A 57,671-nucleotide genomic window follows, 5' to 3' on the forward strand; every position below is an offset into this window, starting at 1 on the left:
CGCCGCCTTGAGGTCGGGGCGCGCGGCGTCGACGGCGAGGCGCCTCCCCGACCGCCGAGCGCGACGACGCAGCCCTGCCGCGCCCACGGCCCCCGCGGCGCCTGCCGCCGCAGCGGTCGGTGCGAGCCACCACCATTCGGCGACGATCAGCAGGGGGTCCATGTCTCGATGCTATCCAGTCGAGGCCGAGCGCGCCGAGACGAGCGGCGGCCGAGCTCCGGAGGGAGCGCCGGTCGCCGCTCGCGGCGTGCACGACGGATCAGACGAGCGTCTCCTGCCACGCGGCGTGCAGTTGGGCGAACTTGCCGCTGCCGCCGATCAGCGCGTCGGGCGAGTCGTCCTCGATGATGCGTCCGTGCTCCATCACCAGCACGCGGTCGGCGATTGCGACCGTCGACAGCCGGTGCGCGATGATGATCGCGGTGCGGTCCTTCAGCAGCGTCTGCAGGGCGTCCTGGATCAACCGCTCGGACGGGATGTCGAGCGACGCCGTCGCCTCATCCAGGATCAGAACCGCCGGGTCGGCGAGGAACGCCCGGGCGAACGAGATCAGCTGTCGCTGCCCCGCCGACACTCGGCCGCCGCGCTTGTTCACATCGGTGCCGTAGCCGTCGGGCAGCGACTCGATGAACCCGTCGGCTCCCACCGCACGTGCGGCGGCCCTGATCTCGTCGAGCGTCGCGTCGGGCTTGCCGAGCGCGATGTTGTCCGCGACGGTGCCGCTGAACAGGTACGCCTCCTGCGTGACCATCACGATCGCGCGGCGCAGATCCTTCGGGTGCAGTCTGCGCAGGTCGACGCCATCCAGCGTGACGCGGCCCTTCGAGGGATCGTAGAAGCGTGAGATGAGCTTCGCGAGAGTGGACTTGCCCGCGCCGGTGGTGCCGACCAGGGCGATCGTCTGACCGGCAGAGATGTCGAGCGAGAAGTTCGGCAGGATCGTCTTCTCGCCGTTGTACCCGAAGGTGACCTCGTCGAATTCGATGTGGCCGCGCGACTCCCAGAGGTCGACGGGCTTCTCGGGGTCGGGAACCGTCGGCACCTCCTCGAGCACGCCGGACACCTTCTCCAGAGCCGCAGTGGCGGACTGGTAGGAGTTCAGGAACATCGCGATCTCCTGCATCGGCGCGAAGAAGTTGCGCACGTACAGCACGGCCGACAGCAGCACGCCGACGCTGAGCACCTCCGTCGAGACGCGGATCCCGCCCCACAGCACGACGAGCCCCAAGGTGAGCGCGGCCACCCCCATGAGTCCGGGCTCGAACGTGCCGAACAGCAGCATGGAACGGCGGTTGACGTCGCGGTAGTCGCCTGCCACCTTCTGGAAGGCCTCGTCGTTGCGCGGCTCCTTGCGGAAGGCCTTGACCGCACGGATGCCCGTCATCGTCTCGACGAACTGCACGATCACCTTCGCGCTGATCACACGGGACTCGCGGTAGACCAGCTGCGACCGCGTGTAGAACCACCGCATCAGGAAGAACAGCGGCACGCCGGCGAGCGCGAGGATCACACCGGACTGCCAGTCCCACACGCACAGCGCGATGAAGGTGAACAGGCCGAACAGCACACCGGAGACGAGCTCGTTGAGCCCGCCGTCGAGCAGCTCCTTGATGGAGTCCAGGTCGCTGGTCTGACGCGAGATGATCCGGCCGGACGTGTACGACTCGTGGAACTCGAGGCTCAGCTTCTGGGTGTGCAGGAAGATGCGCTTGCGCAGGTCGAGCAGCACCGCCTGGGTGATTCGTGCGGCGATCATCACGTACCACGCGATGAGTGCGGCCGCCGCCGCGCCTGCGAACAGGTACACGAAGCCGACCACGAGCGTCGGCATCCAGTTCGCGTGCTCGATCACCTCCGGCAGGGCCCTGTCCAGACCGATGCTGATGAGGATCGGGCCTGCCACCTGCAGCGCCGTGGACACCACGAGCACCACGGCCGCAAGGATGACCTGCGCCTTCAGCGGGCGCACCAGCGATCCCAGCAGACGCAGCGAGCGCTGCCTGATCTCGCGGCTCTCCTCACGGGTGTAGTTCGAGCGGTCCTCGTTCTGTGTTCCGGTGATCGCGGAGCTCATGCCTGCACCTCCTTCATGTCTTCGCGCATATCGTCTCGGTCGTCGTCGTCAGGATCCTCTCGGATCACCGGGATCGCGCCGGTGCGAGCAGCCTCCTCCGCCTCGAGGCTCGAGATGACGTGCCGGTAGTGCCGGCTGGACTTCAGCAGTTCGCTGTGCGTGCCGACCGCGGTGATCCGCCCTGCTTCGAGCAGGGCGACGCTGTCTGCCAGTGCGACGGTCGACGGACGGTGGGCGACGATCATCGCTGTCGTGTCGGCGAGCACGTGGCGCAGCGCCTCCTCGACGAGCGCCTCGGTGTCGACGTCGAGGGCCGACAGCGGGTCGTCGAGCACGAGCACCCTCGGATTCGCCGCCACGGCTCGGGCGAGAGCGAGTCGCTGACGCTGGCCGCCGGAGAGGCTCAGGCCTTCCTCGCCGATGATCGTCTCCACGCCGTCGGGCAGCGAGTCGACGAACGCCGCCTGCGCGACGTCGAGTGCCTCGCGCAGCACGCGCTCGGCCTCCTCGCTGTGCACATCGAGATCGGCACGACCCAGCAGGACGTTCTCCCGGACGGATGCTGAGAACAGCGTCGCATCCTCGAACGCCATGGCGATGTGCTGCCGCAGCTCGGAGAGCGTGAGGTCGCGCACGTCGACGCCGTCGAGCGTGACTCGCCCGCCGGTGACGTCGTACAACCGCGCCGGCAGCGTGGTCAGGGTGGTCTTGCCCGAACCGGTGAGTCCGACGAGCGCCATGGTCTCACCCGGACGCAGCACGAGATCGATGCCGTCGAGCAGGTCGCGCTCGGAAGCACCGGCGTCCTGATAGCGGAAGTGTGCATTCTCGAAGACGAGCTCGCCTCGGGGCTCGGCGATGCGCACCGGGTTCTCGGGGTCCGTGATCGTGTTCGTCTCGGAGAAGATGTCGAACACGCGGTCTGTGGCCGTGCGCGCGTCGAGCATGAACGAGAACAGGAACCCGATCGACTCGATCGGCCACCGCAGCACCACAGCCATCGCGAAGAAGGCGAAGAGCTCCGGTACCTCGATCGCGCCCTGGGAGATCAGCCAGATACCCGACATCAGGCTCAGCCCGAAGGCGATCTGCGGCATCAGGTCGAGCCAGAACCAGATCGACGCGATCGCGCCGGCCTTGCTCATCTCGGTCTCGCGCAGAGTCTCGGCCTGACGGCTGAAGCGGCTGAGCGCGTGCTTGCCGCGGCCGAACGCCTTGAGCACGCGGATGCCGTGCACGCTCTCCTCGACGCTGGTGGCGAGGTCGCCGGCCTGATCCTGGCTGCGCCGGGTGAGCGCGCCATAGCGCTTCTCGAACAGGTAGCCGCGGATCCAGAGGGGAATCGCGGTGACGAGGAAGATCGCACCCAGCAGCCAGTGCCAGCGGAACAGCAGAACCGATCCGATGATGATCGTGAGGATGTTCACGACGAGCAGCACGAGGCCGAACGCGAGCCAGCGGCGGATCAGGCCGATGTCCTGCATCATGCGGCTGAGCAGCTGGCCGGATTGCCAGCGATCGTGGAAGGCGACCGGAAGGGTCTGCAGTCGCGCATAGAGCTGCGTGCGCATCTGGTACTCGACCTCGGTCGCGGGGTTGAGCACGAACTGACGCCGCAGCCACACCATCACCGCCTCGCCGACCGCGAGTCCGAAGACGGCCAGAGCGCCCCAGGCGATGGCGCCGAACTCACCGGACTTCACCGGACCGCGGATGATCTGCTCGAGCACGAGCGGGATCATCAGCGCGATGATCGCCGCGACGAGCGCGCTCGCAGCGCCTCCGGCGAGACGCCAGATGACCGGTTTCACGAAGGGCTTGAGCCGCCACAGAGCGGCGGGGGTGGAGAGCGAGGAGGAGGAATCGGAGTTCTGCGATGAGGGCGAGGAAGACATGTCTCTCAGACGAGTTTCGTATGGAAAGCGGTTGCTGAACGAGGCGGATGCGAGAGCGGGCTCTGAGAGCCCGGCATCCGATGCGGATGAGGCGGGTGGCTCTAGAAGAAGAGCGGGAGCGCCGGGGTCGAGCCGAGAGCTGCGATCCGCGCGGTGGCGATCGTGGTCATGGTGTCCTCCTCAGGGGCTCGGTGGTGTCGACCGGTTGGCGCGACAGCCCTCCAGCCTATTCCTGTGAACCAGCTGAAGGCAAGAGGAATTCCCGAACGAGAAGAAGCGGATGCCACGGGCATCCGCTTCTTGTCTCGTCGAGAGACCGGCTCACACCGGCGCGGCCTCCCGTGCCAACAGGCTCCCCTTGACGCCGAGCCCCCAGGCGAAGCCGCCGAGGGTGCCGTCGGTGCGGAGCACGCGGTGGCACGGCACGAACAGGGCCGGTGCGTTGCGAGCGCAGATCGAGGCGGCCGCCCGCACCGCCCTCGGGTTGTCGAGCCGCGCCGCGAACGACGTGTAGGTGAGCGGCTCCCCCGGTTCGATGCGGCGCAGCGCCGCCCAGCCCGAGAGCTGCAGCGCCGTGCCGGTCTGCGCCACGGCGACGTCGTCGATGGCCGAGAGCTCTCCGGCGTAGTACGCCAGGGCGGATGCCGCGGCATCCGTCTGCCCCTCGACGACCGACTCGGGCCGTCGCCCGACAGCGAGGCGGTTCAGGATCGCCTCGTGGTCGTCGGTCCATCCGGAGGCCAGCACCCGCTGACGGTCGTCGGCGAGGATCGTGAAGACCCCGTCTGCGGTGTCGATGGTCTGGATGATCGCGGTCATGATTTCTCCTTCGTGGTTCGTGCGGGCCGGAGGGGCGCGGCGCGCCACAGATGGGCGCTGAGATAGCTGCGCCAGGGCGCCGTGCGTGCGGCCCATTCGGTGAGAGGCCGTGCGTCGCCTGGTAGACCGGATGCCGCCGCTCCCGCACGCAGCGCCACGTCGCCCGGGAGCAGGATGTCGGGGTCTCCGAGCACGCGCATGCGCACGTAGTCGGCCGTCCACGGACCGATGCCGGGCATGGCGAGCAGAGCTTCGCGCTGCGCCATGCCGTCATCGCCGACCGTGAGCGTCAGCGACCCGTCGGCGAGCGCCGCGGCGGCGCCGGTGATGGCCCGGATGCGCGCCGCCGGCCCCCGGAGCACCTCGGCCCCGCGCTCGGCGATAGCTGACATCGTCGGGAACAGCAGGCCGCCGTCGGAGAGGCCCTCTCCGAGGTGCGGGGGCACGGCGAGGCGCTCCCCCAGCGCCTCGGTGAGCGAGGTCAACGCCGTGCGCGCGGCCACCACGGTGATCTGCTGTCCGACCATCGCGCGGATGAGCATCTCGTGCGGGTCGGCGGAGCCGGGTACGCGGATGCCGGGAGTCTTGGCCACGAGAGGGACGAGTTCCGGGTGCGTGCTCAGCGCGGCGTCGATCGCGAGCGGATCGGCGTCGAGATCGAAGATGCGCCGAACGATCGCCACGAGCGGGGCGAGGTCGCCGAGGGCGGTGACGGTGGCGCGCAGATGCAGGCGCGACGCGGCGTCCTGGCTCACCTCGAACCAGACAGGGCCTCCGGGCATCCGCAGATGACGCGAGAAAGACGTCGTCGTGGCATGCTCCACCCCGGGCACGGCGCGCGCCGCCATCCACGCGAAGATCCCGTCGGCGTCGAGCGGGCCCCGGTACGGCAGCACCAGATCGATCGTCCCCGGGACGGTCGGCGCGGGGCCTCGGGCCCCTGCACCTATCGAGGAACGACGCAGCCTCAGCTCGCCGGGGGCCATGCCGAAGACCTCTCGGACCGTGTCGTTGCACTGGCGGATGCTGGAGAATCCTGCCGAGAACGCGACATCGGAGACGGCCAGGTCGGTGCCGACCAGGAGCATCCGGGCCGTGTGCGCGCGATGCGCTCTGGCGAGGGCGAGCGGACCCGCGCCCAGCTCAGCGGTGAGAAGCCGGGTCAGGTGCCTGCTGGAGTAACCGAGCCGCGCGGCCAGACCCGGTACGCCTTCGCGCTCGACGACGCCGTTCGCGATCAATCGCATCGCTCGCGCCGCGGTGTCGCTGCGCAGATCCCACGCAGGCGAGCCGGGCGCCGCTTCCGGAAGACACCGCTTGCACGCGCGGTACCCGGCCTCGTGCGCGGCCGCGCTGGTCGGGAAGAACGTGACGTTCTCTGGCTTGGGCGTGCGAGCGGGGCAGCTCGGCCGGCAATAGATCCTGGTCGAGCGGACGGCGGTGACGAACTGCCCGTCGAAGCGGGTGTCGCGCGCGCTGATCGCGCGATAGCGCTCGTCGAAGTCGATCACGGGGAAGCTCATGACTCCACTCTGCCACCCGGCGCCGACACCGGCTGGCGGAAATCGGACACGGCTGTGACCGCGAATCCATTCGCTGTCGCCGGACTCAGCGGCGGCGCCGGAGCAGGCGGCCCATGGCGCGCAGCGGGGCCGTGAGCGTCCAGCTCGAGCTGTTGCGCACGGACTCGACGAGCGCGTCGCGGGCGACGATCTCTTGCGTCAAACGAGCCCTCTCCGTCTGCAGCATGTCCACGACCTCGTGCAGCGAACGGACCTCGGCTTCGAAATGCGGAATACGCGCCAGATCGGCGATGACCCCGCCCAACCGCTCGAAATCCGCACGGATACGGCTCGCGACCACCTCATCCGCCTCGAACAGCACGCGAAGCGGCTCTCGCGCGACGTCGCCGACCGCGAGCACCCCCAGCCCATGGCCGTGCTCGAAGGCGAAGGAGCGCCCCGGTTCAGCGACTTCGTTCCAGAGGCGCCAGACGCCGAAGCCCTCGCGTCGCTCCGCGATGTCGTGAAAGAGGATCACTCCCCCGTCGCGCACCGTGTCACGCCACTGCTCGTAGTCCTCGCGAGCATCGTCGTAGCCATGACGTCCGTCGATGTGAAGGAGATCGACGGATGCCGGTGTGAAATCAGCACGCGTGTTCGTGAAGTATCCACGATGCAGGACGACCGAGGAGCTGTAGTCTCGAGCCGCGATGTCGCGGACGGACTCGTACACGGCATCCCCGTAGAACCCCGCCTGATCGTCGCCCTCCCAGCTGTCGAGGGCGTTGATCGTGAGAGAGTGCCCGAGGCGCTGGGCCGCCTCGGCGAAGGCGAAGCACGAGAATCCGTTGTGCGTGCCGAGCTCCACGACATCACGCGGACGAAGCACGTCGATGATCCACGCTGCGAATGATCCGTGGGTCAGCCAGGCCGAGTCAACGAGATGCGTCGGCAGCCAGTACGCCGTAGGGCTCAACCACGAGGCCACAGGCGTGTCATCGCCCGGCCCCACACTCGTCCGCGTCATGCCTTCGCTCCATCGCCCCAGATTCCGTCAAGTATAGGTATCCGTGGCGAGGCATGATGCGAAGGGCCGAGGCGCGGCGAACTCAGTGGAAGAAGTGGCGCTCTCCGGTGAAGAACATGGTGACGCCCGCCTTACGCGCAGCATCCACCACTTCCTCGTCCCGCACCGACCCGCCGGGCTGCACGATCGCCTTGACGCCGGCGTCGATGAGAACCTGGGCGCCGTCCGCGAACGGGAAGAAGGCGTCGGATGCCGCGACCGACCCGGCCGCCCGCTCTCCGGCGCGCTCCACGGCGAGGCGGCACGAGTCGACACGATTGACCTGGCCCATGCCGACGCCGACCGTCGCGTTGTCCTTCGCGAGCACGATGGCGTTCGACTTCACGGCGCGGCAGGCCTTCCAGGCGAAGATGAGGTTCGTCATCTCCTCCTCGCTGGGGCGGTCGCCCGAGACGAGCTCCCAGTTCTTCGCGACGGATTCGATGTCGTCGGGGAAGCGGTCGGCATCCTGCAGCAGCAGTCCGCCCGAGACCAGGCGCACGTCCATCCGCTCCTGCTGCCAGTCCTCGGGCAACTGCAGCAGACGCAGGTTCTTCTTGGCTTTGAAGACCTCGAGCGCCGCCGGCTCGAAGGCGGGGGCGACGATGACCTCGGTGAAGATGTCCTTGAGGTTCTCGGCCATCTTGAGCGTGACGGTGCCGTTCGCGGCGATCACGCCGCCGTACGCCGACACCGGGTCGCACTCGTGCGCGCGCAGGTGAGCGCTGGCGATCGGGTCGAGTGCGTTCGGCGCCGTCGTCGCGATGCCGCACGGGTTCGCGTGCTTGATGATCGCGACGGCCGGCAGCACCATGTCGTAGGCGGCACGCAGGGCGGCGTCGGCGTCGACGTAGTTGTTGTACGACATCTCCTTGCCCTGCAGCTGCGTGGCCTGAGCGATGCCGTGCCCGCCGGCGCGCGTGTAGATCGCGCCGCGCTGGTGGGAGTTCTCGCCGTAGCGCAGCGTGGCAAGACGCTCGGCCTGGATGGTGAGATGCGCGGGCAGATCGCCCTCGTCGATCAGGGTGCCCTCGGCGAACCACGACGCGACGGCCGCGTCGTAGGCTGCGGTGTGCGCGAATGCGCGGGCTGCCAGTTCACGGCGCTGCGACAGCGTGGTCCCGCCCTCGCGCACGGCGCTGATGATCGACGGGTAGGACTCGGGAGAGACGACGATCGCCACGTTCGCGTGGTTCTTCGCGGCGGCGCGCACCATGGCGGGGCCACCGATGTCGATCTGCTCGACGACGTCGTCGCCGAGGGCGCCCGAGGCGACGGTCTCGACGAAGGGGTACAGGTTCACGACGACGAGCTCGAACGGCTCGATGCCGAGGTGCTCGAGCTGGCCCTCGTGGTCCTCGAGCCGCAGGTCGGCCAGCAGACCGCCGTGGATCTTCGGGTGCAGGGTCTTCACACGACCGTCGAGCATCTCGGCGACGCCCGTCACGGTCGCGACGTCGGTCACGGCGAAGCCCGCGTCGCGGATGGTGGCCGCCGTCGACCCCGTCGAGACGATCTCCGCCCCGGCGTCGGCGAGGGCTGCTGCGAGTTCGAGCAGGCCGGTCTTGTCGCTCACCGAGACGAGCGCGCGACGGACGGGGACCGAGTCGCGATCGCGGTACAGGGAGGGGTCGTGGCGGGGGCCGGCCATGGTGGGCTCCTTCGTGGCGGGGTCTGGTTCAGGATGCGGCGGACAGCTCGAGCTCGCCGGTCGCGATGCGGCGCACCACGTCGATGAGCAGACGGCGTTCGACGGGCTTGATGCGGTCGTGCAGGCTGTGCTCGGTGTCGCCCTCGACGATCGGCACCCGCTCCTGCGCGAGAACCGGCCCGGTGTCGACGCCGTCGTCGACCACGATCACGCTGGCGCCGGTCTGCGACGCGCCCGCGGCGAGCGCGTCGCGAACGCCGTGTGCTCCGGGGAACTCGGGAAGGTACGCGGGGTGGGTGTTGATGAGCCGCGGCGAGTACTCCGCGACGAGCGCCGGCGGCAGCAGCCGCATGAGACCGCTGAGCACGACGAGGTCGGGCTTCCAGACGGCGAGCTGCGCGCTCACCTCTTCGCCCCACGTCTCGCGGCTCTCGTGCAGATGCCACGGCACTGTGAAGCTCGGGATTCCGAACTCCTCGGCATGCGCGAGGCCGTCCGCGTCGCGGTCGGCGCCGACCACGACGACCCGCGCGGGGAAATCGGGATGGCGAGCTGCCTCGAGGAGGGCACGAAGATTCGAGCCGGTGCCCGAGATGAGAACGGCGACCGTGAGCACGCGCCCAGTCTACCGGGGAGGAACGGCCGACCTGAGCCGCATGTCAGGCGCCACGGCCCCGCGGCGGAAGGTCTTCGAGCGGTGCCGTGTCATTCGTGTCCCCACCTGTGGGGAAGGCCGCAGGTGCATCGATCAGCGGGAGATCGGATGCCGCCATCTCGGCGATCCAGCGGTCGGTGCGCTCCTCCGCCAGTTCGTCGCGATGCCGAGGAGACAGCAGCAGGATCGCGGCCCCGAGCAGGACCTCGCCGCCGAGAGCGAGAGCGAACGGCAGGACGGAGGGTCCGGCATCCGCCAACCGGCCCGGGCCGATCGATCCGCTAACGAGGACGGCGGCGATCGCGGCCACCGCCGCTGTGAGCACGCCGATGCCGAGTGCGATCACGGCACGGGCGGTGACGCCGAGCGGTGTGCCTTCCCAGACCAGCCGCGAACGGACGGTCCAGCCGGCGAACGCTCCGGCTGCGATGGGCAGGAGCACGACGATCAGCATCCAGATCGAGGCGTGTTCCGGCAGAAGTCCGAACACGGGAAGCCCAGGCACGACGCCCAATTGAGTTCCCGCCGGTGAGACGGCGGTGCCGGCGCCTACCGCGAAGCCGGGACCGGCGATCCAGGACGCCGCCCACACGATGAGCGTGGGAAGGTACGCGAGATGTCCCAGGGTGATCATGGCGCCGCCCAGCACGTCCACGCGCGCCGCCTCGAAGAGGGCGACTGCTTCACCCGCGCGCAGCGCCACCATCACGGCGACGGCGACCGCGGAGACCGCGATCACTCCGACGAGGGCGACGGCCGCACCACGCACAGCGGACGCCGGCACAGGGCCCCAGTCGCCCCAGCCGTCGACCACGTCGTGCAGGCGGTCGAGGAGCCCGCCGTCGCCGTCCTCCCAGGCCACGCGCACCGCTCCGCAGAGGGATCCGACGAGGTAGACCGCCGCGGGAAGCGCGATGGAGAGCGGCAGGGAGGTCTGTGCCGCCTCGATGCGGGACGTGAGCGCGATTCCGACCGCGATCAGCGCGAAGGACCCGGCTCCCACGAGCGGTCCGAGCAGCCAGGCCCCGGCGCGCGCAGCGCGGGCACCCGAACGCGCCGCGAACAGCAGCGTGAACACGAGGAAGGCGAGCGGGGTCACCGAGAGTGTGAAGACGGCGGCTTCCGGCGCCAGGCCGACCGTCGAGAGCGTCTCGGTGGGCAGCGAGATGTCGATCGGGACGCCGTGGCCGAACTGCCAGAGCGTGCCGGTGAGCGGCCAGAGCGCACCCCAGTCCGCCGTGACGCCGAAGGCGAGCATCCACAGCAGGGTGAGGGGCGCGAGCAGCACGGCGAGTCCGACCGCAGCCGCGATGGCGGCGTCGAAGGCCGCGAGGAGCGCGACGAGGAGGCGTTGCATATCGAATCGAGACTACGACCTGGGGCGGCGGCTTTCCTGGGGACGCGCGCGGCACGCGCGACACGATATCGTCTCCTGCGGAGGTTCCCCCGATGACAACTGCCCCGTCCCCCGCTCCCGCACCGACTGCCGAGCCCGTGAACGCCCTGGATCGCTTCTTCGAGATCAGCCGCCGCGGGTCCACGATCGGCACCGAGATCCGCGGTGGCGTGGTGACCTTCGTCACCATGGCCTACATCGTGATCCTGAACCCGATCATCCTCTCCACCCCCGACGTCGCAGGCGACGTGCTGCCGGGCGGGGCCGTCGCCGCGGCGACAGCCCTCACCGCCGGCGTCATGACGATCCTGTTCGGCCTCACGACGCGCCTGCCGTTCGCGTTCGCAGCGGGTCTCGGCATCAACGCGTTCCTCGCGTTCACCGTGGTCGGCTCCGTCACCTGGCCCGAGGCCATGGCGCTCGTCATGATCAACGGCGTCATCATCGTGCTGCTCGCCGCGACCGGTCTGCGCAAGCTCATCTTCGACGCGGTCCCCGTGCAGCTGAAGCTCGCGATCACCGTGGGAATCGGCCTGTTCATCGCGTTCATCGGCTTCGTGAACGCGGGATTCGTCACCTCGACGAAGAACGCCTCTCCCCCGGTCGACCTCGGCATCGGCGGATCCGTCGCATCCCTCACGACCCTGATGTTCGTCGTCACGCTGATGATCGGAGGCGTGCTCATCGCCCTGCGGGTGAAGGGCGCGATCCTCATCGCGCTCGTCGGAGGGACCTTCCTGGCCGCGATCGCGAATCTGATCTGGCCGTCCGAGGGCCTGGGCTTCGCCTTCTCGGGCAGCATCGTGAGCGTGCCCGACCTCAGCCTGATCGGCCAGGTCGACTTCGGCTTCGACTTCGCGAAGGTCGGCGGAGTGACGCTCGTGATGTTCGTCTTCACCCTGCTGTTCTCGAACTTCTTCGACGCCATGGGCACGATGACCGGTCTCGCCAAAGAGGCGGACCTCGCCGACGAGAAGGGGGACTTCCCCCGCATCAAGTCGGCGCTGGTCGTCGAGGGCGTCGGAGCGATCGTCGGAGGAGGCACCTCGTCATCCTCCGCGACCGTGTTCGTCGAATCGGGCTCGGGCATCGGCGAGGGCGCGCGCACCGGGTTCGCGACCACGATCACCGGCGTGCTGTTCCTGCTCGCGATGTTCTTCACCCCGCTCACCTCGCTCGTGCCGAGCGCCGTCGCCGCCGCGGCGCTCGTGCTCGTCGGCGCCATGATGCTGTCGCAGATCAAGAACATCGATCTCAGCGACTTCCGGGTGCTGCTGCCCGTGTTCCTCACGGTCACCGTGATGCCGATGACGTACTCGATCGCGAACGGCATCGGTGCGGGCTTCGTCAGCTGGATCGTCGTGAACGCGCTGTCCGGCAGGGCCAAGACGATCCACCCGCTGCTGTGGGTCGTCGGCGCAGGGTTCGTGCTGTTCTTCGCCCGGGGACCGATCGAGGCGCTGCTCGGCGCCTGATCCTCGCACGCCGGTCGACCCATGACACGGATGTCGGCCGGAAACACGAATGTCGGCTCGGAACGAGGTTCCGGGCCGACATCCGTATTCTGAGCCGACGAACGCAGGGAGATGCCGCGCTGACGTGAAGGTCCTGTCCTCCCGGGCATGAAAGAAGGCCCCGGGGTGGAGCCCAGGGCCTTCCGTTCAAGCGTAGCTCAGATCAGAGCGCTTCCACGATCGCGCGCATCAGGTCTGCCGTCTCGGACGGCGTCTTGCCGACCTTGACGCCGGCGGCCTCGAGGGCCTCCTTCTTCGCCTGCGCGGTGCCCGCAGAGCCGGAGACGATGGCGCCGGCGTGGCCCATGGTCTTGCCCTCGGGGGCGGTGAATCCCGCGACGTAGCCGACGACCGGCTTGGTGACGTGCGCCTTGATGTAGTCGGCCGCGCGCTCTTCGGCGTCGCCGCCGATCTCGCCGATCATCACGATCGCCTTGGTCTCGGGATCTGCCTCGAACGCAGCCAGCGCGTCGATGTGCGTCGTGCCGATGACCGGGTCGCCGCCGATGCCGATGGCGGTCGAGAAGCCCAGGTCGCGCAGCTCGAACATCATCTGGTAGGTCAGGGTGCCCGACTTCGACACGAGACCGATCGGGCCCTTGCCGGTGATGTTCGCCGGGGTGATGCCGACGAGCGCCTCACCGGGGGTGATGATGCCGGGGCAGTTCGGTCCGATGATGCGCGTCTTGTTGCCCTTGCTCTGGGCGTAGGCCCATGCCTCGGCCGAGTCGCCGACGGGGACGCCCTCGGTGATGACCACGAGCAGCGGGATCTCGGCGTCGATGGCCTCGATCATCGCGTCCTTCGTGAAGGCGCCGGGGACGAAGGCGATCGACACGTCAGCGCCGGTCTCCTTCATGGCCTCGGCGACCGAGGCGAAGACGGGGAGCTCGACGGCGTTGCCGTCCTTGTCGGTGTGCGACACCGTGGTGCCGGCCTTGCGGGCGTTCACGCCGCCGACGACCTGGGTGCCGGCCTTCAGCATGAGAGCGGTGTGCTTCGTGCCCTCGCCGCCGGTGATGCCCTGGACGATGACCTTGGAGTCCTTGTTGAGGTAGATCGACATTTTCTTCTCTAGTCCTTGTGTCGAAGCGGGCGTCAGGCGTTGGCGAGTGCGGCGGCCTTGTCGGCGCCCTCGTCCATGGTGGCGGCGAGCGTGACGAGCGGGTGCGCGTACTCGGCGAGGATCGCACGACCCTCGTCGACGCGGTTGCCGTCGAGGCGGACGACGAGCGGCTTGGATGCCGTCGCGCCGAGCGTCTCGAGGGCGCCCTTGATGCCGTTCGCGACGGCGTCGCACGCGGTGATGCCGCCGAAGACGTTGACGAAGACGCTCTTGACCTGCGGGTCGCCGAGGATGACGTCGAGCCCTGCGGCCATGACCTCAGCCGAGGCGCCGCCGCCGATGTCGAGGAAGTTCGCGGGCTTCACGCCGTTGTGGTTCTCACCGGCGTATGCCACCACGTCGAGAGTCGACATGACGAGGCCCGCGCCGTTGCCGATGATGCCGACCTCGCCGTCGAGCTTCACGTAGTTGAGGCCGCTCTGCTTGGCCTTCGCCTCGAGCGGGTCTGCGGCGTCCTTGTCCTCGAGCGCCTCGTGCTCGGGGTGGCGGATCTCCGACGCGTTGTCGTCGAGCGTGACCTTGCCGTCGAGAGCGATGATGTCGCCGGACTCGGTGCGCACCAGCGGGTTCACCTCGACGAGCGTGGCATCCTCGCCCTTGTAGACGTCGAAGAGCTTCACGAACACGTCGGAGACCTTCTCGACGAGGTCCTCCGGGAAGTTCGCGGCGCGGGCGATCTCGACGGCCTTGGCCTTGTCGATGCCCGTCAGCGGGTTCACCTCGATGCGGGCGAGAGCCTCGGGCTTCTCGACGGCGAGCTGCTCGATCTCCATGCCGCCCTCGACGGAGCAGAGGGAGAGGTAGGAGCGGTTGGCGCGGTCCAGCAGCACGGAGAAGTAGAACTCCTCGGCGATCGCCGCGCCCTGGGCGACCATCACACGCTTGACGATGTGGCCCTTGATGTCGAGACCGAGGATCGCCTTGGCAGCCTCATATGCCTCATCGGGGGTCTTCGCGACCTTGACGCCGCCCGCCTTGCCACGACCACCGGTCTTGACCTGCGCCTTGACGACGACCACGCCGCCGATCTTCTCGGCTGCCGCTTTCACCTCCTCGGGGGTGTCCGCGACGATGCCGGCGAGGACCGGCACTCCGTACTTCTCGAAAACGTCTCGTGCCTGGTACTCGTACAGATCCACTGTGGTTCCTTCACTGGGATTCGGCCTGGTAATTCTCTCGATGTCGAGACATCGACCAGTCCCCCAGCTTACTACCCCCTGCTGACCGGCCCTTGAGGAGCGGGCGTCACCGGCTCCCGGACGGACGCGGTCGATGACGACACTCGCCGTCATGTCGCGGCGCCGAGGTTCTAGGCTCTTCTCATGCACGAATCCGCATCGCCGCGCTCCGCCGTCGTCGCCGCCGCGCTCGAACTGTTCCAGAGCCAGGGCTTCGACCAGACGTCCGTGGAGCAGATCGCGAAGGCGGCGGGTGTCTCGCGGTCGACCTTCTTCCGGCAGTTCGGCGGCAAGGAGGATGTGGTCTTCGCGGATCACGAAGTGCTGATCGAGCAGCTCCGCGGTTTTCTCGCCGAAGGGCACGACGACCCCTGGGGCGCGGTGTGCGCAGCATCCGAGTCGGTCTATTCCTACTTCGCGCACGACCCCGAGCTTGCCCGACGCCGCTATCAGATCGTGCGGCAGGTGCCGGTGCTGCGCGAGCGCGAGATCATCACGGTGTTCCGCTACGAGCGGCTGTTCGACGAGTATCTGCGCAGTTCGCTTCCCGGCATCGACCCGTTGGATGCCGTCGGCTTCGCCGCTCTCGTCACCGCGGTGCACAACCACGTGCTGCGGCAACTGCTCCGCGGCAAGAAGAAGATCCCACTGTCGACTCTGCAGTCCGCCCTGACCGATGTGCGCCGTCGCTACGGAGTGCTCGCCGAGACGCCCGCAGAGGCGCCCGATGACGTCGTGGTCGCAGTGTTCCCTCGTTCGATGCCGATCGCCGAGATCACGCGGCGCCTGCGGACCCAGCTCGACTGACCCGCTCCCGACCCAGACCCCTCCGGTTCGCCCGCGGTTCGCCCGCGCGCGGGTCTCCCGGTGCCGCCCGGTGCCGCCTCCCGCTCCTGCCTCCCCGTCCGGGCCTTCCGGTGCGAAAAGTCGGAGTCTTGTTGCGACACGCCGAGCGGTCGGTCCGCGCACCGGCGAGTCGTCCCCGAACTCCGACTTTTCGCACGGAGAGTGCGACCTTCGCACGGGAGAAGGGACCTTTCACACCCGGGCGGCCGCGTCGCGCACCCCGGCTCGTGAAACCGAGTGTCGCGCTGTACGATACCTAGTGCCACGAAGGAGCCCCCATGAGCATCGAAGCTTCCCCCTTCCCCGGCGAGCGCGTCTCGTCGTACGACATCACGGGCCGGCAGGACAGCGACTACTACGCCGTCTTCGCCGACATCCCCGCCGCCGATCGCACAGCCTGGGACCGTGCGAAGGCGTACATCGACGAGGTGGGACCGCAGATGGCGGATGCCTGGGACCGCGCCGAGTACCCGCTCGACGCCGCCCGGCGCATGGGCGAGATGGATCTCGTGGTCGACGGCATCGAGCATCCGTCCCTCACCCGCCTGTCGCCGTTGGCTGCCGGGCTCGTGAACATGGAGATCTCACGGGGCGACGGCTCGCTCGGCACGGTTCTCGCCGTCCAGGGCGGACTCGCCCTGCGCACGCTCGCGCTCTTCGGATCGGAAGCTCAGCAGGAGAAGTGGCTGACGGCTCTCGCCGACGGCTCGGTCTTCGGATCGTTCGCACTCACGGAGCCCGACCACGGCTCAGACTCGGTCTCCCTCGAGACGGTCGCACGACGCGAGGGCGAGGAGTGGGTCATCCGCGGCGCCAAGAAGTGGATCGGCAACGGCGCGTCCGGCGGCATCACTTTCGTGTGGGCGCGCGTCGACGACGAGACGGCGCCCGAGCACGGTGCGGTGCGGTGCTTCCTCGTCGAACAGGACGCTCCCGGCTACAACGGAACGGCGATCCGCGGCAAGGCCTCGCTGCGCGCGATCCATCAGGCGCACATCGTCCTCGACGACGTGCGCGTGCCGCTGGACGCCGTGCTCCCCGGCACTCACAGCTTCAAGGACGCCTCGACGGTGCTCTACGCGACCCGCTCCGGGGTCGCCTGGTCGGCGCTGGGCCATGCGACGGCGTGCTACGAGGCCGCGCTCGCTTACTCCACCCAGCGCGTGCAGTTCGGCAAGCCGCTGGCGAAGTTCCAGATGGTGCAGGAGCGCCTGACGCACATGCTCGAGGACCTCACCGCGATGCAGCTGTACTGCCGCCGCCTCGCGGATCTCGAGACCGCAGGAGAACTGCGCCCGACGCAGGCCTCACTCGCGAAGTTCCACAACACGCGGGCAGCACGCCGGGTCGCATCCACCGCCCGCGACCTGCTCGGCGGCAACGGAATCCTGCTCGAGAACGGCGTCATGCAGCACCTGGCCGATATCGAGGCGATCCACACCTACGAAGGCACCGAGAGCGTGCAGGCGCTGCTCCTCGGACGCGACATCACGGGGATGAGCGCGTTCGTCTGAGCGTCAGTCGCAGGCGCAGCCGCCAGCGGCGGTCTTCACCATGAAGCACACGTCGCACACGCCGTAGTCGCGCTCGATGGGCTTCGCGTTCCGCGTCGTCGTCGCCGTCCGCGACGCCGCGGCGCCGGGGACCTTGGGCGCCCGCGGAGTGCTCGGACGCATCGAGCGGGCTGTCGTCGCTGCCGGCGGATACTCGCTCGGGTGCGTGACGAAGAAGTACGGCTCGCGCCCCTCGCTGGGCTGGAGCCGCAGCGCAGTAGAGCCGATGGTCACGACCTCGTCCTGCGCGAAGCCGTTCGTGTAGGTGCGTCCGATGTGGAGGGCGGCGCCCTCGCCTCGACGGATCGCCTCGATGTAGCGTCCGCGATCGATGTAGCTCGAGATGCCGACGGCATCCGTGACCGCGGTGATGAACTCGTAGTTCTCCAGGGCGATGCGGTGCGCGCGGAGCGCCTCCGTGAGCGATCGATACGGGCGGGAAGTGCCGGTCGGTGTGGGTCCCTGTGGTTCAGTCATCTCTTCAATGATCTCACCTCAGGAGCAGCGCGAACACCGCCTCCCTCGTGGAAGACTGGGGGCATGACGCGCGCGACGATCATCGGGTCCGGCCCCAACGGACTGGCGGCCGCGGTGTCGCTCGCGCGGGCCGGCTACGAAGTGCGGGTGCTCGAGGCCGCAGACACGATCGGCGGCGGCGTGCGCTCCGCCGAGTCGACCCTCCCCGGCTTCGTGCACGACGTCTGCTCGGCCGCCCACCCCGCCGCCCTCGCCTCGCCGTTCTTCCAGGCCTTCGGTCTCGCCGAGCGGATCGACTGGATCGTCCCCGATATCTCCTACGCGCACCCGCTCGACGGCGGCCGCGCCGGCATCGCCTGGCGCGACATCGAGCGCACGGCATCCGCTCTCGGCGACGACGGAAAGGCATGGCTGTCGCTGCTGCGCCCGCTGAGCCGGCACATCGACGGCGTCGTCGACTTCACCGGCAACCAGATGCTGCGAATCCCCCAACAGCCGATCACCGCGATCAGGTACGCGATGCGGATGCTGGAAGAGGGAACGCCGCTCGCGAAGAGGACCTTCCACACGGAAGAGGCGGCCGGCCTGATCTCGGGCGTCCTCGCTCACGCGAACACGCCGCTCCCCTCGCTCGCGGGCGCCGCAGCCGGATTGCTGCTCGCCGCACAGGCCCACGCCGGAGGGTGGATGTACCCGCGTGGTGGTGCTCAGCGTATCGCCGACACCATGGTGGCCGACCTCGAGGCGCATGGCGGTTCGGTCGAGACCGGCGTGCACGTGACCGATCTCGGCGCGCTCGACTGGGGCGATGCGACGCGCGGCGACCTGCTGCTGCTGAACACCTCGCCACGGCTCGCGCTCACGCACCCCGACATCCCGCACGGCTACGCACGCGCCCTGCGCTCGTACGCCTACGGCCCTGCCGCGGCGAAGGTCGATTTCGCGCTGGACGGGCCGATCCCGTGGGCGAACGATGACGTCGCGCAGTCTCCGACGGTGCACGTGGGCGGCACGCAGGCCGAGGTGTGGGCGAGCGAGAACGCCGTCGCCGCGGGACGGGTGAGCGACCGACCGTACGTCCTGACGGTGCAGCCCTCGGTGTTCGACCCGAGCCGCGCTCCGGCGGGCAAAGCCGTGCTGTGGGCTTACATCCACGTGCCTCAGGGATCCGATCTCGACGCGACCGAGCTCATCACGCAACAGGTCGAGCGCTTCGCTCCGGGTTTCCGCGACACGATCCTCGCTGCGCACGCCGTGCCGGCATCCGCCCGGGAGGCGATCAACCCGTCCGAGATCGGCGGCGACATCCTGGGCGGCGCGTTCACGATCCCCCAGGCGCTGCGGCGCCCCGTCCTCGGCACGAAGCCGTGGCGCACCCCGATGCGCGGCGTGTACCTCGCCTCGGCGTCGACTCCGCCCGGCCCCGGCGTGAACGGCATGGCCGGCTGGCACGCCGCCCGCACCGCCCTCGCCGACGCCGGGACTCCTGCGGCCCTCAGCGAATTGTTCCGCTGACCCCGTCAAACCCGTCCCACAGCATCCGCACTACCCCGCGGACCTGGCGCGCGCCAAGATGGACCTCATGCGCTACGACATCCCCGCTCCGATGCTGGCGAAGGCCGCAGCATCCGTCCCCGACCCGGCGAAGACGAGCGGCGGGCTGCTGTTCGAGCCGAAGTGGGACGGCTTCCGCGGGCTCGTCGCGTGGGACGGGGAGAACGTCGAGATCGGGTCGCGAGGCGCGAAGCCGCTGACGCGCTACTTCCCCGAGCTTGTCGAGGCGATCCCTCGGCTGCTGCCCGGCCCGTGCCTGCTCGACGGCGAGATCGTCGTCGCCACGGGACCTGCGGGGGCGCAGCGACTCGACTGGGAGGCCCTCAGCCAGCGCATCCATCCTGCAGCGTCGCGAGTGTCGAGGCTGTCGATCGAGACGCCGGCGATGTTCGTCGCCTTCGATCTGCTCGCAGAGGGCGACGACGATCTGCAGGCGACACCGTTCTCCGAGCGCCGCGAGCGTCTCGAGCGGTTGATGTCGGGCGTCGAGCATCCGCTGCACCTCACCCGCACCACGCGCGACCGCGACGTCGCCGTCCGGTGGCTCGCCGAATTCGAGGGGGCGGGCCTCGACGGCGTCGTCGCGAAGCCGCTCGACCAGCCATACGCGCCCAACAAGCGCACCCTCGTCAAGATCAAACACGCCCGCACCGCCGACGTCGTCGCTCTCGGCTACCGCATCCACAAGTCGGGCTCGGGAGTCGGATCGCTGCTCGTCGGGCTGTACGACTCCGACGGGATGCTGCGCCAGGTCGGCGGGGTCGCGGCCTGGAGCGACGCACGCCGCCAGGAGCTGGTGGAGGAGCTCGCTCCGCTCGTCGAGCGCGACGCCTCCGGCGAGGCGGTGACCGGTGAGGGCGAGCGCTCGCGCTTCAGCGGCGCGAAGGACGTGTCGTTCGTGCGGCTGCGCCCCGAACGCGTGCTCGAGGTGCGCTACGACCAGCTCGAAGGTGCACGATTCCGCCACACCGTGCAGTTCGAGCGGTGGCGACCTGACCGTGACGCACGGTCATGCACGTACGAACAGCTCGACACGGTCGCGGGCTACGATCTCGCCGACGTGCTCAGCTGAGGTCAGTCGTCGACCGGATCGCCGTTCTCGTCCCAGTTCGCGGCGACCTTCTTGCTCGGCTGCACGCGAGGAGGCTCGCCAGGCATCTTCGGGAACTCCGGCGGGAACGGAAGCTCGCCGAGACCGTTCGACTTGTCGCGCTCCCACCACTCCAGCAGCGTGTCGATGCGGTCGGGCGTGTCCTGCTTGCCGGCCCACGGATCGCCGACCTCGGCCAGCCTCTTCGGCACGCTGCGCACCGTGAACTGCGCGGGATCGAGCCCGTCGAGCTCGTCCCAGTGCACGGGCGTCGACACGGTCGCACCAGGAAGGGCGCGCGGACTGTAGGCGCCCGCCATCGTGCGGTCGCGGTTCGCCTGGTTGAAGTCGACGAAGATGCGCTCTCCCCTCTCCTCCTTCCACCAGTTGGTCGTCACCCGGTCCGGCATCCGCCGTTCGAGCTCGCGGCCGGCGGCGATCACCGCGTGGCGGACGTCGAGGAACTCGTGCGTCGGCTCGATCGGTGCGAACACGTGCAGTCCGCGGTTGCCGCTCGTCTTCACGAACGCCTCGAGTCCTGCCTCGCGCAGCACCTCGCGAAGCGCGTGGGCGGCGGGGATGGCATCTGCGAAGTCGGTGCCCGGCTGGGGGTCGAGGTCGATCCGCAGCTCGACCGGGTTGTCGGGGTCCGTCGCGAGCGACGCCCACGGGTGGAACACGATGGTGTTCATCTGCGCCGCCCAGACGATGGCACTCGGGCGGTTGAGCACGATCTGCGGATGCTGCCTCCCGCTGTTGTACGTCACCATGACCGCGTCGACGAACTCGGGGGTGCCGGCGGGCGGGTTCTTCGAGAAGAAGCCTGCACCGCCGCCGACGCCGTTGCGGAACCGCTCGAGCGACACCGGCCTGTTGCCGTTCGCCTCGAGGAACGGTCCGCTCACGACCTGGAAGTACTCGGCGAGCTCGGCCTTGGTGATGCCGATGCCGGGCCAGACGACTTTGTTCGGGCTCGACAGCGCGACCTCGCGCTCTCCGTCAGGATCGGCGATGGTCAGGGTGACGCGCTCTGAGGCCATGACTCGACCCTAGAGGCAGCATCCGACGCGCGGAAGCCCCGCGATCACTCCTGGGCGTCGGCCGCCAGGACCACCACGGGGGCCAGGGCGTCGCGCTCGACGACCAGGGTCGGACCCGCCGGATCGACGATCACGCCGGCCATCTCGGTGTGGCCGACGAGGACACTCGCCAGCTGCGCAGGCTCGAACGGCAGAGGGCGATCGCCGCGTCCGAGGGCGATGACCTCGAGCGGGTGCGAGAACAGCTGCAGGAATCTCTTCCCGTCAGGGGTCTGGGCTTCGGCGATGCCCACGGGGGCCCCCTCGACCCCGTCGTTCACGGCGACCCACATCCTCTTGGCGGCGAGCGCCTCGCCCACCTTGGCGGCGGTGTCCTGTTCACGGGGCGCGGCCAGGAGCGACTTCACCGTCATCTCGACGTCTCCCTGCTCGAGCGCCTTCTGCAGGAGCTCGGTGGGGAACACGACGCGGTGCGGAGCCGATGCGTTGTCGACGATGAGTCCGGCGAAGTCGCCGGCGACGACCTGCTGCATGACCGAGGTGACCGGCTGCGCGACGGCCGACGTCGCCGACGGGTCCTTCTCGAGCTGCACCGAGTCGCGCACGGCCGCTGCCGAGCTGAACGCGAGCATGAACTGCCGGTCTCCCTCGCGGACGACGGCGACCGACAGCGGCTTGCCCTCGGCGATCTGCGCCCGGGCGTCGCCGTTGACGCGGATGTACAGGTGCCCCTGCAGCGCCTGGCGCATCACGCCGAGCAGCTGGTCGTTGGAAGCGCCGGCCTCGATCTCCTTGAGCGCCTCGCGCAGAAGGACGTTGTCCTTCATTCCGGGCACGGTCTCGGTCTGCTCGGGCGGCATCGGCGGGGCGAGCGGAAGACGGCGTTCTTCGACGGCGGCGGGCTGAGCCGGCGCTGCCGGGGCGGGAGCGGATGCTGCAGGCGCAGGCGCCTGCTCGGGCTCCGCCAGGGAGACCTCAGGCCCGGCCTGCGCGCCGACGCCGCGGAACGCCTGGACCGAGATGCCGATCGTCGGAGCCTGTTCGGCCTCGACAGCGCCCTCGGATCCGGACGCGTCCGCGTCTGATTCCGTGATCTCGGATTCGGCGATGTCGGATGCCGGGACAGCGGTGTCAGCGGACTTCTTGCGGCGGGAGAACAGAGCCATAATGTGCCAGCCTAACCGGCGACGGCGCGGTCTCTGCGCGCCACGAAGTCGCTCCGACTTTCGCCGGGGCCCCGCCAGGCCGCCTCAACACGCACAAGCCGACCACCCGAGGCTCGGCTGCGACGCGGACCCGCGAACGTGCGCTGCGCGAGCGCGCGTCGACGAGTTGGGGCTCAGATCTTCTCGATCGGCGCGACCTTGATCAGCAGCTTCTTCTGCCCTGCCGAGTCGAAGCGCACGTGGGCGATGCGCTTCGCGCCCTCGCCGGTGACGGCATCCACTCGCCCGTCGCCGAAGTCCGTGTGACGGATGCGGTCGCCCGGGGCCAGCTCGAGGTCGCCGTTGTCGCGCATCTTGGCCGTGACCCGGTTCGGGAACTTGTCCATGGCCGTCGACAGAGGCTTCAGAGAGTCGCGCCCCGGAAGCGGCGTGACGGCGAATCGATCGCCAGAACCCGAGCCGCCTGTGCCGCCGAATCCGCCGGCGCGCCGGGCGTTGAGTGCTCGGGACTGCATGCCGCCGCGGGAGTTCACGTCGCCCGGCGACTGGCGCCAGTCGATGAGGCCTGCCGGAATCTCCTGCAGGAAGCGGCTGGGCATCGCGACCGACACCTCGCCGAACTGGGCCCGAGTCATGGCGAGCGACAGGTGCAGACGCTTTCGCGCTCGCGTGATGCCGACGTAGAACAGCCGTCGTTCCTCCTGCGGGCCGCCCGGCTCTCCTGCCGAGATGCGATGCGGAATGAGGTCTTCCTCGACCCCCGTGACGAAGACCGCGTCGTACTCGAGACCCTTCGCCGTGTGCATGGTCATGAGCGACACCGAGCCCGACTCGTCGTCGAGATCGTCGGCGTCGGACACCAGCGCGACCTCGGTGAGGAAGTCGACGATGGTGCCCTCGGGGTTGTTGCGCGCGAAGTCACGAGCGACCGCCACGAACTCGTCGAGGTTCTCGACGCGGGCTTCGTCCTGCGGGTCGCGGCTGGCGCGAAGGGCGTCGAGATACCCGCTCTTCGAGAGCAGCACGCTCAGACCGTCGGCGACCGTCGTGGGTGCGGGTACCTCGCCCGTCGCGGGGAGCATGATCTCGGTGGCCTCGGCGAGCACCGCATCGAGCTGAGCGATCGCCGCCTGGATCTTGGGCCCGAAGCCGAGTTCGGTCGGAACCGACAGCGCCTGCCGGAAGGTGATGCCGTGCTCTTCCGCGAACCGGGCGATCGCCGTCGCGGTGACGTCGCCGATGCCGCGGCGCGGCTTGTTGAGGATGCGCCGCACGGCCATCTCGTCTGCCGGGTTCGCCACGGCGACGAGGTAGGCCAGCGCGTCCTTGATCTCGGCTCGTTCGTAGAACTTGGTGCCGCCCATGATCTTGTACGGCACCGCGGAGCGGATGAAGATCTCCTCGAGCGCGCGGGACTGCGAGTTGGTGCGGTAGAAGACCGCCATCTCCGAGTACGGGTAGCCGGCGCGTCGAAGTGACTCGATCTCGTCGGCCACGAACTGGGCTTCGTCGTGCTGCGAGTAGCCGGTGAACCCGATGATCTTGTCGCCGTCGCCCTTGTCGCTCCAGAGCTTCTTGTCCTTGCGATCGAAGTTGTTGCCGATCACGGCGTTCGCGGCGGACAGGATGTTCTGGGTCGAGCGGTAGTTCTGCTCGAGCAGCACGACCCTGGCCCCGGGGAAGTCGCGCTCGAACTCGCTGATGTTGCGGATGTCCGCCCCACGGAACGCGTAGATCGACTGGTCGGAGTCGCCGACGACGGTGAGCGAGGCGCCCTCGAGCGCGGGCGTCGTCTCGGGTTCGAAGATCATCATGCCGTTCGAGGCATACGGGTCGGGGGCGTCGGAGGAGGCCGGCCGCGTGAGCTCGTGGATCAGTGCGTACTGCGCATGATTGGTGTCCTGATACTCGTCGACCAGGATGTGCCGGAACCGCCGACGATAGGTGTTCGCGACGTCGGGGAAGGCACGGAACAGATAGACGGTCTGCCCGATGAGGTCGTCGAAGTCGAACGCGTTCGCCTTCTGCAGCTGACGCTGATAGTCGGCGAACAGCTCGACGAAGATCCGCTCGGCGGGGTCGGACATGTTCGCCTGGCGGGCGTAGGCCTCGGCGTCGGACAGCTCGTTCTTGAGTTTCGAGATGCGCGACTGGACGGATGCCGGGGTGAGACCGTACGCGTCAGCCTCGTGCTCCTTGACCAGACGCTTGATGAGAGCCCGCGAGTCACCGGAGTCGTAGATCGTGAACGACTTGGTGAAGCCGAACTGCTCGGCCTCGCGGCGGAGGATCCGCACGCAGGCGGAGTGGAACGTCGAGATCCACATGCCGCGAGCCGCGTCCCCGACGAGATGCTCCACGCGCTCGCGCATCTCGCCCGCAGCCTTGTTGGTGAAGGTGATCGCGAGGATCTGGCTGGGCCAGGCCTCGCGGGCGCGCAGCAGCGAGGCGATGCGCCGGGTCAGCACGCTCGTCTTTCCCGAGCCGGCGCCGGCGACGATGAGCAGAGCCGGGCCGCGATAGGTCACCGCCTCGAGCTGCTGCGGGTTGAGGCCGGCGAGGAGGTCGTCGTGCCCCTGCTCTGACGTGGAGCGAGGGCCGACGGATCCGGGGACGATGAGGGGGGCTTCGGTCATGGCCTTACGAGTCTAGGCGTCGCCGGGGACACCGCGGATGGCGGTCAGGACGGCTCGACGGCCACACGCTGAAGCGCACGCCCAGGCGGCAGTGCGAGAATCGAGACGTGCGCACGATCCTCAACATCATCTGGTTGATCTTCGCCGGTCTCGGCCTGTGGTTCGGCTACGTCCTGGCCGGCATCCTGCTGTGCATCCCGATCGTGACGATTCCGTGGGCGATCGCCTCGTTCCGCATCGCCGGCTACGCGATCTGGCCGTTCGGCCGCGAGGTCGTCGCGAAGCCCACGGCCGGCGTTGGCTCGGCGATCGGCAACGTGATCTGGGTCGTCCTCGCGGGCTGGTGGCTGGCGATCGGGCACATCGTCTCGGGCGTCGCCCTGTGCATCACGATCATCGGCATCCCGATGGGCATCGCCGATTTCAAGATGATCCCCGTGTCGCTGATGCCGTTGGGCAAGGAGATCGTCTCGACCAGAGACGGCGCTTTCGACCGCCGGCTCTGAGCTGCGCTTAGACTCGGACGGATGGAAGCCGACCGCCTGATCGCCTGGGACGCAGAGCTCCGCGCCGCGCACACCCGGCTCCGGGCCGCTCTCGCCGCGACGCGTGAAGCACTCGGCTCAGGAGAGGCCGCGCCGGACGCGGCATCCGATCTGACCCTCTTCTGCATCGGCTTCTGCACCGCGCTCGACGGACACCACCGCAGCGAAGATCAGGCTCTGTTCCCCGCGCTGCGTGCCGAACACCCCGAGCTGGGCGACAAGATCGACAAGCTGATGCAGGACCACTCGATGCTCTCGCACCTGCTGGGCGCGCTGCGCGGCGCCGTGGAGAGCGGCGCGGATGCCCAGACCATCGAGGGCCACCTCGACGGTGTGAACGCGATCATGGAATCGCACTTCCGCTTCGAGGAGCGCGAGATCCTGCAGCCCCTGCGCACGCTCGCACTCGACGCGGACCTGCACGAGGTTCTCGGCCCGCTCTGAGGCTCAGCCGCGGAAGAACGCGACCCCGAGGTCGGGCTGGTCGACGAAGACGCCGTCGACACCGGTCGCGGCGATCACGCCCCACTCCGATTCGTAGTCTCCGTAGGCCGCCTTGCCTCCGCCGCCCCGGAACTCGGGCGAGAGGAAGCCGTTCTCCGGACGGCATGTCCAGGTGAACACCGTCAGACCCCGGGCGTGTGCGTCGCCCACGATCGTGTTGCCGGTCGTCAACAGCATCTTCTTGCTCACGCTGATGCCGTCGACGTGGCCGACCAGACCGTCGAGCCCTGCGGGCGTGACAGTGGCTTTGTACGACAGCGCCTTCGCGCCTTGGGCGACGAGCAGATCATACGGCTTGCCCGCGGCCTCGATCAGATACACGTAGGACGCCGAGACGCCCAGTTCGCGCAGCTGGCCGAGAACGGTCGACTCGAAGCTCTCGACGATCAGCGGAAGCTCGCCATCGGCCCAGCGCGTGGCGCGGAGATCGCGCGCGATGAGCGGAGCGAGTTCGAGCCCGATCGAGGAGAAGTACGTGGCGTGCTTGATCTCGAGGACGACGCCGATCTCACGTCCGTGCTCGGTGGAGCCGCGGCGCACGAGGTCGAGCAGATCGGTGAGCCGCAGGATGGGCTGGGCGTCGTCGAAGGTCGCACTCGAGGTGCGCAGCTCGGGAAGGCGCTCGCGACAGCGGAGGGTCGAGAGCTCGGCCCACGTGAAGTCCTCGGTGAACCATCCGGTCAGCGCCTGACCGTCGACCCGCTTGGTGGTCTTGCGGTCGGCGAACTCCGGATGCCGTGCGATATCGGTCGTGCCGGAGATCTCGTTCTCGTGGCGGACGACGAGAACCCCGTCTTTCGTTGCCACGACGTCGGGCTCGACGGCATCCACACCCATCGCGAAGGCCAGTTCATAGGACGAGCGGCTGTGCTCCGGACGATAGCCGGGAGCACCCCGATGCCCGATCACGAGCGGTGTTTTCCTGGGCACGCTCTCAGCGTAGAACACCCACCGACGTCCCCCTCCCCGGTATCGTGGAAGAAAGCGACCTACAACCACTTTGGAGTGAGGCCCACCATGAGCAACTTCGCATTCAACAATCCGGCGTTCCAGCAGCAGGATCCGCGGAACGTCGCGACCTACCCTGGCGCACCGCAGGCGGCTCAGGGTGCACAGGCCGCATCGTTCCAGCACGCCGGCGTCGACGCGGCCGTGAACGCACAGCTGGAGGGCATGTACGCCGCTCCCCCGGCCGGCGCGATCGAGACCGACCGGATGTCCGTCGAAGACACGGTCTGGAAGACGGCCGCCCTCTTCGGCATCATGCTCGTCACCGCGGCGATCGCCTGGGTGTTCACGCTCGGCGGCGTCGCCGTCCCCGAACGCGACCCCTACAACGAGTTCGCTCCGAACATGCTTCCCTGGATCGTCGGCGCACTCGGCGCCTTCGTCCTGGCGATGGTCGTCTCGTTCACCTCGCGCAAGAAGGTGCGCCCGGCGCTGATCTTCACCTACGCGGTGTTCGAGGGCCTGTTCATCGGCGGCATCTCGGCGTTCTTCGAGGTGCTGTGGCCCGGCATCGTGATGCAGGCCACGCTCGCGACCATCTCGGTCGTCGCCGTCACCCTCGCGCTCTTCGCGAGCGGCAAAGTCCGCGCCACCGCGAAGATGACCAAGATCTTCATGATCGCGATGGGCGGCTACCTCGTCTTCTCGCTGCTGAACGTCGTGCTGATGTGGACCAACGTTTCCCAGGGAGCGTTCGGCCTCCTCAGCGACGCCAAGATCGCCGGCATCCCGCTCGGGCTGATCATCGGCGTCCTCGTCGTCTTCATGGCCGCATACTCGCTGGTCATGGACTTCGATCAGATCCAGCAGGGCGTGCGCAACGGCGCTCCGCGCAAGTACGGCTGGCTCGGCGCCTTCGGCATCATGGTCACCGTCGTGTGGCTGTACGTCGAGATCCTGCGCATGATCGCGATCGCCCGCAGCAACTGACGTCTCGGAACAACGCCGCGACCCGGCAAGCCGGTCGTTGAGCGAGCGAAGCGAGACGAAACGCAGAGTCGAAATCTCAGCACAAGAGGCCCGTCTCCCTTGGGAGGCGGGCCTCTTGGCATATCCGGGCGAGAGATGCAAGGGGGTGTTCAACATGATCCGACTGGCGGAAAGTGGATCACACGAAGCCCCGGTATCCCCGGGGCTCCCGACATAAAGGAGCTGACCATGAGCTTTCTCGGCTTTCTTCTTCTTGGCCTCATCGCCGGGGCCATCGCGAAGTTGATCCTTCCCGGCCGTCAGGGCGGAGGGTGGTTCATCACACTTCTGCTCGGCGTGGTGGGCGCGCTGCTCGGTGGATGGCTCGGCAGCCTGATCCTGAACCGTCCTCTCACCGAGTTCTGGGACCTGGGCACCTGGCTCCTCGCCATCGTCGGCTCGATCATCGTGCTGCTGATCTACGGCCTCATCGCCGGCCGCGGTCAGCGCGTGCGCGACTGACTGACGACCTGAGCACGCCCGTCCCCTTCGAACGCCACGGCGGTCGAAGGGGGCGGGTTTTTCAGTGCCCGGCGGCCTTCGCTTCGAGCAGCATCCGCTCGCGATCGTTGCCCGCCAGCGCAGCCGCCGTCGCAAATTCGCTGCGCGCCTCCTCGATCCTGCCGAGCCTCAGCAGCAGTTCCCCCCGGGTCGCCGGCAGCAGGTGATAGCCCCGCAGCGCTCCCGAGGCGCTCAGCGCGTCGATGATCAGCAGGGCGGATGCCGGTCCCGTCGCCATCGCGACGGCCGCCGCCCGGTTCAGCTCGACGACGGGTGACGGCGCGATACGCCCCAGCGCTTCATACAACAGCACGATGCGTTCCCAATCGGTCTGCTCCACCGAAGGCGCGATCGCATGGCATTCGGCGATCGCCGCTTGCAGTCCGAATGCGCTGCGCCCGCCCCCGAGCCCGTCGGCTGTCGCGAGCGCCGCACGTCCGCGGGAGATGCGGCTTCGCTCCCAGCGCCGTCGATCCTGGTCGCCGAGCAGCACCGGGTCGCCGTGCGCGTCGAGACGAGCCGGGAACCGAGCCGCCGTCAGCTCCATGAGAGCCAGCAGGCTGTGCACGTCACGCTCACGAGGCATGAGGGCTGCGAGCACACGGCACAGCCTGATGGCCTCGATGCTGAGTTCCGGGCGCATCCAGTCCGAGCCGCTCGACGCCGAATGGCCCTCGTTGAAGATCAGGTACAGGACGCCGAGGATCGCGCCGAGCCGGACCGCATGCTCTTCACGACCAGGCATCTCGAACGGCACGTGCGCGGCCGCGAGCGTCTTCTTGGCGCGCACGATGCGCTGCTGCACCGTCGCGGTGGGCACCAGGAACGCCCTCGCGATCTCCTCGCTCGACAGGCCGCCGACCACACGCAGCGTCAGCGCCACCTGCGCCTCCCGCGAGAGCACGGGGTGGCACGAGATGAAGATCAGACGGAGGACGTCGTCGTCGACGGCATCCGGGTCCCAGGGCAGGGCATCGGCAGCCTCGTCCTGCTGCCGCTCGAGATCGTGTGCGAGGAGGGCCATGCGCTCATCGAGGCGCTCCCGCCGCCGCCAACCGTCTATCGCCTTGCGCTTCGCGACGGCCGTGAGCCACGCCGCGCCGTTGCGCGGCACGCCGTCGACTGGCCACTGTGCCAGCGCGTCGATCAGCGACTCCTGCGCGAGGTCCTCTGCGAGCCCGAAGTCTCCGACCAGCCGCGTCAGCGTGGCGACGATCTTCGCCGACTCGATTCGCCACACCGCGGCGACGGCACGCTCCGCAGCTCCCGTGTCGGGGGCGGAGCGCGCCGTCTCGCTGAGGGGTGAGTTGGTCATCTCACTGCTGGGCGCGTTGCGCCTGCTCCTCGCGCCAGCCGGCTTCCTTCTCGATCCACTCGTTGTCAGCCGGGAAGTCCGACGCGTCGGTCACACGACGCACCTCGAGGAAGGAACCCTTCCCGAGCGGTGCACGACTCGCCCACTCGGCGGCCTCTTCACGAGAGGACACCTCGAGGATCCAGAAGCCGTTGAACAGCTCCTTGGTCTCGCCGTAAGGGCCGTCGGTGATGAGGGGCGTCTCGGCGCTGAAGTCGACGACGAAGCCTTCGGCGGCATCCGTCAATCCCTCGCCTGCGGCGAGGACACCCGCCTTGATCATGGACTCGTTGTACTGGCCCATGGCCTCGATGACCTGCTCGAACGGCATCTCCTTGTAGGCCTCCACAGCCTCGTCGGTCGCGCGCATGATGAGCATGTACTTCATGATGATCTCCTTGATCGGTGGGCCGTGTCTCGACCCTCTCATTGAAGACGTCGAACGGGAATGCCGCCGATCGACATCCGTGCGAAAAACTTCTCGGAATTCTCTTGCACCCCGCTCTAGACTCGCGGGGTGACCGCGGCTGAACTCGTCGACAGCATCCGCCTCGCCCTGCGCGATGCCGCCGATCCGGCCCTGGCACCCGGGCAGCAGGCCTACATGAAGTCCGCGATGCCGTACCTCGGGGTGACGCTGCCCCTCACCCGCCGTCTGACGAAGCAGGCTGCGCGCGAGGTCGACGACCCGGAGCAGCTGCGGCACGCCGCGACGCTGCTCTGGCGTGAGGCGACTCACCGGGAGGAGCGCTACGCCGCGACCACGCTGCTCGGCTTTCGTGCGCTGAGGGCGCGGATCGAGATGCTCGACCTGCACGAGGAGATGATCCGCACCGGCGCCTGGTGGGATCATGTCGATGAAGTCGCCGGGCGCATCGCAGAGGTGCTCGACGCGTACCCGCTCGAGGTCACGCAGTTGATGCTGCGGTGGACCGCCGACGACGACATGTGGATCCGACGTGTCAGCATCATCTCCCAACTGCGCCGGAAGCACGCCACCGACCGTCAGCTGCTCACGATCGCCATCGAGTCCAACATCCACGACACCGACTTCTTCATCCGCAAGGCGATCGGCTGGGCGCTGCGCGAATACGCCAAGTCAGATCCGGAGTGGGTGCGCGCCTTCGTCCGCGCGCACGAGGCGGAGCTCAGCGGTCTGTCGAAACGCGAGGCGCTGAAGCACCTCGCCTGAAGAGGCACCCGTGTCATGATGTTCGGGAACCGCATTCCGAGCGAGGGGGCGCGATGAGGAACCGGATGCTGCGAGCGGCGACGACAGCGGGGCTGCTGGCGGTGCTCGCCGGACTCGCCTGGGGGTCCGCAGCGAGTGCGGACGCTCCGCCGTCGCTCGGCCCCGGGTACATCAGCGATCGCTCCGACGTGCTCAGCGACGCGGACGAGGCGCAGCTCGAACAGCAACTCGACGAACTGGCATCCGCCGACGGCGCTCCTGAGCTCTTCGTCGTCCTCGTGCCCGATTTCGAGAGCCCCGGCAACGCCCTCGCCTGGGCGGACGACACCGCACTGCGCAACAATCTCGCCCCCGACCAGTATCTTCTCGCGATCGCCACCGACGGCCGCAGCCTTGCCATCTCGGCCGAGTACGGCGGCGACGGCGTCGAGGCTGGCCCGCTCTCCGAGTCCAGGATCCTCGAGATCGAGGATCGGCTGGGATCCGAGTATCTGTCGGGCGACGACTGGGCGGGCGGGATCGGATACGTGGCGGACGAGTTCTCGAAGACCCCCTGGCCGTGGTGGGTATGGGTGCTCGGCCTGGTCGTGCTCGCTCTGATCGTGTTCGCGGTCACGCGTCTGGTGGTCTTCCTGCGCCGTCGCGCGGCGCTGGCCGCCGAGCTGCGGACACTCGACGGGCAGAAGAAGCGCACGGCGCAACGACTCGTCCAGGCCGATGAGGCGGTTCGCACCAGCGAGCAGGAGCTCGGGTTCGTGACCGCGGAGTTCGGCGAAGAGACGACGGCCGAGTTCGCCGACGTGCTCGCCGAGAACCGAGCGCGCCTGCAGCGAGGATTCCAGATCCTGGAGAAGCTCCAGGACGCCGATGAGGACACGCCCCAGGAGACCCGGTCATGGACCGATGAGATCCTTCAGCTCTGCGCACAGATCGATGCCGACCTCGACGCGCGCACGCAGAAGATCGCATCGCTGCGTTCTCTTGCCGACGGTGCTTCGGACAACCTCGCCCGGCTGAGGTCGGCGCGTGCGGATGCTGCGCTCCTCCAGACGGAAGCCGCCGAACGACTCGCAGTCCTCGCCGCCGCTTTCCCGCCCGCGGATCTCGTCGGTGTCGCAGACAATGCCGACGAAATCGGAGCGCGGTTGCTGGAGGCCGACGCGCAGCTCGACGTGCTGCAGAAGGCCACGGACGGCCGGAAGCCCCGAGCCGTGGCTCAGGCCGTGCACGAGATCGAGCGGCTCCTCGCCGAAGCGAAGGACCTGCACGACGCCGTCGCCGCTCAGGCCGACGCCCTCGCCGCGCGCTCGACGGTGCCGGCCGATGCGGATTCGACGGTGCAGGCGGATGCGGGCACCGCATCGCAGCCCGGCGAGTCGACTGCCGGCGCGACCGCTTCGATCCTGGATCAGGCGACTGCGGCCGTACAGGCGGCGGAGAAGTCGGTGCAGGCGCGTCCAGGCCAGGTGGGTTCGTTCCTCCTGACGCGACTGAGCTCCGCACAACGGCAACTCGCCCTGGCGCGTGACGCCGCGGGCACCGAGAACGGAGACCTGCACGCGAAGGCCGCACTCACCGCGGCAGAGCAGGTGCAGTCGCTGGTCGGCGCGCCGATCGCACCCGAGAGCCGTCGATTCGTCAGACCGTCTCGCGCCGCTGCGGACGAGGCCGTCATGTACGACTCCGCAGACGCGGGTGAAGCGTCGGAGTGGCGCCGCTCGTACTCCTCGACGGATTCCGACGACGGCATGGCCGGGAAGGCCGCGGTCGGCGGACTCAGCGGCGGCGCGGTCGGGTTCTTCGGCGGCCTGGGCGTGGCGGCCGACGAACCGGGGGTCATCGTGTTGTTCGTGCTCGGTGGCGCCGTGCTAGGCGCCCTCTCGGGCGCATTCGGCAACGGGAGCAGCGGCGGGAGCGGAAGCTCCTCGGGGTGGGGCGGATCGTCGCGTTCGTCCGGCGGATGGTCCTCCGGTGGAAGCCGTTCGGGAAGCCGTTCGAGCGGTCGTTCGAGCGGCGGATCGTTCGGCGGTGGAAGCCGGTCATCCGGCCGCTCCGGGGGTCGACGGTTCTAGGCCCGGTCCCCGCGCACGACCGCGAGGCCCGTGTGCGCGCTTCCCTCGTCGAAGGGTACGCAGAAGGGCGCGGACCGAAGTCCGCGCCCTTCGCGCGATTCACCCGAGCGGGAGCGACCGCATCACTCCCACTCGATGGTCCCCGGCGGCTTGGAGGTCACGTCGAGCACCACGCGGTTGACGTCGCGGACGCCGTTGGTGATGCGGTTCGAGATCTTCGACAGCACATCGTAGGGCAGGCGTGTCCAGTCGGCGGTCATGGCGTCTTCGCTGGAGACCGGACGCAGCACGATCGGGTGACCGTACGTGCGGCCGTCGCCCTGCACGCCCACCGAGCGGACGTCGGCGAGCAGCACGACCGGACACTGCCAGATCTCCTGGTCGAGGCCTGCCTTGGTCAGCTCCTCGCGGGCGATGGCGTCGGCCTCACGCAGAATCTCGAGACGGTCAGCGGTGACCTCACCGATGATCCGGATGCCGAGACCGGGCCCCGGAAAGGGCTGGCGTCCGACGATCGCCTCGGGGATGCCGAGCTCGCGGCCGATTGCACGGACCTCGTCCTTGAACAGGGCGCGCAGCGGTTCGATCAACTCGAAGTCGAGGTCGTCGGGCAGCCCGCCCACGTTGTGGTGCGACTTGATGTTCGCGGTGCCCGCACCGCCGCCGGACTCGACCACGTCGGGGTACAGGGTGCCCTGTACGAGGAACTTCACGGGAGCTCCGCCGGATGCCTTGGCCTCGGCGACGAGATCGAGCTGCACCTTCTCGAAGGCGCGGATGAACTCTCGCCCGATGATCTTGCGCTTCTCTTCGGGGTCGGTGACACCGGCGAGGTGGCCGAGGAAGGTGTCAGCCGCGTCGACCGTGATGAGACGGACGCCGGTCGATTCGACGTAGTCCTTCTCGACCTGCTCGCGCTCGCCCTTGCGGAGAAGGCCGTGGTCGACGAAGACGGCGGTCAGCTGGTCGCCGATGGCCTTGTGCACGAGAGCCGTCGAGACGGCGGAGTCGACGCCGCCGGACAGGGCGGAGATGACGCGGGCATCGCCCACCTGCTCGCGGATTCGCTCGATCTGCTCGGCGATCACATTGCCGCTGTTCCAGTCGGATGCGAGCCCGGCGCCCTTGTGCAGGAAGTTCTCCAGCACGCGCTGGCCGTGGTCGGAGTGCTTCACCTCGGGGTGCCACTGCACGCCGTAGAAGCCGCGCTCCTCGTTCGCGAACGCGGCGACCTTCGTCGCCTCAGTCGTCGCGAGGACCTCGAAGCCTTCAGGAGCCTTCGCGACCTGGTCGCCATGGCTCATCCACACGTTCTGCTCGACCGGCTGCCCGCCGAGCAGCGTTCCGCCGTCGCCGGTGACGACGGCATCCGTCGCGCCGTATTCGCGCAGGCCCGTGTTCGCGACCTCGCCGCCGAGGGTCTGGGCCATGTACTGGAAGCCGTAGCAGATGCCCAGCGTCGGCACGCCCAGGTCGAAGACCGCGGGGTCCAGGCGCGGGGCGCCCTCTTCGTAGACCGACGACGGTCCGCCGGAGAGGATGATCGCGACCGGGTTCTTCGCGGCGATCTCCTCGGCTGTCGCGGTGTGCGGCACGATCTCGCTGTACACACCCGCTTCGCGGACGCGACGTGCGATCAGCTGCGCGTACTGCGCGCCGAAATCGACGACGAGCGCAGGGCGCTGCTGGGTCTCGGACTGTTCGGTCACCGGACACCTTCCGTGGCAGTGGCGGGAGCCTCAGCGGCCTCCCTGGTGGCGAGATAGGCCTTCACTTCGCGGGCGACGATCGCCTCCATGAAGAACGACAGCAGCGGCACGACACCGCCGAGGGCGAGCATGATGAAACGCAGGAACGGCCAGCGCATCAGGCTCCACACGCGGAAGCACGCGAACAGGTACACGACGTAGAACCAGCCGTGCGCGACGAGGATGCCGAGCGACAGGTTGAGTCCGTCGCCGGTCGACACGAGGCCTTCCGGTCCCTGGACGACCTGAGCGAACCAGAGGAAGCCTCCGGATCCGCCGAGGAAGAGCTCGAGGTGGATCGGCGTGTACTTGAGCACCATCTCGGCGACCAGCAGGAGCAGCATGACTCCGGTGATGATCGAGGCGATCTGGTAGAACTTCAGCGCACCGCGGATCGCCGGAAAACTGGCGACTTTCGGTTCGGGCATGAGTCCATTCTAGACGGCCGCGACTCGTGCCCGATCCGGGGTCACGGTGTCGGCGGGCGCGCCACCAGGAGCTCGCCCTCCCCCGTCACGTCGAGCGCGCCGGCCGCATGGGGCACCAGCAGGGTGCTGCCGCGGGAGCTGCTCTCTCCCTCGATCGAGACCTCGCCGTCATCGACCAGAACGACCGAGAAGCCGCGTTCGACGACGGCGGCGCCCTCCACCGGAATCCGCTCGAGCCGGAAGTACTCGTCGGCCGCCGGAGGGAAGACCGAGCCCCATGCCGGTGCGGCCGCCACCAGCCCCGAGAGACCGGCGCTCGACCGCGCCCGCCGGTTCACCGCGGCGAGCGCGGTCTCGAATCCGAGTCCGAGATGACCGAGCGCCGGCCCATCGATCTCGAATCCCTCCCACTCCAGGAGGATCGACAGGTCCTCCGGTTGCTGCAGCTCGAGCAGCAGGACGCCGGCGCCGATCGCGTGCAGCTCCCCCGGCGGAACCCAGACGACGTCTCCCGCTGCGACGTCGACCTCGTGCAGAAGGCCGAGAAGGGTCGGGACGTCCTGGCGGGCGACGAGCCCGAGGAGCTCCGTCGCGGCGACGTCCTCTCGGAGGCCGATGTGCACTGTTCCGCCCTGCAGGATGTACCACGCCTCGGCCTTGCCATGAGCGGCTCCGAGGTGCGTCGCTGCGAAGTCGTCGTGCGGATGCGCGTGCACCGGCAGTCGCTGACCCGCGTCGAGCAGCTTGACGAGCAGGCGCGTATCGGAGCCCCAGCGGACGACGTGCTCGTCGCCGAGCCAGGTGACCGGGTCCTGGGCGATCGCGTCGCGCAGCAGCCGTTCGTCCGGCAACCGGGAGAGACCGAGCAGCGGCTCGCCGCGGACCGTGGTCGCGGACGCGATCCAGTCCTCTGGCTCACGGGTCGCCGACGTCCCCTCGCCGCGGAAGGCGCTGATGCGAGCACCACCACGGTAGAAGCGCTCCGCGGGGCGGTTCGAACCGAGACGCACGGGTTTCATGCTCGCTCCGCGGAGCGCGCGACGCCGGCGAGGAAGCCGCCGACGAAGGTGTCGCCGAGGCCGACCGTGGTCGGCCTCGGAACGTCGAGTGAGAACGCCGCGATGCCGACGGCACCCGCAAGCGCGCTCCCGACGGCGGCGACGACGGCCTCACCACCATCGTGTCGCCGCATCGTCGCCGTGTCGTCGACGTCTGCGAGACGGAGGGCGTCGCCGACGCGATAGCGGGTCGCCGCCACACGAACGGCGCTCTCGAGCGCAGCGCTGTGACGTGCGGCATCCGGTCCGACGGCGATCGCCCAATAGCGCGTGTGCACGACAAGTGCACGGGCGGGGATGATCGTGTGCGCCTCTCGCAGGGCGCGGATGACGTCGTCCGCGTCGAGGAGGTTCACCGAGCGGCCGAGATACTCCTGCAGCTCGTCCTCGTTCATGCCGTACACGTCGATCTGCGGCAGCAGATGCGCGCGAACGGTGTCGGCGAAGTCGCGAGCGTAGAAGCCCGCGTCCTCGTAGTAGACGAGCGCATCGTCGGGCAGGCTCCGCATCGCCCGCTGCAGCTCGGACAGGCGCACCTCGAGGAGGTCATGATCCTGCATCGTGTTGAAACCGGAGACGAGGAAGATCGACGCATCGGCGAGCGACCTCGCAAGATCGGGGGACAGCAGCATCCGCCGATTCGGAGGGTCGTTGGCGAAGATCAGGCGGTTGGATGCCGGCGAGAGCACCTCGCCGTCGACCACCTGCACCCGTGCGCCGACCGGATACTGCACGATGAGGTGCGGATCGAGGGTGTCCTCTTCGGCCGAGGAGATGTACGAGACCGATGCGGGCAGCAGTCGACGCACGTTGTCGTCGATGCTCACCAGATGCTGAACGCTGGGGATGCCGAGGGCGTCGAGCACGAGTCCTGCCCGCACCCCCGTGCCCCCGAGCGTGATCCGGTGGACGAAATGCGAGACGAAGGACTCGATGACCTCTGACGACGTCACGAAACGTTCGGCACCCGCACCCGACGCCAGGTAAGCGAGAACCGCCACCAGCAGCGAGCGCTCGTCGGTGATCGGCGCCGTCGTGGTGAGCTCGTGCCGCCGCACACCGTGATCGAGAGCGAGCCTGTCGATCACCGCCGGATCCCACACCAGCTCGTAGTCGACGGTGCCGCCGAGCCCGAGCACGAAGGTTCTGCCCACGTCGCCTCTCTCCTCCCCCATGCCCCTGCTCAGTACAGTGCTGCCTTGCCGTCCGCCCCGAACAGGTCGATCTTCTCCGCAGCGGTGATCTTCATGGCCTCGAGCGCGGCCGGCTGGATCGCGTTCGGCTCGCGCAGACGCTCGTCGGTGCCGAGGATCTGGCGCATCCGATTGTGGTACGAGACCTTGATATCACTCGAGATGTTGATCTTGTTGACGCCCAGCTCGACCGCACGGCGAAGCTCTGAATCCGGGTTCGAGGAACCTCCATGCAGCACGAGAGGGATCCCGACGGCGGCTTTGATCTCCTCGAGAAGATCGTGCCGCAGTTCGGGGTTCTTGTCGCTCGGGTACAGGCCGTGAGAGGTGCCGATCGCGATCGCGAGACTGTCGACGCCGGTCTCCTCGACGAAGCGCACGGCATCCGCCGGATTCGTGTAGATGATCTCCGCCGCCCCCGATTCGCCGTAGCTGTCGTTCGCGCCGATCGTGCCGAGCTCGCCTTCGACCTGGATGCCCACCGCGTGGGCGGCGTCGACGACCTTGCGGGTGAGGGCGACGTTCTCGTCGAACGGCAGCAGCGAGGCGTCGATCATCACGGAGGTGAAGCCGGCCTTGATGGCCGTGATGATCTGCTCGTAGCTGCCGCCGTGATCCCAGTGGATCGCCACCGGCACGCTCGAGCGGTGCGCGCGGGAATGCATCGCGGCGACCAGATCTGTGGTGATGTGCGAGACCTCGTCCGGGTGGATCGCGATGATGACCGGGGCGGACTTCTCCTCGCTGATGTCCATGATCCCGTTGAACATCGCCCAGTCGCTGATGTTGAACGCGGGGATGGCGAAGTTGTTCGCGTTCGCGACGTCGAGGATGGATTTTCCGGTGTAGAGCACGTGATTCTCCTGTTTCGTGGTGGTGTGTGTGCGTCAGCGGGCGACGTCAGCTCTTCACGGACCCCGCCGTGAGGCCGCTGATGAAGTACCGCTGGAAGAAGAGGAAGAGGATGAGCACGGGGATCGACCCGAGCACGCTCATCGCCATGATCTGATTCCACTCGTACGAGTGCTGGCCCATGAGCAGCTGGATGCCGATCGGAACAGTGCGCATGTCGATCGTGCGGGTGAGCGTGAGTGCGAAGAGATACTCGTTCCACGCGATCATGAACGTGTAGATCCCGATCGAGACGATGCCGGGGATCGAGATCGGCACCAGCACGCGCCAGAGGGCGGTCATCGAGCCGGCTCCGTCGACCCGGACGGCTTCGTCGAGCTCCTTCGGGAGGGTGTTGAAGTAGCCGGTCATCATGATGATCGCGTAAGGGAGCGTGAACACCATGTAGGTCAGGATGAGTCCCGGGTACGAGTTGTACAGCCCGAGCGCCACCATCAGCCCGAAATACGGGATCAGAAGCGTGATCGGCGGGACCGCCTGCACGCTGACGATGATGACGTTCAGAATCCGTTTGCCGCGGAAGTCGAAGCGGCTGAACGCGTATGCCGCCTGGATGGCGACGAGCAGAGTGAGGACGGTCACGGCTCCGGCGACGATGTAGCTGTTCAGGAAGAACCGCATCGTCTCGGGGTTGGTGAAGATCGCGATGTACGCGTCGAACGAGAACGTGTCGGTGATCAGGCGCGGCGGCAGCTCGAAGATCTGCGTGTTCGACTTGAACGAGCTCGACAGCATCCACAGCACGGGGCCCGCTGCGAACACGGCCCCGAGGATCAGGCCGATCATCAGGCCGGCCTTTGCGGCGCGACGCTGACTCTGCACGGTGAGAGCCATGGTCAGTCCCTCGCTTTCTGGTGACGGACGTAGAAGACGGCGAGGACCATCGACATGGCGAGGACCAACACGGCGGACGTCGCCGCGAGCGAGAAGTCGTACTTGGCGAAGGCGAGCTTGTAGGTGAAGGTGCTGAGCACTTCGGTGACGTCGATCGGGCCCCCGCCCGTGGTCATCCAGATGAGCGCGAACTGCTGAGAAGTCCAGATGAGGTCGAGCAGCACGAGGCTGACGATGATCGGCCGCAGCTGCGGGATCGTCACGTTCCAGAACCGCTGGATCGCCCCCGCACCGTCGACCGTCGCCGCCTCGTTCAGCTCGTTGGGGATGCCCTGAAGACCGGCGAGGAGACTCACCATGAAGAAGGGGTAGCCCGCCCAGATGTTGATGAAGATGATGGTCCCCAACGCGAGCTGCGGGGAGGCGAGCCATTCGATATCGGTGTTGAGCAAGAAGTTCACGACACCGTTCGGCGCGAGGAGCATGCGCCACAGGACGGCGATCACGGCGACGGTGAACAGCCACGGGAGGATGTACAGCGCCCGGAAGAACGAACGCGAGAAGCGTCCGAGGAGCGGGCTGTTCAGCATCATCGCGAAGCCGAGACCGAGGACGAGATGCGCGATCACGCTCGCGACCGTGAAGAGGATCGTGTTGCCGGTGGCCTTCCAGAAGCCGGGGTCCGAGAGGATCTCGACATAGTTCGCGACGCCGACGAAATGCGGCGACTTGTTCAGGATCACGTTGTCCTGGAACGAGTAGCCGATCACCATGACGATCGGAACGATCATCAGCACGAACAGCAGGATGAGGGTCGGCGAGAGGAAGGCGTACGACTCGGTGGTCTTGCGCAGCTGGCGGCGTCTGCGGGACAACGAGACTCCGGTGACGATCACCTCGGTGTCGTCCGTGGTTCTGAGGCTCATGGGGAACCGATGCTCCTTGGTTGGTCGGGTGCCGCATCGCATCTCGCGATGCGGCACCCCGTTCATGCGGCGAGGAGGAGGATCAGAACTCCGCCTTCCACGCCTCCTGCGCCTTCTTCAGCGCGTCGTCGACCGACTGCTGGCCGTCGAACGCCGCCTGCAGCTGCTCTCCGAGCTGCCGCATGAGCTCTTCCGCGACGGGCAGTCCGGTGAACTCGTTGGCGGGGTAGCCGGCCTGATAGATCTCGAAGGCCTTCTTGAACAGCTCGTCGTCGTTCACGAAGTCGGGAACCGACTTCGAGTTGCCGGGGAACGCCTTCGCCATGGTCGACAGCTCGGAGTTCGTGTCCTCGCTCATCAGGAACTCGACCAGCTTGAAGGCCGCTTCCTTGTGCTCGGAGTTCTCGGCGACGCCGATGCCCCAGGACGCGTAGGGGATGCCGCGCTCGCCGTCGTATCCGTCGTCGGCGGGAAGCGCCGAGATCGAGAACTTCAGATCGGGGTTGGTCTCGCGGATCAGGTTGATGTGCGCCAACGAGTCGATCATCATGCCCACGCGGCCGTTGGTGAACTCCTCGACCTTGTCCTGCTCTTTCATGGTGAAGGAACCGGAGGCGATCGAGCCGTCGTTCCAGAGGTCGCTGATGAAGTCGACCGCGGAGGTGACGTCGTCGTTGGTCAGGTCGGGCTGACCGTCTTTCAGCATCGACCCGCCGGATGCCCAGACCCAGGACATGACGTCGTTCTGCACGCCGTTGGGGGCCTCGAGCGACAGCGGGAGCACCCAGCCGGAGGCGTCGCCGCCGAGGGCGGAGACCTTGGCCGCGGCGTCTGCGAACTCGGTGCGAGTGGTCGGCGGCGCCGTGACGCCGGCTTCGGCGAGCAGAGTGTCGTTCGTGAACATCGGGTAGACGAAGTTCACGACCGGGATCATGTAGGTGCTGCCGTCGACCTGGATCTGGCTCGCCAGTTCGCTGTCGTCGTAGTCGTATTCCTTCATCAGCGCGCTGAGATCGGCGATGACGCCCTGAGACGCGAAATCGTTCACCCATGCACCGTCGAGACCGACCACGTCCGGCATCGTGCCCGACGCGGCACCCGCGAACAGCTGCTCCTTGGTGGAGGCGTACGGGCCGCTGACGAGCTCGACCTTGATGCCCGGGTTCTCCTCTTCGAACTTGTCGATCAGAGCACGGAACTCGCCGTCGGGGAGCTCAGGCTCCCACCACTGCGCGAACTCGATCGTGACGTCTCCCCCGTCTCCGCCCTCGGTGCCGGCGTCTCCACCGGAGCAACCGGAGATCGCCAGGACCGAGACGACTGCAGTGGCAGCGCCGGCCAGCGTGAGAATGCGTCGGCGTGCTCGCCCCATTGTGATCATCACTTCTCCTCTTCGAGATCGTGCCGCATCACGCGCTTCGGGTGCTCGTTCATGCGGTTTTACGCCATGTTATGCCGTGCTTTGCAAGAACGTCAAGAGGGACTTGCAGAAAAATCCGGCTGCAGCTGGCATCCGAGGTGGACCAGAAACGCGGCTTACATACGTCGATCTGCTGTTTTATGCCGGAGTACGCTTGTTATCGGCCCCGGATGTGCTAGAGATATCTGCATGGAAGCACCGGGAACATCTGCCAGACGTCGACTCCCCGCGGGACGGAAGGCGGACCTCGCCGCCTACGTCGAGCAGGCGGGAGAGGTGACCGTGGGCGATCTGGCCGAGCATTTCGGCGTGTCGATCGACACGATCCGCCGCGATCTGGATCAGCTCGATCGCGAGGGCGTCGTGATACGTACGCACGGCGGCGCGGTGAGCGCAGCGGACGGACAGCCGAAGGATCGCGCTCTCGACGTGCGCCTGCGCATGCAGACCGAGGAGAAGGACAAGATCGCCCGGCTCGCCGCGGGGCTGATCGACGACGGCGCCGTCATCATGCTGAACGCGGGGACCACGACCCTCGCCCTCGCGAGGGCCCTCCGCAACCATCACGACCTCACGATCGCCACGAACAATCTCAGGATCCCTGCGGAGATCGCCCCCTCCGCCTTCCGGGATCTCTACGTCTTCGGCGGCGCCGTGCGCGCGATCACGCAGGCGACGACGGGGCCGGTGGCGTTCCGCATGACAGCCGGCGGACCGGAAGTCGACATCCGCTGCGATCTGGCGCTGATCGCCGTCGGCGCCGTCGATCAGAACGGCTACTCGACATCGAACCTCGGCGACGCCGCCATGATGGGCGAGATGATCCAGAGAGCGGAGCGGGTCGCCGTTCTGGCCGACTCTTCGAAGTTCGACCGGCGCCTGTTCGCGCAGGTGACTCCACTCGACCGGGCGGACTTCCTCGTCACCGACACTCCCCCGGGCGGCGAGCTCGCCGCGGCTCTCGCGCAGGCGAAAGTCGATGTCGTCAGCTCGTGAGCCCCATCGGTCAGGAATCGAGAAGTCCTGACCCGGCCGCCGGCAATACCGTCTGAGACATGAACAGCACGATCGATTCCCTCACCCTCGACGTTCCGAATGTCACCGCAGCCCAGGCCTTCTACGACGAGGCCTTCGACCTCGGCGGGCGGCTGCGACTGCGCACAGCGGATACCGCCTCCTCAGGATTCCGCGGATACACGCTCTCGCTCATCGTCGCGCAGCCCGCTGATGCGCGTCTCCTGTTCGATGCCGCTGTGGCGGCCGGGGCTTCGATGCGCAAACCCGCGGCGAAGTCGCTCTGGGGCTTCGGGGGCGTGGTCGAGGCGCCCGACGGAGCGCTCTGGAACATCGCGACCTCGTCGAAGAAGGACTCCGCTCCGGCGACGAAGAGCTTCGACGACCTCGTGCTGCTGATCGGAGCCGCCGATGTCCGCGCCAGTCGCGCGTTCTACACCGAGCAGGGATTCGAGGTGCGCAAGAGCTTCGGCAGCTACGTCGACTTCGATACCCCGAAGGGCACGATCGGCCTCGGACTGTACAGACGTGCGGCCCTCGCGAAGTCCGCAGGAGTGTCCGCGGAAGGCAGCGGCTCGCACCGGATCACCGTACATGGCACGCCGGGTTCGGCCGAGGATCCTGACGGATTCGTCTGGTCGCCCGTGGAGGTGTAAGGCGCGGCATCCGCACCGCCTGGCTGCTTCCCGTCGGTGTGGGTGCCGGATGCCGGCCTCCGCCCGTCCGAGGTGCGCCGCGATGCCGCCTTCTCTCAAGAAGAGGACCACACCGCGCACCTCGACGCAGCGACCGCCGCTGCCCGCCGCGCCGGGGACGACACGCGCATGCGCGCCCAACCGAGGTGCGCTCCAATGCCGCCTTCTCCCAAAGAGAGCGACCGCAACACACACCTCGACGCAACGGTCAGGACGCGGCATCCAAAGCATCCCTGCCCTGCATCCGGTCGCACCACCGAACTTGGTGCGCTCAGGAGCCGAGGTGCGCCTCGATGCCACCTTCTCTCAAGAAGGCGACCGTACCGCGCACCTCGACGCAACGGCCGCTGCGCGGCCCCGCCCCGCGCGTCGTGTCAGGGAGTCGGGGCCCCGCACATGACGAAGGCCGCCGGGTCTCCCCCGGCGGCCTTCGTGCGTCGTCACTCCGCGTCGAGGTCCGTCTCGAGCAGGGCGACGAGCTCGTCGAGAGCCTGGTCCGCGCCGTCGGCGTCGGACCGCAGAGTAACGACCGATCCCTTCGCCGCTCCGAGGCCCATCAGCGCGAGGATGCTGCCGGCGTTGAGCTCGGCCCCGCCCTCGACCGAGATCGTGATCGGGATGCCCTTCTCCTTCACCGCTGACACGAAGAGCTTCGCGGGGCGGGCGTGCAGTCCGGAGCTGCTGGCGATGGTGGCCTGGCGTTCGGTCATTTCTGTTCTCCTTTGAGTGGTGTCGATGGTCAGGCTGCGACGGCTTCGGCGGCCGGCGTCTTCGCGCCCACGAAGCGCTTCAGTGCGACGACGGCGAGTGCACTCACGATCGTGCCCGCTGCGAGGGCGATAAGGAAGCCCCAGACGGGATTGATCGCGAAGAAGACGAAGATGCCGCCGTGCGGGGCCAGCGACTGGACCGCGAACACCATGCTGAGGGCGCCGGTGAGCGCACCGCCGAGCATCGACGCCGGGATCACGCGCAGCGGGTCGGCCGCCGCGAACGGGATCGCGCCCTCGCTGATGAACGAGGCCCCGAGCAGCCATGCAGCGACGCCGTTCTCGCGCTCCACGGTGGTGAAACGGCGGCGGTCGAGCACGGTCGATGCGAGCGCCATGGCCAGAGGCGGCACCATGCCGGAGCACATCACGGCAGCCATGATGAGGTACGGCGCCGGGTTGTCGGCGGTGGCCGAGGCGAGCCCCGCGGTCGCGAACGCGTAGGCGACCTTGTTCACCGGCCCGCCGAGGTCGAAGCACATCATGAGGCCGAGGATCACGCCGACGAGGACGATGCCCGAGGTGCCGGCGAGACCGGTCAGCCACTCGTTCATGACCTGCATGAGCCAGGCGATCGGGCGGCCGAGGAACAGCAGCAGCAGTCCGGACGCGACGATCGACGCCAGCAGCGGGATGATCACGACAGGCATCAGGCCGCGGAGCCACCGCGGCGCCTCGATGCGCCCGATCGCGGCAGCGATGAAACCGGCGAGCAGACCGCCCACGATGCCGCCGATGAAGCCCGCGTTCATGAGCACGGCCACGGCACCGGCGACGAAGCCGGGCGCGAGGCCCGGACGGTCGGCGATCGCGAAGGCGATGTAGCCCGCGAGCGCCGAGACCAGGAAGCCCATCGACGTCGATCCGATCATGAAGAAGACCGAGCCGAGGTACTGGCCGAGGCCTCCGTCGGGCAGAGCCCACAGCGCGTTGTTCAGCACGACGTCCTTCGCGTGCTCCGTGACGTTGTAGCCGCCGAACAGGAAGCCGAGCGCGATCAGCAGTCCGCCGCCGGCGACGAACGGGATCATGTAGCTGACACCCGTGAGCAGGATCCGCTGGATGCGGCGGCCGAGCGACTGCGAGCCCGCAGGAGTCGCAGCGGACGAGGTGGCCGCGGCCCCGGAGACTCGAGGAGCTGCGGGATCCTTCGACGCGGCGATCGCCTCGGCGATCATCTGCTTCGGCTCCTCGATCCCTCGCTTGACGCCCGAACGCACGACCGGCTTGCCGGCGAAGCGCTCCGGCTGGCGCACGTCGACGTCGACCGCGAAGATCACGGCATCCGCCTCGTCGATGACGCTCTGCGGCAGCGGCTTGTATCCGCTCGAGCCCTGAGGCTCGACGATGAGGTCCACGCCCTCGGACTTGCCCGCAGCCGTGAGCGCATCCGCAGCCATGAACGTGTGCGCGATGCCGGTGGCGCAGGCCGTGACGGCGACGATGCGAGCCCGGGGTGCGGCATCGGATGCCGGAGCCGGTGCACTCTCAGCGGGAGCGGCGGCTGGCGTCGCAGCAGGCCCCTCCCCGATCGCCGCGTCGACGATCGCGACGATCTCGTCAGGGGTGTCCGCCGCGCGCAGCGCGCCCGTGAACTCGTCCTGCATGAGGCTGCGCGCGAGCTTCGAGAGAATCGCGAGGTGCGCTTCGGCCGCCGTGTCGGGCGCGGCGATGAGGAACACCACGTCGGCGGGACCGTCGGGAGCTCCGAAGTCGACGCCCGGCGCGAGACGCGCGAAGGCGAGCGTGGGCGTGGTCACCGAAGCGCTCTTCGCGTGCGGGATCGCGATGCCGCCGGGCAGTCCGGTCTCGTCCTTCTGCTCGCGTGCCCAGGCGTCGTCGAACAGGGCTTGACCGCTGTCGGCTCTGCCCTGTGCCGCGACGCGGTCGGCGAGTGCGCGGATGACCGCCGCCTTGTCTGCACCGAGGTCAGCATCGATGCTGACGAGCTCGGCGGTGATGGTGTCGGACACGATGACCTCCAGTGGTCGTGGGATTACAGGGAACGGACGGCGATGTCGCCGGTGCCGAGATCGGCGGGGGTGGGCGCCTGGGTTCCAGGCAGGGATGCCGCGGCGGCGCCGTAGCGGATGGCCGACTGCAGTCGAGCCGCCGGTGCGAGGCCGGTGAGCTCGGCGAGCAGGTAACCGGCGAGCGAGCTGTCTCCGGCTCCGACGGTGCTCGCCACCTTGATTCGAGGAGCTTCGGCGAACCATGCCCCCTCAGCGGTGACCAGCACGGCCCCGGCGCCGCCCAGAGTCACCAGAGCGGATGCTGCGCGCGCGGGGACGATGCGACGGGCGACGCGATGGACCGCATCCGCGAGCACCCCCTCATCGAGCGCGAGGCCGGTGAGTTCGACGAGTTCCTCGTCGTTCGGCTTGATGAGATCGGCGGCACCGCGCTCGACGACCTCGCGCAGCGCCGGCCCCGAGGTGTCGACGGCGATGCGCGGCGCATCCCCGCCCCAACGCGTACGGACGGCCTCCGCGATATCGACGTAGAACGAGTCGGCCACGCCTCCCGGCAGAGAGCCCGCGAGCACGAGCCAGCGGGCGCCTTCGCAGGCTTCCACGACCGCCGCGGTGACGGCCACCGCATCAGCATCGGCCAGAGGTTCACCCGACAGGTTGATCTTCGTGGTGACGCCCTCGTGGTCGGCGATCGTGAGGTTCGTGCGGACGTGGCGTGCAACGGGGACGGCCCTCATCGGAACACCGGCCGCGGCGACGATGGGGCCGTAGGGATCGTCGACAGCGATGGGCAGGACCGCGATGGTCTCGACGCCTGCGACCGCGACCACACGCGAGACGTTGACGCCTTTGCCTCCGGCGTCCTCGCGAACCGAGTCGGCGGTCTGCACCTCTCCGGGTCGCAGCGCGGCGCCCAGTGTGATGGTGCGATCCAGTGCGGGGTTCGCGGTGAAGGTGACGATCATGCGATCCAAACCTCCACTCCTGCGTCGGCGAGAGCCGCGCCGAGGGCGGCGGGCGGTTCTGCATCCGTGACGAGGACGTCGATGTCCTCCAGCGAGGCGAACGTCACGAGCAGTTCCCGGTCGTGCTTGCTCGCATCGGCGACGACGATCACACGACGCGCGGACTGCACGATCGCGGTCTTGACAGATGCCTCGTCGGGATCGGGCGTACTGAGCCCGAAGTCGGCGGAGACCCCGTTGGTGCCGATGAACGCGACGTCAGGACGGAGCCGGCGGATGGCGCTCACCGTCTCGACGCCGACGGCCGCGGCGGTGATGCCGCGGATGCGTCCGCCGATCACCGTGAGAGAGACGTCGTCGGTCGCCGCGAGAGCCGGTGCGATCGTGAGCGAGTGAGTGACTGCTTCGATGGGCCGGCTGCCCTGCTGCACCGCGCTCAGGCGCTCGGCGAGTCCCGCCGCGACAGCGGCGGTGGTCGTGCCCGCGTCGATGAAGACGGAACCGTGGAACCCGGGGCCGAGAGCCGTGAGCGCCCGTTCGGCGATCGCGTTCTTGGCAGCGCCGTGGCGGCTCGCACGCTCGACGACGGTCGGTTCGCTCGTGCTGTCGGCGTCTTTCGCGACCGCTCCGCCGTGCACTCGTACGAGAGATCCGGCCTCTTCCAAGACGGCGAGGTCACGACGCACGGTCTCGGTCGTCACGTCGAAACGGTGGGCCAGGTCGACCACGGCCACGCGGCCCTCTTCGACCAGGATCCGTTCGATGCGCTGCTGGCGCTCCACTGCGTACATGCCGACTCCGTTGACGGGGATTTGTTTCCCACACATTACAACAAAGAACAACACAAACACAAGAAGTCTTCGGAGCCATCCCCACAACGACGAAGGCCGCCGGGATCACTCCCGACGGCCTTCGTCTCTCCCCCCGAGGGGGCCTCAGATCATCGTGGTCAGAACCAGCCGGTCAGCAGATCCCAGAGCCAGTCGATGATGTCCTTGATGATGCCGCCCGAACGGTTGACGGTGACCGTGGCGGTCGCCTCGTCTCCATCGGCTTGCGCCACTGCGACGGTGTACTTGCCGGGCTGCGTGCCCTTCGGAACAGTGACGGATGCCGTGAACGAGCCCTCGGCGCCCACCTGGACGGTGCCGACCGAGATGGGTTCGCCCTTCTTGGGCCGCAGCTGCACGGTCACCGTCTCGCCCGGCTGGTAGCCGGTTCCGGAGATCGTGAGCTTCTTGCCCGCGGCCACCTTCGACGAGTCGAGCGTGATCGCGCCGTTGAACTCCGGCTCGGGCTCGCCCGTGATGGTGAACGGCACGTGCGCCGTGGTTCCGGTGCCCGCGACCGAGACGGTGAGCGACTGCTCTCCGTACACGCCGTCGGGAACCGCGAACGTCAGCACTGCGCGACCGACCTCATCCGTGGCCGTGACCACCGTGGGATCGACGGCGCCGGTCGCGAGAACCGTGTCGCCCAGCGTCAGCGAGACCTCGCCGGGCGCCGGCTCGCCGGCGCTGAACGCGAGAGACGACAGCGAGACGGTCACCTGGTCACCGGCGCTGTAGCCGTCGGCGTCCGCTGCGCTGACCGTGACGCCGACGGCACGCTGCGCGTAGTCGGGCGTGGCCGTCTTGTTCGCGTCGAACCAGTCGACCATCGACTGCAGGTCGATCTTGCCGGTGTCGCGCTTGCCCGCGCCGAGCTTGAAGGAGGCGAAGTTGTCGCCACCCCCGGCCAGGAACGAGTTCGCGGCCACCGTGTAGTTCGCGGCAGGGTCGACCGGAGCACCGTTGAGCGTCATCGACGTGATGTGCGATCCCTGCGCGGCGGCCGGGTCGTAGGTGTAGCTGAGCTCCTTCGACACGCCGAGCTTCAGGAACGGACGCGCGGAGCCGGCGGGCTGCCACTGCTCCTCGAGAACGCTCTTCAACTGGGCACCGGTCAAGGTCAACGTCACCAGCGTGTTGGCGAACGGCTGCACCGTCGCCGCCTCGCGGTAGGTGACGTTGCCGTCGGGGTCGCTCGCGCCGGTCGAGGCGAACGTGAGGTTCGCGCGGATGCCGCCGGGGTTCATCAGCGCCAGGTCGGCACCGGTGGACCACTTCTGCACGTCGGCGACGAAGTTGCCGATGGTGGACTCGCCACCACGGTTCTCCGTCTTGCCGTCGCTCTGGCGGGCCCGGTTGAAGTCGCCCGTGATGTCTCCGACCTTGACGGCGCCGAGCACGTCGGCTTCGGCCTTCGCCTTCGCGACGATGTCGGCGACCGCGGGGTCCGCCGGATACTGAGCCACGCCGCCCACGACGAGAGGCTTGATCTCATTGGTGATCGAGATCAGGTCCTTCGTCTTCGGGTCGACCTGGAGGTTCATCAGCCCCAGGTTCTCGCCGTACTGACCCGCCGAGACGACCGGGCGGCCGTCGATGACGTGGTTGTACGCGAGGTGCGTGTGCGCCGAGACGATCGCGTCTACGTCGTCGTCCACCCCGTAGACGATCTCACCGAGAGGCGAGTCGGGGGTGATGCTGGCGACGTCAGTGGTCGTCGCGCCCTCGTGAACGAGGAGGATGACGACATCCGCCTCGCCGTTGGCGTCGTCCCCGTCGCGCAGATCGTCGGCCACGGCGTTCACCGAGTCCACGATGCTGCGCACCTCGAGATCCTTGATCCCTTCAGGTGACACGAGGGAGTCGAGATCCTCCGTGACGGCTCCGACGAAACCGACGCGCACGCCGTCGAGCTCCTTGACCCAGGCCGGGGCGAGCGCGGGCTCTCCCGTCTCGGTGAGGAACACGTTGGAGGAGATGTACTCCCAGTTCGCCCTCTCCTGGACGCGATCGCGCAGATCGGCCCAGCCCTGGTCGAACTCGTGGTTGCCCGCAGCGCTGACGTCGAGACCGGCCGCGTTCAGCGCGTCGATCGTCGGGTTGTCGTCGTTGATGAAGGAGGTGAACGTCGACGCGCCGATCAGGTCGCCGGCTCCGGCGAAGATCGTGTTCGGGTTCTCCGCACGGAACTGCTTCACCGCACCAGCGAGGACAGCGGCGCCGGCAGCGGCCCCGTCAGCCTCGATGCGGCCGTGGAAGTCGTTCACCGTGACGACGTCGATGCTCACCGGAGGAGTGGTCGCCGAGACGCCGATGAGAATCGGGTCGTGGTCGCTGGAGCGGAACGGCGTGCCTGCCTCGGTGGCGCCGAACGCGTAGCCGCGGTCGCTCCACTCGGGCGAGTTGATGCTCCAGACTCCGGCGCCGGTGATCGACGACACGAGCGAGGGCGACGCGATGACGTGGTCGAGCGATCCGACCTCTCCGTCGAACGAGTAGGTGTGCTCCTCTGGGGCCTTCTCGCGCGCGACGTCGCTCCAGCCTGCATCCGTGAACACCTGGATCGGATCTTCCTTGGCGTAGGCGTTGAAGTCGCCGATCAGCAGGATGTCGCTGCTGCCCGTCTTCTCTTCGATCGTCTGGGTGAACGAGAGGATCGAGTTCGCCTGCGCCACACGTGCGGGGTTGAAGAAGCCCTGCTCGTCGGCGGGCACGGGCGTGCCGTCCTTCGGGTCGGACTTCGACTTCAGATGGTTCGAGACGACGGTGACGATACGGCCGTCGACGTCGAACGCCTGAGCGATCGGCTCGCGGGCATTGCCCCAGACGGTCTCGTCGACGACGGTCATGGCATCGCCCACAGGCGAGACCGCGCCCTTCTTGTAGATGATCGCGCTCGTGATGTAGTCGGTGATCGCGGCGTTGTTCAGCGCATCCGGCGTGTGCACGTAGGCCCACACCTCGCTGCCCGCATCGGCGTTGAGGCCGTCGACGAGGTCGGCGAGCGCCGAGTCGAGCGTGCCGCCGAGTTTGATCGAGTTCTCGATCTCCATCAGCGAGACGATGTCGGCGCCCAGACCGTTGATCGCCGAGACGATCTTCGACTTCTGGATCGCGAACTGCGCGGCATTCGCGGCACCGCGCGCATTGGAGTTCTCGCTCGACAGCGTCGTGAAGTAGTTGTAGACGTTGAACGATGCGACCTGCACGTCTCCGCCGACGGTCGGAGCGGATGCCGGACGAGGGTTGGTCGCGGTGAAGCCCACCTTGAGATCGGACGACGACGTGTTGTCGATCGGCACGACCGGCTGCAGACGCCAGTCGTCGAAGCTCCACTGCAGCACGTAGCCGTTGTCGCCGAAGTCGACGGTGTCGCCGTTGCGGACCACCACGTCCTTCGTGAAGTACGGCTGCTCGTTCGGGTGGTTCTTGTTCGTGACCTGGATGGACCAGCCGTCGTCGAGCAGGATGCGGTTCGCGCGATTGCCTGCGGTGATCGCGGCGGCGTCGGCGCCGGGCAGTGCGGCCTCGGTGCTCTTCTGGGCGAGACCCCCGCCGACGTTCAGCCACAGCGCGCCGTAGTTGTACAGCTGGTGGCTGGATGCCACGCGGTAGGTGCCCGTGGGAGCGACGTACATGCTCTCGTACTGCTCCCGCGCGGCGCCGAGCACGGTGTCGGCGAGCGGGGTCGCGGCGGGGACGCCGGCGCCCGGCTGCACGACCGTGATGGCGGAGAGGGCGGCCGGGTTGATCTGCGTCTGCCCGAAGTACTCGCTCACGGAGCCGGTCACGGAGACGAGGTCGCCGATCGCCAATGTCGGCGCGAGCGCGTTCAGGTACACGAAGAGACCGTCTGAGGCGCCGGGGGTCGCGTCAGCGGCTCCGCCGGATCCGGCGGTCTGGATGGTGACGCCCGCGTAGCCGCCGGTGCGGTAATCGGCGGTGACGACACCCTCGACGGTGACGGTCTTGCCGTTCAGCGGCGAGACGTCGGTCGTGCCCTGCACCTCGGCGATGGTCGCCTTGGTCGGCTCCGTCCCGGGATCGGTGCCCGGGTCGGTACCGGGATCGGTGCTGCCCGACGCCGTGGGGGTGATGGTGGCCGACAGGGTGAAGTCCGCCGCGTTGCTGTCGGTGTCGACACCGCTCGTGCGGTTCAAGGACTTCACGTCGGTGTTGCCGGTGGGCGGGGTCGCCGCAGCGCCCTCGAACGTGTTGGAGGTGCCGTAGCCGAGCACGTCGATGACGCCGGCCTGACCCACGACGGAGCCGGGCGTGAGCGTCACGGCCGCCGTGCCGTCGACGAGGGCGAGCGTGCCGTTGGTGCCGCTCGGATTGAGAGTGCTGACGGCATCCGCCTTGGGAAGAGCCGCGCCGTTCGCGCCGTTGCTTCCCGCCTGCACGAGGTAGTGACCGCCGGCCGGGATCGAACCCGAGAGCGCGGCGACGCCGTTCGATGCGCCCGTGCCCGTCGACGAGCGGTACTGCAGCGACTTGCCGTCGAGCGAGATGGCCTGGGTTGTCGGGTTGTACAGCTCGACGAACTTGTTGACGTAGGCGGCACCGGCGCTGCCGCCGGAGAGATAGGCCTCGTTGATGACCACGCCGGTTCCGTCGGGGCTGGCGTAGGCGGGCGCGGCGACCAGTGAGCCGAAGCCGAGAGCTGCGACACAGGTCACGGCGAGGACGCCGATGCGCCCGCGCCTTCTGGGTACTGACGCGACGCCCTTGCGGGCGTCGTCGTCGGGAGCGGGAATCATACGGCTGGTCTCCTCGGCGTTTCGGACTCGGGTCACGGTGAACTCTTGTGGGGTTCTGCCGTGGTGCACACTGGTCTCCCAGGGTGCACATATGTCTGTGAGCATACGGACGGCACCCGACATCATCAACGCTGTTTGCCGATTCGTCACCGAGTGCTCACCGGTCCGACAAACCGCTCGGAGGGAGCGCACAAAAGCGCCGCTCAGTTGCGCATTCTCCCCTGCGCGGATGCGCAGCTTCCCCGCGTGATCACTCCGTTCGCAACCGTGGCACGACGTTGCGGCGAGCCAGTCCGCCGAGCCACGAGAGGCTCGGCTTGGGCGAGCGTGCGAACGTCTCCCGATCGACCGCGACGAGTCCGAAGGTCGGCCGGAACGAGCCCCATTCGTAGTTGTCGAGCAGAGACCAGTGCAGGTAGCCGCGCACATCGCAGCCGTCCTCCATCGCGTCGGCCATCGCCGAGAGCGCACCCGTGGTGTAGTCGACCCGCCGCGTGTCGTCTGAGGTGGCCATGCCGTTCTCGGTGACCATCATGGGGATGCCGCCGGTGACCTCGTGCGTGTGCCGCAGCGCATGGCCGAGCGCTTCGGGATAGTACTCCCAGCCCGTCAGCGTGCGTTCGGTGCCTTCCGGCCAGGGCTGCGGCCCGAAGCCCTCGGCGTCGTCGGACGGGCCGATGATCGTGCGCAGATAAGACTGCACCCCGATGAAGTCGTCCTGCCGCGCCTGCTCGAGGAAGAAGTCCTCGCGAAAGTACTGCCATTCGTCGCGCTGTGTCTCCCACCCGGGGACCGCCTGGAACACCTGATTCGCGACCGACCACCCCGACTTCACCCCTCCGAACCCGCGCAGCACCTCGGTCGAGGCGTGGTGCGCGCTCGCGATCGCGCGGGCGAGGTACGGCGAGGGACCGGGGAAGTTCACGCCGTTCTCGGTGTCGATCCGCGCCTCGGTCTGGTTGACCATCATGTTCGGCTCGTTGATCGTGATCACCCAGTCGACATCGTCGAGGAGCGCGGTGCAGACCTCCGTGAACCTGCGGAACCGGTCGGTGCTCCGCTCGGAGTACCAGCCGCCGCTGTGCTCCCACCAGCGAGGGAACGTGAAGTGATGCAGCGTGACGACGGGTTCGACGCCGCGGTCCCGGCACGCATCGATCATGCGCCGGTAGTGGTCCAGCTGGGCGCGCGACACCACGCCTTCCTCGGGTTCGATACGAGCCCACTCGACTGAGAAGCGGTACGCCGTGAGTCCGGCATCCGCGAGGAGGGCGATGTCCTCCGGAAAGCGGTGGTAGGAATCGCAGGCGTCGCCCGACGGCTCGGGGATGGTCGATCCCGGCGCGTACTCGAGCTCCCAGTGCCCCGTGTTGACGTTGCCGCCTTCGATCTGGTGCGCGGCGGTCGCCGCCCCCCAGAGGAAACCCCGAGGTGCGGGGGTGTGTCCGGTCATGTGAGATGAATCCCTTTCTCGTGCTCTCAACGTGGGTGCCTCATTTGATGCCCGTCATCGTGATGCCCTGGACGAAGTGCTTCTGCATCGCGATGAAGAGCACGAGCACGGGGATCACGATCAGGAACGAGCCGGCCATCTGCAGACCGTAGTCGGCGCCGTGCCCGCCCGCCTCGGAGGAGAACAGGGCCAGGGACACGGGGAGCGTGTACATCGAATCGTCCTGGGAGATGATCAGCGGCCAGAGGAAGCTGTTCCACGACCCCATGAACGTGAAGATCGCCAGCGTCGCGAGAGGCGCCTTGCACAGAGGCAGCACGATCTGGAAGAAGGTGCGGAATTCTCCGGCCCCGTCGATGCGCGCGGCATCCAGCAGCGAGTCGGGGATCTCGAGCATGAACTGCCGCATCAGGAACACACCGAAGGCCCCGACCATCCCCGGGAGGATCAGCCCCCAGTAGGTGTTCACCATCCCGAGGTTCGCAATCAACACGAACTGCGGGATCAGTGTGACGATGCCCGGCACGAACATCGTCGACAGGACGACCACGATGATCGCGTTCTTCCCCGGGAACGTCATCTTCGCGAGCGCCCAGCCCACCATCGACGAGAAGAGCAGAGTCGTGGCGACGGTGGCGCCCGCGAGGATCACCGAGTTGAGGAACGGCCGGACGATGTCGAACTCGAACAGCCACGCCCTGAAGTTGTCGAGCGTCGGATGCTGCGGCCACCAGGTGACCGGCCGCGACATGATCTCCGCGTTCGTCTTGAATGCGCCGAGGACCATCCAGACGAACGGCAGGATGGTCGCCGCGAGCCCTACCGAGAGGACGACCAGGACGATGAGGTTGCCCCAGCGGAAGGCGGGGCGGTGCGTGCGTGCGAGTGTCATGGTCAGGTCCTCTGCCGGAAGAAGCGGAACTGGATGATCGCCAGGATGCCGACGAGGGCGAACAGGATGTAGGCGCCCGCCGCTCCGACCGAGTAGTTCCCGTATTTGAACTGGTTGTAGACCTGCAGCGCGATCGACGTGGTCGACTCCAACGGTCCTCCGTTGGTCATGACGAACGGCTCGTCGAAGAACTGCATGTAGCCCGTCGTGATCAGGATCGTGTTGAGGAGGATCGTCGGCATCATCATCGGGATCGTCACTCGGAAGAACTTCTGCCAGGCGTTGGCGCCGTCGATCGCTGCGGCCTCGTTGACCTCGGACGGGATGCTCTGCAGCCCCGCGAGGAAGATGACCATCGATCCGCCGATGTTGCGCCAGACCGCCATCACCGTGATCGCCACGAGAGCCGTGTTCGGATCGCTGAGCCAGTTGGGCCCGTCGATGCCGATCACGCCGAGGATCGTGTTGATGACTCCCGAGTCCTGGTACATGAGGCGCCAGACGACGGCCACGGCGACGATCGTGGTGATCACCGGGATGTAGTAGCCGACGCGGAAGAAGGTCGCCACGCGGCGGCTCACCGAGTTGAGCAGGACGGCGAGCACCAGCGCGATGAACAGAGTGACCGGCACTCCGAGAACCACGAAGAACAGGGTGTTGCGCAGCGCGCGGAGGAAGGACTCGTCGGTGAGCACGGTCACGAAGTTCGCGAATCCGACGAAGTCGACGTTGAACGGCGTCCTGATGTCGCGCGCGCGGAGATCGGTGAACGCCATGGCGAGCGAGCTCACCAGCGGGATCAGTCCGAACGTCCCGAACGTCAGGACGAAGGGTGCGACGAACACCCAGGCGATGAAGGCGGAACGCCGCCGCTGGGCGGCCAGGGAAGTCACCTTCCCCGGCCGTTGCGGACGGGCGGCGCTCACCATCCGAAGCCGATCGAATCGGCCTGGGCCTGGATCTCCTTCGCCGCCTCTTCACTCGTGATCTGGCCGCTGGCGACCTGCTCGGAGTACTTGCCGAGGAGGTCTGAGATCTGCGACCACGCGGGATAGTTCGGCATCGCGACCGTGTCCTTCATCTGCTCCATGAGCGTCTGCGTGACCGGATTCTCCTGAATCGCCGGGAGGTCACCGGCCGCGATGTTCGCCGGGAGCTCGTTCTGCAGTGTGAACCACTGCTCCTGCTGCTCCTGCTCGCCCACCCAAGACAGGAACGACCACGCGGATGCCTTGTTGTCGGATGCCGAGAAGACGCCCAGATTGCCTCCGCCGATGTACTGGTCATTGCTGCCGCCAGGACCGGTCGGGAAGACGCTGTATCCGACCGAGTCGAGCGTGAAGTCCGCCGGCGCGGTTCCCGCCTCGATCGCCTCGCTGAACACGTCGAGCATCCACGGCCCCGAGATGAACATGGGTGTACCGCCGTTCTCGAACGTGGCGTCGGTCTTCTCGAGAGGGGCTTCGCCACGCTGGAAGAAGCCGGCGTAGAAGTCGAGCGCGGACACCAGCTCCGGAGTGTCGATGGTCCACTTCTCGCCGTCCGTCAGCGAGCCGCCGGCCTGGGCGTCGAAGGGCACGAGGACCTGAGCAGGCTGCTCGACCGGACGAGGCAGGTTGATGCCGTAGGTCCCCCCGGGACGCGCCTGGAACGCGGCGGACATGGTCTCGACGTCCTCCCAGGTCTTCGGCGCCGAGAGGCCGAGCTCGGCGGCGATGTCCTTGCGATAGAAGAGGAAGCGGGTCTCCACGTACCAGGGCATCGCGTACACCCCGTCCTCGCCGGTGGCCGAGTCGATGGCGGCAGGATAGAAGTCATCGGTGTCATACACGCCGTCGGGCACCTCGTCGACAGCACCCATGCCGATGATCGTGGCGGTCTGGTCGCTGCCGGTCATGATGATGTCGGGTCCGGTTCCCGCCGCGGTCGCCGTCTGCACCTTCGTGATGACCTGGTCCCAGGGAACGTCCGTGACCTTCAACGTGGCGTCGGGATTCGCCTTGAGCCAGGGCTCCGCGAGAACCTCGAGGTTCTCGGCGTGGCCTCCGGCCGTCCAGACCTCGATCACGCCGTCGGCCTCGCCCTCCGCGGCCGGGGCGACGGATCCGTTCTCCCCCGCGCCGTCTTCGGCTCCGCGGCCGCATCCGGAGAGGACCAACGCGGCTCCGAGAGCGATCGCGGTGACTGTGGTGACTCGCAAACTGCGCATGCGCACTCCTTCGTGTTTCCGACATGCCGGTCCGAAATTTCGAACCTCATTATCGAAACTATAGGGCTGAGTCTGAGATCCGTCTACCCCGAATAGTCGCGCCGTTTATGGTGTGACAATGCGCTAGAGTTTTCGGAAAGTCCCTTGGAGGAGCATGGCTGTCCATCTTGACCTGATCGCCGCCGAGGCGGGTGTCTCCGTGCCCACC

The 57,671-nt window shown here is 68.0% G+C and carries 48 protein-coding genes (1 of these 48 running past the window's edge); 14 read left to right on the top strand and 34 right to left on the bottom strand.

The features are described from left to right. Nucleotides 1-259: 259 nt before the first annotated feature. The 8 genes from ACI3KT_RS15930 to ACI3KT_RS15965 all read right to left on the bottom strand — a co-directional run bounded on the left by ACI3KT_RS15930 (nt 260) and on the right by ACI3KT_RS15965 (nt 11,019). Nucleotides 260-2,074: an ABC transporter ATP-binding protein gene (locus tag ACI3KT_RS15930; RefSeq protein WP_404905536.1), complete on the bottom strand. Its 1,815-nt coding sequence runs from the start codon at nt 2,072-2,074 to the stop codon at nt 260-262. Continuing rightward, complete coding sequence (locus ACI3KT_RS15935) at nt 2,071-3,969, bottom strand: ABC transporter ATP-binding protein (RefSeq protein ID WP_404905537.1); 1,899 nt, start codon at nt 3,967-3,969, stop codon at nt 2,071-2,073. Before ACI3KT_RS15935 ends, ACI3KT_RS15930 begins: the two co-directional genes overlap by 4 nt. Nucleotides 3,970-4,290: 321 nt before the next feature. Beyond that, nucleotides 4,291-4,788, bottom strand: a complete 498-nt coding sequence (locus tag ACI3KT_RS15940) for a methylated-DNA--[protein]-cysteine S-methyltransferase (protein WP_404905538.1) — start codon at nt 4,786-4,788, stop codon at nt 4,291-4,293. Further along, nucleotides 4,785-6,311 (bottom strand): DNA-3-methyladenine glycosylase 2 family protein, encoded by a 1,527-nt coding sequence (locus ACI3KT_RS15945; RefSeq protein WP_404905539.1) that lies wholly within the window; start codon nt 6,309-6,311, stop codon nt 4,785-4,787. Before ACI3KT_RS15945 ends, ACI3KT_RS15940 begins: the two co-directional genes overlap by 4 nt. Nucleotides 6,312-6,396: 85 nt before the next feature. Next, nucleotides 6,397-7,317 (bottom strand): class I SAM-dependent methyltransferase, encoded by a 921-nt coding sequence (locus tag ACI3KT_RS15950; protein ID WP_404905540.1) that lies wholly within the window; start codon nt 7,315-7,317, stop codon nt 6,397-6,399. A gap of 82 nt (nt 7,318-7,399) precedes the next feature. Further along, nucleotides 7,400-9,007 carry a bifunctional phosphoribosylaminoimidazolecarboxamide formyltransferase/IMP cyclohydrolase gene (purH, locus tag ACI3KT_RS15955; RefSeq protein WP_307295273.1) on the bottom strand — a complete coding sequence of 536 codons (1,608 nt, stop codon included), beginning with the start codon at nt 9,005-9,007 and terminating at the stop codon, nt 7,400-7,402. Nucleotides 9,008-9,035: 28 nt separating this feature from the next. Then, complete coding sequence (gene purN, locus ACI3KT_RS15960; RefSeq protein WP_292910351.1) at nt 9,036-9,623, bottom strand: phosphoribosylglycinamide formyltransferase; 588 nt, start codon at nt 9,621-9,623, stop codon at nt 9,036-9,038. A gap of 43 nt (nt 9,624-9,666) precedes the next feature. Continuing rightward, nucleotides 9,667-11,019 (bottom strand): DUF6350 family protein, encoded by a 1,353-nt coding sequence (locus ACI3KT_RS15965; RefSeq protein WP_404905541.1) that lies wholly within the window; start codon nt 11,017-11,019, stop codon nt 9,667-9,669. 92 nt (nt 11,020-11,111) lie between these two features. Between ACI3KT_RS15965 and ACI3KT_RS15970 the strand changes: the two genes are divergently transcribed. Next, nucleotides 11,112-12,533 carry an NCS2 family permease gene (locus ACI3KT_RS15970; protein ID WP_404905542.1) on the top strand — a complete coding sequence of 474 codons (1,422 nt, stop codon included), beginning with the start codon at nt 11,112-11,114 and terminating at the stop codon, nt 12,531-12,533. A gap of 202 nt (nt 12,534-12,735) precedes the next feature. Here ACI3KT_RS15970 and sucD read toward each other — a convergent pair whose 3' ends face one another. Both sucD and sucC read right to left on the bottom strand, forming a co-directional pair. Further along, nucleotides 12,736-13,638: a succinate--CoA ligase subunit alpha gene (gene sucD, locus ACI3KT_RS15975; protein WP_045257989.1), complete on the bottom strand. Its 903-nt coding sequence runs from the start codon at nt 13,636-13,638 to the stop codon at nt 12,736-12,738. A gap of 32 nt (nt 13,639-13,670) precedes the next feature. After that, on the bottom strand, nt 13,671-14,837 hold the full coding sequence (gene sucC, locus ACI3KT_RS15980) for an ADP-forming succinate--CoA ligase subunit beta (RefSeq protein WP_404905543.1): 1,167 nt from the start codon (nt 14,835-14,837) through the stop codon (nt 13,671-13,673). A 183-nt stretch (nt 14,838-15,020) separates the two neighbouring features. On the opposite strand from sucC, the gene ACI3KT_RS15985 reads away from it, so the two are divergent. Together ACI3KT_RS15985 and ACI3KT_RS15990 are read left to right on the top strand one after the other, a co-directional pair. After that, complete coding sequence (locus tag ACI3KT_RS15985; protein WP_307295261.1) at nt 15,021-15,683, top strand: TetR/AcrR family transcriptional regulator; 663 nt, start codon at nt 15,021-15,023, stop codon at nt 15,681-15,683. Nucleotides 15,684-16,000: 317 nt separating this feature from the next. Beyond that, complete coding sequence (locus ACI3KT_RS15990; protein WP_404905544.1) at nt 16,001-17,236, top strand: acyl-CoA dehydrogenase family protein; 1,236 nt, start codon at nt 16,001-16,003, stop codon at nt 17,234-17,236. Between the two features lie 3 nt (nt 17,237-17,239). Here ACI3KT_RS15990 and ACI3KT_RS15995 read toward each other — a convergent pair whose 3' ends face one another. Beyond that, nucleotides 17,240-17,752: a hypothetical protein gene (locus tag ACI3KT_RS15995; RefSeq protein WP_404905545.1), complete on the bottom strand. Its 513-nt coding sequence runs from the start codon at nt 17,750-17,752 to the stop codon at nt 17,240-17,242. Nucleotides 17,753-17,815: 63 nt separating this feature from the next. Between ACI3KT_RS15995 and ACI3KT_RS16000 the strand changes: the two genes are divergently transcribed. Next, entirely contained in the window at nt 17,816-19,267 is a 1,452-nt protein-coding gene (locus tag ACI3KT_RS16000; protein WP_404905546.1) for a phytoene desaturase family protein, read from the top strand. Nucleotides 19,268-19,334: 67 nt separating this feature from the next. Then, complete coding sequence (locus ACI3KT_RS16005) at nt 19,335-20,378, top strand: ATP-dependent DNA ligase (protein ID WP_404905547.1); 1,044 nt, start codon at nt 19,335-19,337, stop codon at nt 20,376-20,378. A 2-nt stretch (nt 20,379-20,380) separates the two neighbouring features. Here ACI3KT_RS16005 and ligD read toward each other — a convergent pair whose 3' ends face one another. From ligD to ACI3KT_RS16020, 3 genes are all read right to left on the bottom strand, one after another. Continuing rightward, a complete protein-coding gene (ligD, locus tag ACI3KT_RS16010) occupies nt 20,381-21,436 on the bottom strand; it encodes a non-homologous end-joining DNA ligase (RefSeq protein WP_404905548.1) in 1,056 nt (351 codons plus the stop codon). Between the two features lie 44 nt (nt 21,437-21,480). Further along, nucleotides 21,481-22,602 carry an SseB family protein gene (locus ACI3KT_RS16015; RefSeq protein WP_404905549.1) on the bottom strand — a complete coding sequence of 374 codons (1,122 nt, stop codon included), beginning with the start codon at nt 22,600-22,602 and terminating at the stop codon, nt 21,481-21,483. A gap of 173 nt (nt 22,603-22,775) precedes the next feature. Beyond that, the gene (locus tag ACI3KT_RS16020; RefSeq protein ID WP_404905550.1) at nt 22,776-25,238 is read right to left on the bottom strand and encodes an ATP-dependent helicase; all 2,463 of its coding nucleotides are present in this window, start codon (nt 25,236-25,238) and stop codon (nt 22,776-22,778) included. Nucleotides 25,239-25,345: 107 nt separating this feature from the next. Here ACI3KT_RS16020 and ACI3KT_RS16025 point away from each other — a divergent pair, with 107 nt between their 5' ends. Together ACI3KT_RS16025 and ACI3KT_RS16030 are read left to right on the top strand one after the other, a co-directional pair. Continuing rightward, entirely contained in the window at nt 25,346-25,744 is a 399-nt protein-coding gene (locus ACI3KT_RS16025; RefSeq protein ID WP_292905488.1) for a YccF domain-containing protein, read from the top strand. A gap of 21 nt (nt 25,745-25,765) precedes the next feature. Further along, nucleotides 25,766-26,227, top strand: coding sequence for a hemerythrin domain-containing protein (locus ACI3KT_RS16030; RefSeq protein ID WP_404905551.1), 462 nt, complete (start codon nt 25,766-25,768; stop codon nt 26,225-26,227). Nucleotides 26,228-26,230: 3 nt separating this feature from the next. On the opposite strand, the gene ACI3KT_RS16035 is transcribed toward ACI3KT_RS16030, so the two are convergent. Continuing rightward, nucleotides 26,231-27,217 carry a glycerophosphodiester phosphodiesterase family protein gene (locus ACI3KT_RS16035; protein ID WP_292905492.1) on the bottom strand — a complete coding sequence of 329 codons (987 nt, stop codon included), beginning with the start codon at nt 27,215-27,217 and terminating at the stop codon, nt 26,231-26,233. A gap of 87 nt (nt 27,218-27,304) precedes the next feature. On the opposite strand from ACI3KT_RS16035, the gene ACI3KT_RS16040 reads away from it, so the two are divergent. Together ACI3KT_RS16040 and ACI3KT_RS16045 are read left to right on the top strand one after the other, a co-directional pair. Further along, nucleotides 27,305-28,225: a Bax inhibitor-1/YccA family protein gene (locus ACI3KT_RS16040; RefSeq protein ID WP_404905552.1), complete on the top strand. Its 921-nt coding sequence runs from the start codon at nt 27,305-27,307 to the stop codon at nt 28,223-28,225. Nucleotides 28,226-28,453: 228 nt separating this feature from the next. Continuing rightward, entirely contained in the window at nt 28,454-28,726 is a 273-nt protein-coding gene (locus tag ACI3KT_RS16045) for a GlsB/YeaQ/YmgE family stress response membrane protein (protein ID WP_292905496.1), read from the top strand. A 61-nt stretch (nt 28,727-28,787) separates the two neighbouring features. Here the strand turns inward: ACI3KT_RS16045 and ACI3KT_RS16050 are convergent, their stop codons facing one another. Both ACI3KT_RS16050 and ACI3KT_RS16055 read right to left on the bottom strand, forming a co-directional pair. Continuing rightward, nucleotides 28,788-30,080 (bottom strand): RNA polymerase sigma factor, encoded by a 1,293-nt coding sequence (locus ACI3KT_RS16050; RefSeq protein WP_404905553.1) that lies wholly within the window; start codon nt 30,078-30,080, stop codon nt 28,788-28,790. Nucleotide 30,081: 1 nt separating this feature from the next. After that, the gene (locus tag ACI3KT_RS16055; protein ID WP_404905554.1) at nt 30,082-30,507 is read right to left on the bottom strand and encodes a YciI family protein; all 426 of its coding nucleotides are present in this window, start codon (nt 30,505-30,507) and stop codon (nt 30,082-30,084) included. 129 nt (nt 30,508-30,636) lie between these two features. Here ACI3KT_RS16055 and ACI3KT_RS16060 point away from each other — a divergent pair, with 129 nt between their 5' ends. Both ACI3KT_RS16060 and ACI3KT_RS16065 read left to right on the top strand, forming a co-directional pair. Continuing rightward, a complete protein-coding gene (locus tag ACI3KT_RS16060) occupies nt 30,637-31,311 on the top strand; it encodes a DNA alkylation repair protein (RefSeq protein WP_292905502.1) in 675 nt (224 codons plus the stop codon). A gap of 53 nt (nt 31,312-31,364) precedes the next feature. Continuing rightward, nucleotides 31,365-33,383 carry a TPM domain-containing protein gene (locus ACI3KT_RS16065; RefSeq protein ID WP_404905555.1) on the top strand — a complete coding sequence of 673 codons (2,019 nt, stop codon included), beginning with the start codon at nt 31,365-31,367 and terminating at the stop codon, nt 33,381-33,383. A gap of 122 nt (nt 33,384-33,505) precedes the next feature. Here the strand turns inward: ACI3KT_RS16065 and guaA are convergent, their stop codons facing one another. From guaA to ACI3KT_RS16105, 8 genes are all read right to left on the bottom strand, one after another. Continuing rightward, complete coding sequence (gene guaA / locus ACI3KT_RS16070; RefSeq protein WP_292905506.1) at nt 33,506-35,092, bottom strand: glutamine-hydrolyzing GMP synthase; 1,587 nt, start codon at nt 35,090-35,092, stop codon at nt 33,506-33,508. Further along, nucleotides 35,089-35,559 (bottom strand): DUF3817 domain-containing protein, encoded by a 471-nt coding sequence (locus tag ACI3KT_RS16075; RefSeq protein ID WP_307295234.1) that lies wholly within the window; start codon nt 35,557-35,559, stop codon nt 35,089-35,091. Before ACI3KT_RS16075 ends, guaA begins: the two co-directional genes overlap by 4 nt. Nucleotides 35,560-35,600: 41 nt before the next feature. Beyond that, nucleotides 35,601-36,578 (bottom strand): class I mannose-6-phosphate isomerase, encoded by a 978-nt coding sequence (locus ACI3KT_RS16080; RefSeq protein ID WP_404905556.1) that lies wholly within the window; start codon nt 36,576-36,578, stop codon nt 35,601-35,603. Further along, a complete protein-coding gene (locus tag ACI3KT_RS16085; RefSeq protein WP_404905557.1) occupies nt 36,575-37,771 on the bottom strand; it encodes an ADP-dependent glucokinase/phosphofructokinase in 1,197 nt (398 codons plus the stop codon). The genes ACI3KT_RS16080 and ACI3KT_RS16085 overlap by 4 nt, the downstream gene beginning before the upstream one ends. 29 nt (nt 37,772-37,800) lie before the next feature. Next, on the bottom strand, nt 37,801-38,664 hold the full coding sequence (locus ACI3KT_RS16090; protein WP_307295227.1) for a ketose-bisphosphate aldolase: 864 nt from the start codon (nt 38,662-38,664) through the stop codon (nt 37,801-37,803). Nucleotides 38,665-38,710: 46 nt separating this feature from the next. Beyond that, entirely contained in the window at nt 38,711-39,556 is an 846-nt protein-coding gene (locus ACI3KT_RS16095; RefSeq protein ID WP_404905558.1) for a carbohydrate ABC transporter permease, read from the bottom strand. A gap of 2 nt (nt 39,557-39,558) precedes the next feature. Beyond that, the gene (locus tag ACI3KT_RS16100) at nt 39,559-40,482 is read right to left on the bottom strand and encodes a carbohydrate ABC transporter permease (RefSeq protein WP_307295224.1); all 924 of its coding nucleotides are present in this window, start codon (nt 40,480-40,482) and stop codon (nt 39,559-39,561) included. An 82-nt stretch (nt 40,483-40,564) separates the two neighbouring features. Continuing rightward, nucleotides 40,565-41,863 carry an ABC transporter substrate-binding protein gene (locus ACI3KT_RS16105; protein WP_404905559.1) on the bottom strand — a complete coding sequence of 433 codons (1,299 nt, stop codon included), beginning with the start codon at nt 41,861-41,863 and terminating at the stop codon, nt 40,565-40,567. Between the two features lie 228 nt (nt 41,864-42,091). Here ACI3KT_RS16105 and ACI3KT_RS16110 point away from each other — a divergent pair, with 228 nt between their 5' ends. Both ACI3KT_RS16110 and ACI3KT_RS16115 read left to right on the top strand, forming a co-directional pair. Beyond that, on the top strand, nt 42,092-42,898 hold the full coding sequence (locus tag ACI3KT_RS16110; RefSeq protein WP_292905522.1) for a DeoR/GlpR family DNA-binding transcription regulator: 807 nt from the start codon (nt 42,092-42,094) through the stop codon (nt 42,896-42,898). A 59-nt stretch (nt 42,899-42,957) separates the two neighbouring features. Then, on the top strand, nt 42,958-43,572 hold the full coding sequence (locus ACI3KT_RS16115; protein WP_404905560.1) for a glyoxalase: 615 nt from the start codon (nt 42,958-42,960) through the stop codon (nt 43,570-43,572). A 479-nt stretch (nt 43,573-44,051) separates the two neighbouring features. Here ACI3KT_RS16115 and ACI3KT_RS16120 read toward each other — a convergent pair whose 3' ends face one another. From ACI3KT_RS16120 to ACI3KT_RS16160, 9 genes are all read right to left on the bottom strand, one after another. Beyond that, nucleotides 44,052-44,321 (bottom strand): HPr family phosphocarrier protein, encoded by a 270-nt coding sequence (locus ACI3KT_RS16120; RefSeq protein ID WP_292905526.1) that lies wholly within the window; start codon nt 44,319-44,321, stop codon nt 44,052-44,054. Between the two features lie 29 nt (nt 44,322-44,350). Next, nucleotides 44,351-46,354 carry a fructose-specific PTS transporter subunit EIIC gene (locus tag ACI3KT_RS16125; protein ID WP_404905561.1) on the bottom strand — a complete coding sequence of 668 codons (2,004 nt, stop codon included), beginning with the start codon at nt 46,352-46,354 and terminating at the stop codon, nt 44,351-44,353. 23 nt (nt 46,355-46,377) lie between these two features. Further along, entirely contained in the window at nt 46,378-47,319 is a 942-nt protein-coding gene (locus ACI3KT_RS16130) for a 1-phosphofructokinase family hexose kinase (protein ID WP_292905530.1), read from the bottom strand. Then, a complete protein-coding gene (locus ACI3KT_RS16135; RefSeq protein WP_292905532.1) occupies nt 47,316-48,110 on the bottom strand; it encodes a DeoR/GlpR family DNA-binding transcription regulator in 795 nt (264 codons plus the stop codon). The genes ACI3KT_RS16130 and ACI3KT_RS16135 overlap by 4 nt, the downstream gene beginning before the upstream one ends. 158 nt (nt 48,111-48,268) lie before the next feature. Further along, entirely contained in the window at nt 48,269-52,945 is a 4,677-nt protein-coding gene (locus ACI3KT_RS16140) for an ExeM/NucH family extracellular endonuclease (RefSeq protein ID WP_404905562.1), read from the bottom strand. 214 nt (nt 52,946-53,159) lie between these two features. Continuing rightward, a complete protein-coding gene (locus ACI3KT_RS16145) occupies nt 53,160-54,362 on the bottom strand; it encodes a glycoside hydrolase family 1 protein (RefSeq protein WP_404905563.1) in 1,203 nt (400 codons plus the stop codon). A gap of 40 nt (nt 54,363-54,402) precedes the next feature. Continuing rightward, entirely contained in the window at nt 54,403-55,254 is an 852-nt protein-coding gene (locus ACI3KT_RS16150; protein ID WP_292905538.1) for a carbohydrate ABC transporter permease, read from the bottom strand. A gap of 2 nt (nt 55,255-55,256) precedes the next feature. Further along, nucleotides 55,257-56,147: a carbohydrate ABC transporter permease gene (locus ACI3KT_RS16155; protein WP_404905564.1), complete on the bottom strand. Its 891-nt coding sequence runs from the start codon at nt 56,145-56,147 to the stop codon at nt 55,257-55,259. A 29-nt stretch (nt 56,148-56,176) separates the two neighbouring features. Beyond that, nucleotides 56,177-57,463: an extracellular solute-binding protein gene (locus tag ACI3KT_RS16160; protein ID WP_404905565.1), complete on the bottom strand. Its 1,287-nt coding sequence runs from the start codon at nt 57,461-57,463 to the stop codon at nt 56,177-56,179. Nucleotides 57,464-57,617: 154 nt separating this feature from the next. On the opposite strand from ACI3KT_RS16160, the gene ACI3KT_RS16165 reads away from it, so the two are divergent. Continuing rightward, a protein-coding gene (locus ACI3KT_RS16165; RefSeq protein ID WP_404905566.1) for a LacI family DNA-binding transcriptional regulator crosses the window boundary here: on the top strand, nt 57,618-57,671 show its 5' portion. 948 nt of this gene lie beyond the right edge of the window; 54 of the gene's 1,002 nt are visible here — the first part of the coding sequence; the start codon lies at nt 57,618-57,620; the stop codon falls past the right edge of the window.

This window comes from Microbacterium sp. ZW T6_19 (assembly GCF_044987465.1).
GTDB lineage: Bacteria > Actinomycetota > Actinomycetes > Actinomycetales > Microbacteriaceae > Microbacterium > Microbacterium natoriense_A.

Coding starts and splice junctions, on each gene's coding strand:
- ACI3KT_RS15930 (WP_404905536.1), bottom strand. CDS start 2,074: ATGAGCTCCGCGATCACCGGAACACAGAACGAGGACCGCTCGAACTAC.
- ACI3KT_RS15935 (WP_404905537.1), bottom strand. CDS start 3,969: ATGTCTTCCTCGCCCTCATCGCAGAACTCCGATTCCTCCTCCTCGCTC.
- ACI3KT_RS15940 (WP_404905538.1), bottom strand. CDS start 4,788: ATGACCGCGATCATCCAGACCATCGACACCGCAGACGGGGTCTTCACG.
- ACI3KT_RS15945 (WP_404905539.1), bottom strand. CDS start 6,311: ATGAGCTTCCCCGTGATCGACTTCGACGAGCGCTATCGCGCGATCAGC.
- ACI3KT_RS15950 (WP_404905540.1), bottom strand. CDS start 7,317: ATGACGCGGACGAGTGTGGGGCCGGGCGATGACACGCCTGTGGCCTCG.
- purH (WP_307295273.1), bottom strand. CDS start 9,007: ATGGCCGGCCCCCGCCACGACCCCTCCCTGTACCGCGATCGCGACTCG.
- ACI3KT_RS15965 (WP_404905541.1), bottom strand. CDS start 11,019: ATGCAACGCCTCCTCGTCGCGCTCCTCGCGGCCTTCGACGCCGCCATC.
- ACI3KT_RS15970 (WP_404905542.1), top strand. CDS start 11,112: ATGACAACTGCCCCGTCCCCCGCTCCCGCACCGACTGCCGAGCCCGTG.
- sucD (WP_045257989.1), bottom strand. CDS start 13,638: ATGTCGATCTACCTCAACAAGGACTCCAAGGTCATCGTCCAGGGCATC.
- ACI3KT_RS15985 (WP_307295261.1), top strand. CDS start 15,021: ATGCACGAATCCGCATCGCCGCGCTCCGCCGTCGTCGCCGCCGCGCTC.
- ACI3KT_RS15990 (WP_404905544.1), top strand. CDS start 16,001: ATGAGCATCGAAGCTTCCCCCTTCCCCGGCGAGCGCGTCTCGTCGTAC.
- ACI3KT_RS15995 (WP_404905545.1), bottom strand. CDS start 17,752: ATGACTGAACCACAGGGACCCACACCGACCGGCACTTCCCGCCCGTAT.
- ACI3KT_RS16000 (WP_404905546.1), top strand. CDS start 17,816: ATGACGCGCGCGACGATCATCGGGTCCGGCCCCAACGGACTGGCGGCC.
- ACI3KT_RS16005 (WP_404905547.1), top strand. CDS start 19,335: ATGCGCTACGACATCCCCGCTCCGATGCTGGCGAAGGCCGCAGCATCC.
- ligD (WP_404905548.1), bottom strand. CDS start 21,436: ATGGCCTCAGAGCGCGTCACCCTGACCATCGCCGATCCTGACGGAGAG.
- ACI3KT_RS16015 (WP_404905549.1), bottom strand. CDS start 22,602: ATGGCTCTGTTCTCCCGCCGCAAGAAGTCCGCTGACACCGCTGTCCCG.
- ACI3KT_RS16020 (WP_404905550.1), bottom strand. CDS start 25,238: ATGACCGAAGCCCCCCTCATCGTCCCCGGATCCGTCGGCCCTCGCTCC.
- ACI3KT_RS16030 (WP_404905551.1), top strand. CDS start 25,766: ATGGAAGCCGACCGCCTGATCGCCTGGGACGCAGAGCTCCGCGCCGCG.
- ACI3KT_RS16040 (WP_404905552.1), top strand. CDS start 27,305: ATGAGCAACTTCGCATTCAACAATCCGGCGTTCCAGCAGCAGGATCCG.
- ACI3KT_RS16045 (WP_292905496.1), top strand. CDS start 28,454: ATGAGCTTTCTCGGCTTTCTTCTTCTTGGCCTCATCGCCGGGGCCATC.
- ACI3KT_RS16050 (WP_404905553.1), bottom strand. CDS start 30,080: ATGACCAACTCACCCCTCAGCGAGACGGCGCGCTCCGCCCCCGACACG.
- ACI3KT_RS16055 (WP_404905554.1), bottom strand. CDS start 30,507: ATGAAGTACATGCTCATCATGCGCGCGACCGACGAGGCTGTGGAGGCC.
- ACI3KT_RS16065 (WP_404905555.1), top strand. CDS start 31,365: ATGAGGAACCGGATGCTGCGAGCGGCGACGACAGCGGGGCTGCTGGCG.
- ACI3KT_RS16075 (WP_307295234.1), bottom strand. CDS start 35,559: ATGCCCGAACCGAAAGTCGCCAGTTTTCCGGCGATCCGCGGTGCGCTG.
- ACI3KT_RS16080 (WP_404905556.1), bottom strand. CDS start 36,578: ATGAAACCCGTGCGTCTCGGTTCGAACCGCCCCGCGGAGCGCTTCTAC.
- ACI3KT_RS16095 (WP_404905558.1), bottom strand. CDS start 39,556: ATGGCTCTCACCGTGCAGAGTCAGCGTCGCGCCGCAAAGGCCGGCCTG.
- ACI3KT_RS16100 (WP_307295224.1), bottom strand. CDS start 40,482: ATGAGCCTCAGAACCACGGACGACACCGAGGTGATCGTCACCGGAGTC.
- ACI3KT_RS16105 (WP_404905559.1), bottom strand. CDS start 41,863: ATGATCACAATGGGGCGAGCACGCCGACGCATTCTCACGCTGGCCGGC.
- ACI3KT_RS16110 (WP_292905522.1), top strand. CDS start 42,092: ATGGAAGCACCGGGAACATCTGCCAGACGTCGACTCCCCGCGGGACGG.
- ACI3KT_RS16115 (WP_404905560.1), top strand. CDS start 42,958: ATGAACAGCACGATCGATTCCCTCACCCTCGACGTTCCGAATGTCACC.
- ACI3KT_RS16120 (WP_292905526.1), bottom strand. CDS start 44,321: ATGACCGAACGCCAGGCCACCATCGCCAGCAGCTCCGGACTGCACGCC.
- ACI3KT_RS16130 (WP_292905530.1), bottom strand. CDS start 47,319: ATGATCGTCACCTTCACCGCGAACCCCGCACTGGATCGCACCATCACA.
- ACI3KT_RS16135 (WP_292905532.1), bottom strand. CDS start 48,110: ATGTACGCAGTGGAGCGCCAGCAGCGCATCGAACGGATCCTGGTCGAA.
- ACI3KT_RS16145 (WP_404905563.1), bottom strand. CDS start 54,362: ATGACCGGACACACCCCCGCACCTCGGGGTTTCCTCTGGGGGGCGGCG.
- ACI3KT_RS16150 (WP_292905538.1), bottom strand. CDS start 55,254: ATGACACTCGCACGCACGCACCGCCCCGCCTTCCGCTGGGGCAACCTC.
- ACI3KT_RS16160 (WP_404905565.1), bottom strand. CDS start 57,463: ATGCGCAGTTTGCGAGTCACCACAGTCACCGCGATCGCTCTCGGAGCC.